This window comes from Fusobacterium varium (assembly GCA_021531615.1).
GTDB classification, from domain to species: Bacteria; Fusobacteriota; Fusobacteriia; order Fusobacteriales; family Fusobacteriaceae; genus Fusobacterium_A; species Fusobacterium_A varium_C.
The window spans coordinates 1-57,671 of the sequence record JADYUE010000007.1 but is presented as its reverse complement, the minus strand read 5'-3'; the positions used below and the strand labels follow the sequence as shown (position 1 = coordinate 57,671).

The following is a 57,671-nucleotide window of genomic DNA, read 5'->3' as shown; positions in this document are numbered from 1 at the left end:
TTATATTTTAACTCTCTTTCTTTAATAAATACATCTACTTTTCCAATTCCCCTAGATTTAAAACCACCAATAGTATCTAAGTGAAATAGACAAGCTAATATAAATTTTAGATCCTCTCTATCTATCTTATCAGGAACTTCTATATCTCCCTTAAACTCTGTTCCAGCTGTTATATGCTCATATCTAAAAAGAGAGTTGTGAACAGTTGTTCTAGTTTTTCTATCTATTTTTATTCCATATCTATCATCAATATTGTAATTATTCTTATCAACTAAAACTAAATTGGAAAATCTTATCTTATCAAAGTTATTATCTTTAATGTAATTTCCCTCTTTACCAAAATATTTATCTATAAATTTTTTTGTTTCCTCTTCAGATTCTCCCAATCCCAACTTAAATTGAGTTACTCTCTCTTTTAAAATCCCCTTTATATGCTTTCCATTAAAAAATGGTTTTCCTTTACTATCTACTTTTACAACTACATCTATATCTTTCCCTATTATCCCTAAAGATGCTGTAAGAGCAGGAGTTTTAAGTTTAACTGTGTAATTAATTTTCATCAGCTTCACCACCTACAAAATCATATAGCTCTACAATATCAAAAATATTGTTAAAATATTTTTCAAACTCTTGGTAATCATAGTCAATATTATAATTTTCCTTTATAAAGTTAATGTGCTCATCTTTCATTTTAGAAAGAATATTTATAAACTCCATTTTCTTTTCAAAATCTTCTAATTTTTCATCTCTCTTTAGCTCATAAATATATCTTAATTTATTCTTTGGAAACTTAATCTCTTTTAATTCCTTTATTGTAGTAAATAATTTCTCTACATTTTTAACTTTTGAACTTTCCTCTATATCAATAGCATATGGTCTTTCCATAACTAGATTATCTTTTTTCTTAACTTCATCTTTTTTATTTATTGTTTTTCTAAAGCTATCTATATCAACACAACCTTCAGAACCTATAACTTGGAAATCAATAAATCCTGTTTTAGCACTATGCTCATATCTCTTAGCTTTAGCAAGTTTTTGAAGTTTTAATGCCTGTTCAAAAAGTTGAAAAGCTGGTGTTTTAGATTTTGCTATAATAACCCCTGAAGAAGAAGTTATTCTACTATCTTTAGCCTTTGTATCTTGTATATAAATTTTCATTTTCTTTTCAAATATTCTTTGGAATTTTTCAGAAAGTTCTAATACTAATTCTGGATTAAATACTGCACAAACATCATCTCCTCCAACAATTAGAAACTCACCAAATCTCTTCTCATCTTTCTTTTTATCAAAAATCTCACCTATAGCTTCAATAAGAGCCTCTTTTGTATTTTTATCCAATGTTTCACTAAATTTATTTAAGAAACCTAAATACTCCTCTTCAACTTTTGGATTATTAGTTTCTTTTTTAAACTTATCAGATATATTTTTTAAGAAATCTCCCAATCCATCTCCATCACTATACATAAACCCTATAAAGCTCTTTCCATTTTCATAGTCACTTATCTCTGTTCCAAGCTCAATATTTTTAAATTTTTCTTTCATATTATTATAGAAACTGATTTTCTTTCTATTTTCATTTTCTAAATTTTTATCTTCAATCTCTTTAATTCTATTTGAGAATATAAGTTTTCTTAAACACTCTTCACAAATAATTCCTTTATTATCTCCACTTGTACCTGTTAAATCCTTTATTTGCTCTCTAAGTGCTGGTATTCTTAATGAATAATTATCAAGAATTACCTTTCCATCTTTTACAACTAAGCCTATATTCTCTAAATCTCTTTCTAAATTCTTCACTGATATTTGAGCTGAATTTCTTCCACAAAGTTCACATTTCTCAACTCCTATAAAATCAAGATTCATCATAGGGAAACCTTTACTTTTTTCAATTGCTGTATTTTCAGCTAATTTATCTATATCTTCCCAAATCTTTCTTCTATTTTTGCTATTATCTCCACCTACTTTATACTCTGTTTCAGCAAAAGAGGCTACAATTTTTGAATTAGGAGCTTTTATTTTATATGCTTTTTTTACCTCTTCAGCTATTTTTTTAGCTGTATCTTCACTATCTACAAAAAACTTAGCATTTCCAGCTCCTATATAGATAATATCCTCTTTTTTAACCCCATTATTTTTTAATATTTCTGGAACAATTATTTGATTTAGATAATCTAAAAGATAACTTGCTCCTCTTATTATTCTCAACTTATTAGTAGAAAATAAAAAATCTTTAATCTTAACTGTTTCCACAGTCATAATATATCTTGACATAAATACCCCCTTAGCTATTTATTTCTATTTTTCCATAACCATTTTTATTTTTATAACCTACTCCATTTTTCAATCCATAGTTTAATATATTTTCAAAGTTTTCAATAAACTCACTATCTATATTTTCAAAATCTAATTTTAATTTTCCTTTAAAAGCTGTAGTTATAAAATCATTTAATTGAACCTCTACACTTTCTAAACTATTGTCAATTATATTGATTTTCTCAATATTCTCTCTTGAAATATTGATTTTATTTTCTTTAAGAAGAGCTTTATTAAATTTTCTCAATAACCAAGAGAAAAATAGATAGTTGGAATACTCACCTTTAAAATTAGAACTGATTTTAAATAGTGTTGGAGTTAAAAAATCTATTGTTAATATTTTATCTTCCAATAATCTTTTACACTTCTCTAACTTTACCTCTTGTATATCTAAATTAAAATTTAAAATCTTTAATTTTCTATTTTCTAACTTTAATTTAGTAATCTCATTTATTAACTTATTTAGAAACTCTTTCCCATCTATTTTTAAAATCAAACTATTTTTTTCTAATTTAATCTCCTTTAGGTGAAATACTTCATCTTGTAGCTTTAAACAACTCAAAACTTCAAATCTTAAAATATTTTCTTTTATTTTTATCTCTTTTCCCTTAAATTTTATTATCAATCTATACATATATCGACTTCCTTTGTACCTCTATATCTTCATTTTACAACATTATTAAAAAAATCAATAGAACTATCCTTAAATCTTTATTTTAAAAAATTTTTCTATTAAAATTACTTGTTATTTCACATATAAATTACATCTTGTTTATAAAAATCATAGTTTGGAATATAGCCATATTTATAACTTCTTAAATACTCCTCTTTATTTATTGGCATACACAATGTCTTGAAATATAAAGTTCCATATACTCTTTTCTTTGAGATATTTTAATTTTATACTTCCCTCTTTCTTTTTTGGGGAAGATTTTTACTTTTTTTAAAGTTGATTTTTAAAAAACTATATGTTATAATTCTAACTAAGATAAAGAAAAGGGTAGAAAAAATCTATTATTACTAAAGAAAGCTGCAAAGAATGAAAAATAGAGAGTATTATAACCTCTGTTATATAACAAAAATAGAAAAAATTGTTTCTAATATAGGGAAGAAAATAAAAAGTGTGTTTAAAGCACAAACCTATACATACTTTATTCACATTGAACCAAGTATCATAAATTGAGGGTTTCAGCGATTTACCTATTAGGAGACATTACCAGTTAAAATAAGGTTACAAAAAAAGAGAACTATTAAAGTTCTCTTTTTAATTAAGCAATAAACTTATAAATATATCCCCTTATTTATAAGTTTTTACCACAATTTTTCCTGCACTTCTCTATTTTCCATTGAAAAATTTATATTTATTTTTTCCTCTTTACCTATTAAAATATTTTCAAAATCTCTTAACTTCTTTACCCCTATAATCTTTTCTTTTAATTTTTTAGAGATTGTTACATTTCCAGCTATCTTTTCTTTTTCATCTAAAAGCTTTATATTCCCCTTAACTACCTCTTCTTTTCTTAAATCTGCTACCTCTCTCACATCTAACACATATGTTTCTCTCCCCTGCTCCAATGAATATTTTACAGTATGTAAAGTTCCAGAGTTATCAGAAGTTTCCACTACAAATATCCCTTTTGTCAATCCAGATTGAAGTCTATTTCTTAAAATAAAATAGAGATTTACACTTTTCGTACTTGGTGGCAATTCTGACATCAAAAATCCATTATTTTCTATTATTTTTCTAGCCAACTCTCTGTTTTGTTCTGGAAATAGATCTGTTGCTAAACCTTGTCCTAATATAGCTCCTGTAGCTCCTAAACTACCTATATGTCCATACTCATCACAACCTGTTGCTAATCCACTTATATTCCACCAACCTCTATTTAAAAGAATCTCTCCTAGATTTTTAGCAATTCTATTACCATACTTTTTATCTGGTGTTCTTGTTCCTATTATTGCTAAAGATTTTTCTAACTCCCTATCTTGTGGCAGATATCCTTTATAGTAGATTACAAATGGTGGTACAGATAGTTCTTTTAAGTTTTTAGGATAAGTTTTATCTAATAATGTAACTATTTTTATGTTGTTTTCTTCTGCTAGATATAATTCTTCTTTAGCTTTTTTCATATATTTATCATAATCAAAGTTTGAAAATAGATTTTCAATTATCTCCATTCTTTTTCCTAAATCTTTTTTAGGGTAAGTTTTTATATATTCTTTTCCAGCTTTTTCTAAAATTAAATTTTTTCCACTATCTTTAAAAATATTTATATTTTCATTTATAGAATTTTTTAATACTAAATATAGTAATTCTGAATCATATTTTTGTCTTACAAATCTTCCTTGTATTATCTCTGAATATAGTATTGAAAATATTATCATCTCTTCTTTTGTATACATTTCCTTTTCTCCTATCTATAAAAATTAAATTGCTGTTTTTTCCATTGAGTTTACAAAATCAATTAAATTTTTCATTAATCCTTCTGTTCCCCCATCATATTCATAAATAGTTGAAGAACTATTTCCAATCTCATAAACTTCATTATATGTTCTTGCTAAAGTTAAAAATTTAGCATCTATTCCATTAGCTCTTAATAGATCATAGCAATCTTTAATATTATGCCCATTTGTTATAACATCATCAAAAATTACAACTTTTTTACCTTTTAATTTTGCTAAATTCTCTCTTTTTAATCTGATACATCTATCAAATGTTTTTGCTCCACTACTATTTGGACAATATTGACTCATATGCTTTGTTGTTACATCTTCACTTAAATATAGAGTTTCATAATCAGCCTTTAATCCCATTGAAGTTAATTTATTGCAAAATCCTTTATATCTTCCTTCAAGTTTCTCTTTTTTAGAAGTAGGAACACATAATAACACTAAATCCTCTTTTTTACAATCAAATATTAAAGGTAAATATTGAGATATTTTCTCAGCTAAAAATTTTCTAAATAACTCACTTGATGAAGTTTCTCCTTTAAATTTAAACACTAAATTACGTAAATTCTCTCTTTGAGGATTAATACCACTTTTTACATAATGAAATAGAGATATTCCCTCTATCTCTGGTCTTTTTCTTAATCTTACTTTCATATAACTATTATTTTTCATCTGTTTTCCTCCTAATCTTTCTTTGCTCTTGCTGATACGAAAATTATAGAAAATAGGTTTACTAAAAATAGGTAGATAATTTACCAAAAAAATATTTTTTTATAAAATTAAAATATTAAATTATATTCTAAAGTTAGAAATAATAATCAAAATAAATTTCTTATATCAAATTGTTTTTCATATTAAAAAAAGGAGTTTTTATTTAATATAATAAAAAAATTATGCTATAAAACTAATTTCTATTTAATCAATTATTCCTTTCAAAATATTGTATTTAGCTCTAATTGTGGTATAATATTGTTATCAAAGAAAAGGAGAAAAAATGAGTAGAGAAGAGAGAATTAAAAATAAATTTATTGGAGCACATGTAAGTACAACAGGTGGAGTTTTCAATGCTCCTAAAAATGCTAAGGAGATAGGAGCCAGAGCTTTTGCTCTATTTCTAAAAAATCAAAGACGTTGGGATGCAAAACCATATACAGATGAAGATATAGCTAAATTTAAAAAAGCTATGGTTGAAAATGGTTATAGTGCTGATTATGTATTACCCCATGATAGCTATCTTATCAATTTAGGAGCAGAGGACACAGAAAAGAGAGAAAAATCATTAAATGCCTTTATTGATGAGATGAAAAGATGTGAGGCATTGGGGTTAAAATATCTAAATACACACCCTGGAAGTCACTTAAATGAGATCAGCGAGGAAAAATGTATAGAAAATATTGCTGATTGTATCAACAAGGCTATTGATGCCACAGAGTATGCAATAGTTGTATTGGAAACAACTGCTGGACAAGGTTCAAATATGGGATATAAATTTGAACATATTGGAAAGATAATTGAAAAAATTGAGAATAAAGATAGAGTTGGAGTATGTATTGACACTTGCCACTCTCTATGTGCTGGTTATGAGCTTAAAGATGAGGCTGGATATGAAAACACTATGTCAGAGTTTGAAAAGCATATAGGGTTTAAATATCTAAAAGCTGTACATCTAAATGATTCTAAGTTTGATACTGGAACTAGAAAAGATAGACATGACAGCATAGGGAAAGGTGTTCTAGGAATGGAGTTTTTTGAAAGACTTATGAATGATCCTAGATTTGACAATATACCTATTATTCTTGAAACAATAGATGATACTATTTGGAAAGAGGAGATTGAACTTTTATATAGTTTAATTAAATAAACATAGGAGGTTTTTTATATGGATTTTTTAAGTAGAAGAACAGTGAGAAAGTACAAAGATAAACCAGTAAAAAAAGAAGTGATTATGGAGCTTATGAAAACTGCTCTAGTTGCTCCAAGTGGAAGAAATAGAAGACCTTATGAATATGTAGTTGTAGATGATAAAGAGTTACTACAAAAGCTTTCTGTATCTAAAGATGGAGGAGCTGGATTTATGGCAGATGCACCTTTAGCAGTTGTGATATTTGTACATGATACACCAACTTGTTTAGATGATGGAGCAATAGCTAGTACAGTTATCCAATTAAAAGCACATGAATTAGGTTTAGGTTCTTGTTGGATTCAAACTATGGGAAAAGTAAACAGTGAAGGACGTTCAACAGAAGATGTAGTAAAAGAACTATTAAATGTCCCAGCTGAATTAAAATTACATAATATGATATCATTAGGATATCCAGATGAAGAAAAGCCTGCTTATACTGAAAGTGACGTAGATATGGCTAAACTTCATTTCAACAAATTCTAATAAAATTTGTCTTTTTTATAGATACACTTGTAAAAAAATATTGACATTTATTTTTTTTGGTAGTATTATAAACATATATTAATTAAACAAGAGGAGAAAATTATGAAAGTCACTAAAGTTCTTAACAACGTAATACATCATCACCATCATAGATAGAGAGTTTGTTTTTATGTTAGACATAGATGCAGACTCTAGTTGTAATGCTAAAGAGTCTGTATCTGTGGTGGAACTTAAAGCTTTTATAAATTAGTAAGCCATCTAGATACAATGCTAGATGGCTTTTTTATTTAGAATCAAAGGAGGATTTATTATGAAAAAAATATTCATGGCTGTTTTAATGATGTTAACTTTAACTTGTGGGATCGCTTATGGAAAGGACAACTCTTTAGAGGATATTAAGAAAAAAGGGTATTTCACTGTAGGATTAGATGCAACATTTGCTCCTATGGGATTTAGAGATGAGAGTGGAGAGTTAGTTGGATTTGATATTGATTTGGCTAAGGAAGTAGCTAAGAGAATGGGTGTTGAGGCAAAATTCAAACCTTGTGAATGGGATGCAATCATATTTGATTTAAGAAGTAAAAATATAGATATGGTATGGAATGGAATGTCTGTTACTGAACAAAGAAAGAAACAAGTTGCATTTACAGAACCTTATCTTGTAGTTGGACAAATCATATTTACTAAAAAGGGAACAGCTCCTGCAAAGATTAATGAATTAGCTGGGAAAGTAGTGGGAGTTCAACTTGGAAGTTCTGGGGCATTGGCAGTAGAAAAAAATCCAATATCATCTGAGATTAAAGAGGTTAAAAAATATGCAACAAATGTTGAAGCACTTCTTGATCTTGAGGCTGGTAGAACAGATGCCGTTGTAATGGATTCTGTTTCTGGACAATATTACAACTCTAAGAAAAACACTCTTACTTACTCTGAGGAGTCACTATCTGATGAGTACTATGCAGTTGCTTTAAGAAAGGGTGATCAAACTCTTTTAGATGAAATTAACAAACAAATCAGTGCTATGAAAGCTGATGGAACTTTTGACAAGATCAGTGAAAAATGGCTAGGCACAAAAAATAACTAAGGAGATATAATTTATGAACGAGAATATAATTTTTATTTTAAATGGAATGAAACTGACAATTAATCTTTATATAATAACTATGGTGTTTTCTCTGCCATTAGGGATAATCTTTTCCCTTGGAAGAGTATCAAAATCGGCATTTTTAAATAACTGTATCCAAATTTATACTTGGATATTTAGAGGAACTCCGCTATTGTTACAACTATTCTTTGTTTACTATGGGCTGCCAGTAATTGGAATAACTTTGACTCCATTTACTGCTGCATCAGTAACTTTTATCATTAACTATGCAGCATACTTTTGTGAGATTTTCAGAGGTAGCATCTTAGGAATAGACAAGGGGCAATATGAGGCTGCTAAGGTTTTAGGGATGAGCTATTCACAAACTATGAGAAGAATTATCATTCCTCAAGCCCTTGTTACAGCTCTACCACCTCTTTCTAATGAGGCTATATCACTTATTAAGGATACATCTTTAGTTTCTGCTATTGGAATGGCTGAGATCTTGAGAAACTCTAAAGAGATTGTAACTCGTGATTTCTCAATAACACCATTTATAATATGTGCAGTGATGTACTTAATACTTTCAACAGTTGTTGTATTATTCTTTAAGAAAATGGAAAAAAAGGTGATGATTTAAGATGTTTATTAAGGTAGAAAATCTATATAAAAAGTATTCTGAAAGTGAAATGATATTGAAAAATGTAAACTTAGAAATTGAAAAGGGAGAGGTTATCTCTATAATTGGAGCATCTGGTGGGGGAAAATCTACACTTCTTAGATGTCTTATAGGTTTAGAGGAGATTGATTCTGGAACAGTTGTAGTTCCTGAAAAAAATAAAATGGGAATGGTTTTTCAATCTTTCAATCTATTTCCACATATGACTGCTCTACAAAATATTATGGAATCCCTTATAGTTGTGGATAAAATGGAAAAATCTAAAGCTAAGGAGATAGCCCTTGATCTTCTTGAAAAGGTTGGACTTAAAGAGAGAGCAAATTTCTATCCAAAAGCTCTATCTGGTGGGCAAAAACAAAGAGTTGCAATAGCTAGAGCATTGGCTAAAAATCCAGAGTTATTGCTATTTGATGAGCCTACATCTGCCCTTGATCCTGAGATGGTGAAAGAGGTTGAGGCAGTAATTGAGGAGCTTAGAAATACAAGTGATATTACAATGGTAATTGTTAGCCACGAGATTGATTTTGTAAATCAAATTTCTGATAGAATAGTTGTTATGGAAAATGGACAAGTTAAAGAGATTATTGATAATAAAGATAAAAGATAGTTTTATTTTCATTTCAAATTATATTCTTGTAGTAAAGAAGAGTGTTTATGTTTAAAAAATAAGCACTCTTTTTTTATTTACTTAGCTAGTTAAATTAAAAAATTAGGTAGTATAATAAATTTTATGTAAAAAAATAGCCCCTATAATTTTCATCATAGAAAGCTATTTTAAATATTTCTATTTAATCTTTTTTACATTTACGAATAATATGTTTAATTTTCTCTATTGGAATTGTCATATCTTTTTCTGGAATATACTCTATTTTAACAACTTCAACTACTGTTTCATGATTATTATCCCAAATAGGAACTACCACTTTATCCCCAACTTCAATATCATCACTGTCAGAGATATAATAATAAGTTTTATTTCCATCTTTAAATTTTACACTACATAAAATTATATCATCATAATTTTTTCCATATACAGCAGGATTTAAAATCTCTCCACAACCATAAAAAGTTATAAAATCAAAAACAGCTTGAGCAAAATTTTCCCAATTGTTAGGAAGTCCTTTTTTATCATAAGAACCTGATATCTTTTTCTCTTCTCCACTTCTTAAAATAATACTTATTGTGTAATCTCTATTTTCAAAGCTTTTAAATATTGGTACAAAATTCCCACTTTTTTCCTCTTTATTTTCAAATAGATACTCTACATCTAAACTGTCTAACAGATCATCTATGCCATCTTCTGAAGTATATTTTTTAGAGATATTACAACCTAATCCTATATTTTGAATATGCTCTATTGTTTTTGTTTCTCTATCAACAATAAGTTTTTCAATATAGTTCCAAGTAAATTCTTTTTTCTTTTTATCAAAAGGTTGTTTAGCATTAATTTTAGTTGTTCTATGGTAATCTACTACTATTCTATCAATAATATCAGTTTCAAATTTTCCATCAAATAGATATAGATCTGACATCTTTAAAGTTTGACGAACCTTATTGGATATATATGTATCACAATCTAAATCATCTATATAAAAGAAAAATTGATCACATAATTTGTATATTTTTCCCTCATCGTTGATTATCTCCATTGTCCATTTAGGATTTTTTATCTTATTGGTATCAAGGTAAATATCTTTAAAATAAAATGATATATCAGATATAATCTTCTCTATAAGAGAGGCATCAATTTTGAAATTATTCATCCTATTTTTCTTGTATTTTCCATCTTTTCTCTTTTCAAAAACATAAGAGCTAAACCAAATATGCCCATCTGATTCTAAAGTAAGTGATTGTTGAAATTCATCTTCTGCTTTTAAAGTGTGATATTTTGGATATTGTTTATAGGAAATTATTTTAATTTTTTTTATATTTCCATAAGGTTTATCTTTAGAAAGGTTAACAAGATGCTCCAATGCAAAAATAAACCACTCACGATTTCTTTTCTCAAGTATTTCAGATCCATCATATGCCCAAGTACTAAAATAACTCCATTTAGAATATATAGCTGATCCAAGAAAATCAATATCTTTTATATCTTTAAGGATAGTTTTAAAAGATTCAAGCTTATTTATATCTTTATATTTTTCAAAAAAAGTATATCCACAATATATTTGAAATCCTAGCTTAGAACATTCATCACCAAAATTATGAGATACAAGTTTTTTGTATGAAATATTAGGATCTCTAAATTTATTCAACCATGTTATTGCAAAATCATAAACTTTATCTATTTCTGCCATCATCTTTCCCCTCTCTTTCTTTATTTTATATATTATACCATATTTTTTAGTTATTGATAAATATAAAAACTACACCCTCTATCTTAATTCTTTAAGATTTTAGGTGTAGTGTATAAGCATATTAAATAAGTTTAAAGATTAATCTACTACAAACTCAACTCTATTGTTATAAGCATCTTTAATAGCTCCTAAAATATCCCCATGAGAATCTTTTAAGCTCATTGTAGCCCCTGCAACTACATCTACTAATTCTGCTCTCTCTTTTTCAGATAGTTTTCCATATTTAACCTTATCTTGCTCATGTTTGCTCTTTGCTTTAAGAGGTCTACCATTCACATCAGAAGTGTATTTAGCGAACCACTCTTCAATTTCAGCTACTGTTTTTCCTTTGAAATAGTTTTCAAAGAAGTCCATTTGTTTGTTCCACTCATTACGAGGATTCATTCCATACTCTGCTCCACGTTCACGTTTTGTTTTCCAGTTTTCTACCTCTTTAGATATATTTTCAACTGTGTTATCAGAAGTTGCTACTACCTCTCCACTTTCATGATCTGTTACATTGTAACCTTGTGTATTAGGCCAACCAGAAAAGTGTGGCATAGATGGACCATCATAGTTAGGAGTGCTAATTTCAAGAGCGTCTACTTTAAGACTTACAACTTTCCCCTCTTCATCAAATACCCCAGAAGCTGTTACATAGTTTAAACTGTAAACATCAACACCTTTGCTATCTTTACCAGGTCCTACTCTAAAGTTGCTTGATTTTCCTAGCCCTTGGTATAGCTTTGTAGATGCAAATAGCGAGTTAGCTGAAAGCAGTAATCCCCCTACAAGTAAAATTTTTAAAAAGTTTTTGTGGTTCATTCATTCCTCCTGTATATTAAATATAGATTCAAATTATTTCCTGTATATATTATATAATACTTATCTTGACAATTCAAGTTTATTTTTATTAAAATATGAAATATATTTAATCAATAGTTTTATTTTCTGAAATTATTGTATTTTTTAAAGATGTTCAATATATGTTAATAAGATATTGTAGAAACTTTTTAGGATGCAGTAATTACCCTAAATGTAAATTTACTTTTAAATAATTCTTAAATAAAAAGGACTGTTATAATTGGTATCTCACCGATTACAACAGTCCATAAAAACTATTATTTCATAACTTCAACAACATCAGGAACAATTACCTTTGCCTCAGTAGCAGCAAGAATATCTTCGACAGTATATCCAGGAGCTACCTCTTTAAGTAATAATCCATCTGGAGTAACTTGGAAATAGCATCTTTCTGTTACTATATCAGTTACACATCTTTGTCCAGTTAATGGTAGTGTACATTTCTTTAAAATCTTAGAAGAACCATTTTTTTCACAATGATCAGTGGCAACAATTATACGTTTAACCCCTGAGCATAGATCCATTGCTCCACCCATTCCAGGAACTAATTTCCCAGGTATTGTCCAGTTAGCAATATTTCCCTCTTGGTCAACTTGAAGTGTACCAAGAACAGCTATATCTATATGTCCACCACGAATAAATCCAAATCCAGTAGTATGATCATACACACTTCCACCAGGAATTACAGAAGCAGGCATTCCACCAGCATCTATAATATCTATATCAGCATCATCCCAACTAGGAGATGGTCCACTACCAACAGTACCTATTTCAGCCTCAAGCCATAAATCTACCCCTTCTGGTAAATAGTTAACACACATTAAAGGAAGCCCTATTCCTAAATTCACAAAATCGCCATCTTTAAAGAATTTTGCACAACGAGAAGCGATTAGTGAACGTCCTTTTAATTCAGCCATCACTTCTTACCTCCTTCTTGTTTTTGTTTTAATTTTTGCCAATATGGACATACATGTCTTGTATTTCCCTGTCTTACATAGATCATATCAACTAATGGAGCAGGAACATCAATTTCATTTGGTCCTAACTCTCCAAATTCAACTAATTCTTCAACTTCAACTATAACAAGATCACTGGCAAATGCCATTTCTGTGCTTATAGCTCTCGAATTCATTCTAAAAGAAAGATTACCAGCAGTATCAGCTTTAGTAGCTTTTATTAAAGTGATATCCCCTCTTAAAGGTAATTCCAATAAATACTCTTTTCCATTTATTTCTAATTTTTGTTTACCTTTTTCCACATCAGTTCCAAGTCCAGTAGGTGTTAAGCATCCTCCCAAACCATATCCACCACAACGAATTCTTTCAGAGAATGTTCCTTGTGGGCTAAATTCAATATCTAATTCTCCATCGAACATCTGATCCCTAGCTACTGGATTAAATCCAATATGTGTTGTGATAAGAGATTTTACACGTTTTTCATTGATTAATTTTCCAACTCCAAGATCTGGCATACCAGCAGAAACTGCAATTGCATGAATATCCTTTATACCTTTTTCAAGTATCTTTTCAATAATATCATCAGCTGCAAACTCTCCATGCCAATCTCCAAACATTATAGTTTGTCCATCATGAAACTTTTCAATAATTTCTTCCATTGAGAATACCTTTGATAACAATTTTCATCCCACCTTTCCACTAAAAGATCTAATTAGTTACCTTTAAAAATAGCCTTTCTTTTTTCCATAAATGCTTTACAACCTTCTTGGAAATCCATAGAAGCAGCACACTCTCTTTGAGTAGGAATTTCAGTTTCATCAAGCCATTTTTTATAGTCAGCATAATTTGCATCATAAATTTGCTTTTTAATATTTTTATAAGAGATAAGTGGTCCTGCAGCTAGTTTTTTTGCAAATTTCATAGTAACTTCTTCTAACTCTTCCACAGTAGTTAGTTTATAAACTAAACCAAGTTCTTTAGCCTCTTCAGCTAATACTGGTCTTCCAGTTGCTGCTAGCTCTATTGTACGTGGAACACCAATAGCTTTAGATAGAAGATAAGTTGCACCAGTATCTGGAACAAGTCCTAAATTAACAAAAGCTAATATAAATTTTGCATTGTCAGCACAAATCATAAAATCTCCACCAAGAGCAAGACTTACTCCAGCTCCTGCTACTGCACCTGCCACAGAAGTAATAACCATTTTACTCATTTTCTTCATTCCATCTGCTACAACACCAACTTTGGCAATTAAGCCATCCATGTTTACCTCTCCACCAGCTTGAATTAATTTGTAGAAGTAACCAATATCCCCACCAGCTGAAAAAGCTTTTCCAGCACTTTTGATAACAAGAACTTTTACATTTGGATCTTTCTCAGCTGCATCAACTACATACATTAATTCATCAGCCATTTGCTCATCAATAGCATTAAGATTTTTTAAGTAATTCATTGTTACAATTCCTATACCATCTTCAACAGTATAAATTAACTTCTGCAAATTCATAATAGACCCCCTTTTGTTTAGGTAATTAGCCTTTTATTTTTAATGGTAGGTACCATTTTTAACTAAGGTTGAAAAGTATAAATTCTTCATTTTCTATAAACTTAATTTGTTTGGTTTCTCTATTAAATATGTTCTTTTTTGAAATATCGCTGATGTGACTAAGTTAAAAAATTATGTATTAAAGGATTTATTTGTTAGTAGAGTATAGTTCATAAATAGTACTATGTCAAGGGCAATTTTAAACTTTTTACATAAAATATAAATTTAAAAAATATATTTAATACTCTTATATAATAATAAAGAGAGAAATAAAATTTTACAATTAAAAAAATATTTTATTTTTTTCTTGGCAATGAAATTTTTTTGTTATATAATACTATAAAATTTTTAAAGGGGGATATTATGGCATTTAATATTGATTTATACAAAAATTTTACTGTTGAAGAAAGATATAAAATTTTTTTAGAGGAACTAGAAAGTTATCTTTCTAATGAAAAAGATGCTCTTGCTAATTTAGCTAATAGTTCAGCTTTAATCTATGCTTTTTTTAAGGAGATTAACTGGAGTGGTTTTTATCTTTTCAAGGAAAATGAACTTGTTTTAGGAGCATTTTGTGGAATGCCTGCCACTACAAGAATTAAATTAGGTGAAGGAGTTTGTGGTTATACTGCTGAAAAAAGAGAGATAGTAGTAGTTGACAATGTGTGTGAATTTCCTGGGCATATAGCTTGTGATGTAAGATCTCAATCTGAAATTGTTTTACCTATAATTAAAGATGGTATCTTATATGGAGTATTAGATATTGATAGTGGTATTCAAAGCAGATTTACAACTCTTGAAAGAGATATCTTAAAAAAAGCTGTTGAGATTATGTTAAAATATATAGATTTTAACAAGTTAATATAATTATAAATTCAAAAAGGGCTGAGTAAGGAATATCCCTATTCTAGCCCTTTTAGTTATATACTATTACTTATATTGGGAAATAATAAATATATAAATCTGCTATTACATATCTCTAGTTACAACCACATCTACTCCAGTATTAAGAACATTTTTTATAACAACATCCCCTCTTTTTACTGGTGAAACAAGTTCTACATCTTTCAAAAGTTCCATACATTTAAAGTTTAATTCTTTAGGAATAGCATCATTTGTTTTAACAGATACTCTATTATGAATTCCACCTTTAATTTTTACAGTAGAAGTTATTACTCTCTTAGGTGCAGTAAGCTCTTCTTTACCATATTTTTCCCCTCTTGGGCAAGTGTTTCCAGTTACTTCAAGAGTTTCAGTATCAACTGTAAGATGACATCCCATTGGACAAACTATACATATCATATTTTTTTTCATTATTTATCACCACCTGTTACTTCAACAGTTAAGCTCTTACCTACCATAGTATCTAAAATCTTCTTAGGAACCATTACTTTTTCCATTTCTCCAGGAGCTAAATGTTGTTTATTTAAACTCATCAATACTTTCTCTTCATCTTTAACTTCAAGTTTTACATTTTTATAAATATTATTTACTCTCATAAATATTTCAAGGGCTTTATCTATATTTTCACCTCTGAATTTTTGAGGAACTGTATATGTAATTCCCTTTCCATTTATGATTTCTTTGTATTCTCCATCTTTAACTTCATTTTTTATATATCTTGCTGCTGCTGCTCCAGCTTTTCTAGCTTCAGCACTAACAAAATCCACAAGATCATGTACATGAACAACATTTCCACAAGCAAATATTCCCTCTGCACTTGTTTCCATCATTTCATTTACTATAAGTCCATTTGTTCTTCTATCTATTTCAAGTCCTGTTTTTCTTGAAATATCATTTTCAGGAATCAATCCTACTGATAGTAGAAGTGTATCACACTCATACTCTTTTTCAGTTCCAGGAATAGGTTTTCTATTTTCATCAACTTTAGCAATAACTACCTTTTCTAATCTATCTTTTCCAACTACATCAATAACTGTATGACTTAAATATAGAGGTATATTGTAATCGTCAAGACATTGAACTATATTTCTTGTAAGTCCACCAGAGAATGGCATAAGTTCAACAACAGCTTGTACCTCTGCTCCCTCAAGAGTAAGTCTTCTAGCCATTATAAGTCCTATATCTCCAGATCCAAGGATAAGAACCTTTTTACCTACCATGTATCCTTCCATATTTATAAATCTTTGAGCAGCTCCAGCAGTAAACACTCCTGATGGTCTATCTCCAGGAATTGATATAGCCCCTCTAGTTCTCTCTCTACATCCCATAGCAAGTATTACAGCCTTAGCTTCAATTACCATATATCCATCTTTGCTGTTAATTGCATGGATTTTTTTATCTTCAGTTAAATCAAGAACCATAGTATCTAATTTATACTCTATATTCATTTCAAGAAGTTTCTCAATAAATCTTTGAGCATACTCTGGTCCAGTAAGCTCCTCTTTAAACTCATGTAATCCAAATCCATTGTGGATACATTGTTGTAAAATTCCACCTAACTCTTTATCTCTCTCTATTACAAGAATATTATCTATTCCATTTTTCTTAGCTTCAATAGCTGCTGCAAGTCCTCCAGGACCTCCTCCAATAACTACTAAATCATATTTCATAGCAAGTTCCTCCTACTTTTTAGTTTCTCCAGTTAGAATATAAGCACCTGTTTTATCTAAAACTATCTCATCTAAATTCTTTCCTAACTCTCTAGCAAGTATTTCTTGAACTCTAGGTCCACAGAATCCACCTTGACATCTTCCCATTCCAGGTCTACATCTCTTCTTAACACCATCAACTGTTCTAGCTCCTAGTGTTCTATGGATAACATCAACAATTTCTCCCTCTGTAATGCTTTCACATCTACAAATTATTCTTCCATATCTAGGATCTTTTGCTATTACTTCAGCTTTTTCTTCTGGAGTTAAATTCATAAAGTGAATTTGATGTCTATTTTTCTTAAATTCAGCTTTCTTTGTAGGATTTCCTAGCTTTTCAACTACCATTTTAGCCACATCTACACCTATTGCAGGAGCTGATGTAAGTCCAGGTGATTTAGTTCCAGCAATATTGAAGAATCCCTCTGCATCTTCAGCCTCTCCAATAATGAAATCTCCTGTATCTCCCTCTGCTCTAAGTCCTGCAAAGTTTCTTATATTATCTCTGAAGTTTACACTTGGTACACTTCTTAAAGCTTCTCTTCTAATCATATCCATTTCAGATATTGTGTTACCTACATCATCTTTACTTTCTACATCTGTTGCAGTTGGTCCAGCAATAAGGTTTCCATGAACTGTGCAAGATACTAATATTCCTTTACCCATTTTGCTTGGACATTGGAAAATAACACTATTAACTAATGTTCCTTGAACTTTATCCAATAAGAAATATTCTCCTTTTCTAGGAATAATGTTAAAGTGTTTCTTACTTACCATATCATTTATCTCATCAGCATGTACACCAGCTGCATTTATAACTGTCTTAGTTAAAATTTCCTCTTTATCTGTTACTACTTTATATCCACCATCAACTTTTTGAATATCCACTACTTTACTATTTAATCTTACTTCAACACCATTTTCAACAGCATTTTCAAGCATCTTTATTACAAATTCCCAAGGTCCTACTATTCCAGCAGTTGGTGCATAAAGAGCTGCAACTATATTAGGATTTAAGTTAGGTTCTCTTTTTAAAACCTCTGCTCCCTCAAGAATTTCAAGTCCAGGAACACCATTTTTTACCCCTCTATCATAAAGTAATTCTAGGTGTGGTCTTTCCTCCTCTGTAAAAGCTAGAACATATGATCCAACTCTTTTAAATGGTGCTTCTATCTCTTTACAAAGATCTTCAAACATAGCATTTCCAAGTACATTATACTTTGCCATCAATGTTCCATTAGCAGCATCATATCCAGCATGTATAATAGCTGAGTTTGCTTTACTTGTTCCGTTAGATACATCATTTTCTTTATCTAATACAACTACATTCAAATTGTATCTTGACAGTTCACGAGCAACACAAGCTCCCATTATTCCAGTTCCTATCACTACAACATCTACCATCTTAGCCTCCTGTTAATAAAAAAGGGTCAAGCAAATAGAGGGAATTTATCTTCTCTCACTTTTGCTTGACCCACATCATCTCTAGTCAAATATTTTTTTCTTTATTATCTCTCAACTATAGGAATTTGTCAAGCCCTTTAATAGTTTATTTATACTATGCCTCTTCTTCTTCCCATTTCATAGCTCTTTCTACAGCTTTTTTCCATCCATTGTATTTTTTAGCTCTCATTTCATCAGGCATTTCACAAGTAAACTCTCTATCTAAAATCCATTGTTTTTTGATCTCTTCTTTAGATTCCCAGATTCCTACTGCTAATCCTGCTAAGTAAGCAGCTCCTAGTGCTGTAGTTTCAAGAATAACTGGTCTTCTTACAGCTGTTCCTAAAATATCAGCTTGGAATTCCATTAAGAAGTTATTTGCAGCAGCTCCACCGTCTACTTTAAGACTACTTAATTTAATTCCAGAATCCTCTTGCATAGCTTCAAGAACGTCTCTTGTTTGGTAAGCTATTGATTCTAATGTTGCTCTTATAATATGGTTTTTGTTAGCTCCACGAGTTAATCCAACAATTGCTCCTCTTGCATACATATCCCAATAAGGTGCTCCAAGTCCAACAAATGCAGGTACTACATAAACTCCAGCACTATCTTTAACTTTTCTAGCAAAGTATTCAGTATCACTTGATTCAGTAACAAGTTTTAACTCGTCTCTTAACCATTGAACACTTGCTCCACCTATAAAGATACTTCCTTCAAGAGCATATTCAACTTTTCCATTAAGTCCAATAGCTATTGTTGTAACAAGTCCGTTATGGCTTTGAATCATCTTATCTCCAGTATTCATAAGTAAGAAACATCCAGTTCCATAAGTGTTTTTAGATTCTCCTTTTTCAAAACAAGCTTGTCCAAATAGAGCTGATTGTTGGTCTCCTGCTACCCCAGCTATCGGAATTCTATGTCCTCCTGTACCTCCAAGGTTAGCATATCCAAATGTTCCACTACTATCTTTTACAACTGGAAGCATTGATTCAGGAATTCCTAATATATCAAGAAGTTTTTTATCCCATTTTAATTCTTTAATGTTATAGATCATAGTTCTTGATGCATTTGTATAGTCAGTTGCATGAACTTTACCATTTGTTAATTTCCAAATTAACCAAGTATCAACTGTTCCAAATAATAGATCTCCTTTTTCAGCTTTTTCTCTAGCTCCTTCAACATTGTCAAGGATCCATTTAATTTTTGTTCCAGAGAAGTAAGCATCAAGTACAAGTCCTGTATTCTCTTTAATATATTCTTCTAAACCATCAATTTTTCTTAATTCATCACAGATTTTAGCTGTTCTTCTACATTGCCACACTATTGCATTGTAAACAGGTTTTCCTGTGTTTTTATCCCAAACTATTGTAGTTTCTCTTTGGTTAGTTATTCCTATTCCTATAATATCATGTTGTGATATACCCTCTTTAGCTATTACTTCTGCAAGAGTTCCACTTTGGCTTGACCAGATTTCCATTGGGTCATGTTCTACCCAACCTTCTTTTGGATATATTTGTCTAAATTCCTTTTGAGCAACTCCAACTATTTTTTGATCGCTGTCAAATATCACTGCTCTTGAACTTGTTGTTCCTTGGTCTAAAGCTACAATATACTTCTTATTCATATAATCTAACCTCCTATATTTTTGAAACTGATAATAATTTTACTCTACTATATTTAACTAGTGAACTACTCCCATTTTTGAAGCAGGAGTTTCTTGAGAAGTAGTTAATAATTTAACTATATTTGCCAATCACTACGGCTAATTCATAACCTAAATTTTTATATTAATATAAAGATTAAATTTATAATCCACAAGCAACGCATCCACCAATAAATGCATCAAATATAACAGCTCCTAATATTGCTCCAATGATAGGTCCTACAATTGGTACCCAAGCATATCCCCAGTTTGATCCACCTTTTCCTTTAATAGGTAAAATAGCATGTGCAATTCTAGGTCCTAAGTCTCTAGCTGGGTTGATTGCAAATCCTGTTGCTCCTCCTGTTGCTGTACCAATTAAGAAAATAAGCATACCTACTATAAATGGTCCAATTCCTGAATCTCCTATTGCCTTTCCTGTTGCTCCATATCCAGTTGCTAATATTCCTAATACAAGAATAGTTGTTCCTATAGCTTCTGTTACAACATTCCAAGGTTTGTTATCAATAGCTGGTCCAGTTGCAAATACTCCTAATTTAGTTCCTGCATCTGGCTCTTCATCCATTAGATTTTTATAAGTTAAATATGCTAATGTTGCTCCAACTATTCCTCCAAGAATCTGTGCAATTATATATCCTGGTAATAATGCTGGATCTAATCTTCCTGTCATAGCAAGTGCTATTGAAAGTGCTGGATTAAGATGAGCTCCACTTACCCAACCAGTAAGATATGCTGACATTGTTACTGCCATACCCCATCCTAAACAAGTACAGATCCAACCTCCACCTTTACCAAAACTTTTGTTTAAGCTAAGAGTCATATTGATTCCATTTCCTAGTAATAATAGAAGTGCTGTTCCTATAAATTCTGCTAAATACATTGAACTTGGTGCCATAATAAATCCTCCTTATACTTTTGAAAATTTCTGGTTATATAGTTTCACTTGCAAATAAAAAAAGCTTAAAAATAATCTTTTCCTATTTCATAAAAGATTTTTTCTAAGCTTCTCTCGTCTCCAAGCCTTATTAAGTTAATATAATAGTACTCCTTTTTCCGTTCTTTGTCAACCATTTTTTTCAAAAAGTACTATTTTGATACTAACTTTCCCAAAGTTTCTTGTCAGTTGTAGATATACCCACAGCTCCAGCCTTTAGAGCATTGATAACATCTTCTTTTTCGTCAATTAACCCTCCTGCTATAATTGGAATACTAACTGCTTTTTCTATTCTACTTATTATTTTTGGCATTATCCCTGGCAGAATTTCCACAGCACTTGGTTTATTTTCACGAATATGGACAAGTGTATTCTTAAAGGAGAAAGAATCTAAAATAAAAAATCTTTGAATAACAGGAATATTATTTTTATTTGCAATGCTTACAACACTATGTTTTGTAGTAATCATTCCATCTAGTCCACTATTTTCTATGATATACTCCACCCCATATGCAGAGCTAGAAAGTCCCTCTATCATATCAACATGGACAAAAACTATTTTACCTGCTTTTTTTAATTCAGAAACTATATCTTTAATATTAATAAGGTTTGCCATAATAACAAATACAACTTCACTACTGCTATTTTTAGCTTCTTCAAGGTATGTATCGTTTTTTATAGCTGGTATTACTGGATTTCTCTCTAAAAGTTCTCTAAGTTTCAATATAATCACCTTTTTTTCATTATTATCCTATTAAACTATACTATATTATACACAAAATGACAATAAGAAAAATAAATTTACATTTTTTTTACATTAAAACATAGTTTTTTAGTGATTTAATCCGAACCTTAATTATATTTAATATAAGATATATAATTGTCATTAAAGTGTCATAAAATGTTTATTTTAAATATTATTGTATATTTTTTGTATAAAAGGATTGAATTTATAAATAGTTATTAAAAATTAAGGTATTTACTCAGCTATCCAAATTCTACAAAAAAATTATCTAGCTTAAAGTTTAATTTCACAATACTAGATTACCTTTTAAAGATCAGTTTTTAAAACTTATATTTCCAATATCAACACTATTTGACAAATAGCAAAAAAGCCAAAGAGAAATACTCTCTTCAGCTTTTTCTGTTAAATTATTTTTCTATCTATCATTTTTCTTACTACACTTTTAGCAAGATTGATTCTCTCTTCAACAGTTGAAACATCTAGATACTCATTTTTACTATGAGCCTCTCCCCCAACTGGTCCAACAGCATCTACAACTCCAACTCCTAAAACTCCTAAGAAGTTTCCATCAGAGCAACCTCCTGCAACTTCCCAATCATATTTAATTCCCATCTCTTTTTTACTTTCATCAAATAGATCACGAAGAAGTGCAGATTTATCATTAAGTACTAATGGTGGTCTATAACCGATCTCTTCAACTTTTACTTTAATTCCAGCAACTTTTGGATTAGCTTGAAGTTCTTCCATAGTCTTTCTTATAGTTTCAAAGAATTCAACTTGGTGAGATCTTCCTTCAAATTTAAAACAAGCATAGTCAGGAACAATATTAACTCCTGCTCCACCCTCAATAAGTCCAACATTTAGAGAGTTTTTAATATCCCAGTTATGAAGTTTAGAGATCTCTCCTACCCAATGAGCAGCTTCAACTATTGCATTGATTCCCTCTTGTGGATAGTTTCCAGCATGAGATGCTTTTCCAAAGAACTCAACTTTATATTTAACAAGTCCCTTTCTCTCAATAACTGCATTTCCATTTTTACGAGCAGGTTCAAATACCATTGCATATTTTGCCTTTGCTCCCATTTTTTCAATTATAGGTCTTGAGTGTAGTGAGCTTATCTCCTCATCTGTATTCATTACAAGAGCTATTGTTATATCTTCATTTTTAAACTCTTTAGCAACTTCTATCATAGAAAGTACACCAGATTTCATATCATATACCCCTGCTCCAGTAGCTATATTTCCATCTAGCTTATATGACCAAGCAGGTACAGTTCCTCTAGGGAAAACAGTGTCGTTATGTCCTAAAAACATTAGATCTATATCTTCAGAATCTCTATTTTTAGCAACTAATACTGGATTTTTTCCATCATTTTGAGGGTATACTTCAACTATCCAATCATTTTCTAACTCTTTTTTAAATATTTCAGTAACCTCTTGTACTCCTTCTGGCACATTACTTCCACAATCAATATTTACAAGTCTTTCTAAATCTGATAAAAATTTTTTCATATCCATATTTTTTGCCCCCTAAATATTTTTATCTTACCCAAATAATACCATATTTGTAATTACAACTGTAATAAGTCCTCCAAGCATAGGAATAGCTGTTCTTTTTACAACATCAAATGGAGATACTCCTGAAATTCCTGCTACTGCAACTATTACTGCTGTTATAGGTGATACACTTCTTGCAATTCCTGCTGAAAGTTGCATAGGCATAAGCATAACTATCGGGTTTAAGTCAACAGATGCTGCTACTGCTGGTGCAAGAGCTGCAAAGGCAAAGAATGGAGCATTTCCAGATCCCATTAAAATAGAAGATACAACTATTATTGCTGTCATAACTAAAATCATTGGTTGAGCCCCTAGCCCTGCTGATTTTGTAGAATCTATTAGAGCAGAGATAACTCCGATTTTAGTAAGTCCTAGTGCAAAGAATTCTCCAGCAACAATTAGTGTGATAACATTTGCAAATTGGCTTCCCATTGCTGTAAATATTATTTTTAACTCAGCTAAAGTTGATTTGAATGCTCTTCTTCTAACACCTTCAATTATCATACTTAAAGTGATACTCATAAACATAGCTTCAACAACACCTATTTTAATGCTGCTTCCAGTTAATGGACTGAACATAAGTATGATTAATAATGGAATAATTGGTAGAAAAGCATAGAATTTAGGTACTTGTTTATCCTCTTCTTTGCTTTCTAGATCAGCTTTGCTCTCTGCAACCTCTAATTTACTATCCATTTTTTTATTTACAAAATAGTGTAAAATTGTGATTACTATTACTGTTGCTATTGCTACTGGAATTTGATAGTTAGCAAAATAAAGAGCTGCATCCATTTCAGCAGTTTTTGAAGCAAGAACAGCATTTCCAGAAGCTGGTCCTAAATCAAGACAAGCTGAAGTTCCAATTACTGCTGTTGCTGCTAATGAAGATACTCCTAATGATACAACTATTGGATATACAGTAACCATCAATAGTACCCCTAATCCTGAAGCACTTGGAATAAATACATTTAGTATTTGCCCTATAACATAAGAAAGTGCAAGAACTATATATGGTGAATTTAATTTTTGAAGTGGTTTAATAGATAGCTTTACTAGAGCAGTACTAGCTCCTATATGGTCCATATATTTAGCAAAAGCTGAAACTATCATAATAGCTAATCCTAAGCTTCCAGATGTCTTTATAAAGTTTTTACTCAATTGAGAGAAAATATCAAGATAAAGTGATCCAGTAGCACTTTTTGCCATAACAGGTGAGTCATTTAATAGTATTCCCCCAAGTAGAAGAATAGCTCCTCCAATAAGTAAAACCCCTTGTGCTTGATACTTCTTTACTATGAAATATCCAACAGCTATAATTACTAAAATAGCTAAAACAAAATTCATTTAATTCCCCCTATGTTAAATATTTTTATTAAAAACTATAATTTCCAAAAGTAGAGGAGTGCAAACGACTACTACTTTTGAGACGCAGAAACGAAGTTTCTGTGATCCTTAACGTTAACAAAACTTATATTTTTTAACATCAAGTTGTCTCCATGTCATTGAATAAAGAATCCCTAGGCTCATTCCGTTGAAAATGCAAAACTCGACTTCGTCTCAAACACGTTGCATTTTCTTAACTTCATTTCGCTGAGGGATTCTAATATTCACTTCCAAATTCCGTCAACTTGATGTTAGGAATAATATATTTTTACTTTAATTATTAGAATGATAAATTATAATTGATCTTATTATTTTGCCCCATGTCTATAACGTGGTAATAGCATTGGTGATACTCTATCTGTTTCTACCCCATTTGCTTTTAGTTCTTCATGGTATTTAGCCACATGATCAAGAGTTAGATCTTTAATCTCTATTGATTTACTCTTAGCTCCTGCACTCTTACCAGCTCTACGTCCAAATACAATTATATCTAGTAGTGAGTTACCCATCAATCTATTTCTTCCATGGATTCCTCCAGCACACTCTCCAGCTACATAAAGGTTTTCTATTTTAGTTTCTCCATGCTCGTTGATTAAAAGTCCACCATTTTGATAGTGAAGTGTAGGATAGATTAAGATAGGCTCTTTTGTCATATCTATTCCAAACTTTTTAAACATTCTATACATTGCAGGAAGTCTTTTTTCCAATGTTCCCTCTCCATGAATTATATCAATTAATGGAGTATCTAGCCAAACTCCTACCTCTCCAGTAGGTGTATTGATTCCTTTTCCATTTACTTTACACTCATTAATTATAGCTGAAGCTTCAATATCTCTTGTTTCAAGGTGATATACAAATTGTTCTCCATCTATATTTAAAGGTGTAGCTCCAAGTCCTCTTACCTTTTCAGTTACAAGAGCCCCAAATATTTGTGATGGGAATGCAACTCCAGTAGGGTGGTATTGGATAGTATCAGCAAAAGCAAGTTCTGCTCCCACTCTATATCCTAATACAAGTCCATCAGCAGTAGCTCCATAGTGGTTTGAAGTAGGGAATCCTTGATAGTGAAGTCTTCCAGCTCCTCCAGTTGTTAAGATTACAGTTTTAGCTTTTACCACTGAGTATTCCTCTGTTTCAAGGTTGAATAAAATAGCTCCAGCAACTTTTCCATCTGTATCTTTTACAAGTTCTACCACTGGTGAAAATTCTACTACTTCTACACCAAGGTTTCTAACCTCATCTCTAAGAACACGCATTATCTCTGCTCCACTGTAATCAGCAGCAGCGTGCATTCTCTTTCTAGAAGTTCCTCCACCATGGTTAGTAAGCATAGTTCCATCTTCCTCTTTATCAAACATAACTCCAAAATCATTTAGCCATTTAATAGCTTCTGGAGCATCGTGAACAAGTGCTCTTACTAATTCTGGTACATTTGTAAAGTGTCCTCCACCCATAACATCAAGATAGTGTTTTGCAGGTGAATCATCTGGTTTGTCAGCAGCTTGGATTCCTCCCTCTGCCATCATTGTGTTAGCATCTCCAAAACGAAGTTTAGTAGCTATCATTACCTTTGCTCCTGTTTTGTATGCTTCTATTGCAGCAGATGCCCCAGCTCCTCCAGCTCCAACTATAAGAACATCTACATCATAATCAACTTTATTTAAGTCAATTTTATCCATCTCTAATCTACTTTTTGCTTCTATTAGATCAGCAAGTTCTAAAGGAACTCTTTGCCCCTTGTTTACTCCTAAATTAATAGCTCTAAATCCACTTTCAATATAGTCTGGGTGATTTTTCTTTAAAATCTCTAATTTTGCTTCTGGAGATAATCTAGGGAAATCATGCCCAAGTCTTTTTGAACGAGTTGCTTCAACCTTTTTTATCAATTCTCTCATTTCTGGTGTATACATCAATAAACCTCCAATTAATAACCTTTATTATTTAGCTATATCTCTATGATTATATAAGTCTTTAAGTTCATCTACACTTTTATTCATTAATTCATCAAGTTCAGCGTCCATCTTTCCATCTTTGATCTCTTGAACTCTCTCAATTAAATGTTCACTCTTAGGAGCAACATATTTTCCAGTTATACGACGAGCTAAAAGCCCTACATTATAGTGAGTGATTCCAGCAGGACATCTTGATGCACAAATTCCACAACCTACACAGTCAAAAGACTCTTCAGCACATTTTTCAAACTCTCCTCTTTGAGCATATGCTATATATTGCATTACATTTAATCCTTGTGAACACCCTTTTGTACAAGCATTACATCCTATACATTTATATAGTTCAGGATACATCTCTCCCATTGTATCAGCAGTTGGCTCAATTTTATCCATATCATATACAGCTTTTTTCCCCGGGAAGAAAGGAATTTGAGTAAGATACATTCCATCTTCAACTTGACTTTGACAAGCAAGTACAACTTTTAATTCAGTATCTCCCTTTGTTCTATATACAGTGGCACAAGCTCCACAGAAACCTGATCTACATCCACAACCTCTTATAAGTTGATAACCAGCATATTCCATCGCATCCATTATTGTAAGAGTTGAAGGAACAGAATATTTTTTACCTAATATAAATACATCAACCATTTGTTTTTCAGCCATTTCTCTCTCCTTAATATTTCTTTAATTAATATTCATTTGGAAGTTCTTGAATTTCGTCACATCTAAATACTGGTCCATCTTTACAAACATACTTATCCCCAATATTGCAACGTCCACATTTACCTACTCCACACTTCATTTTTAATTCAAGTGTTGTAAATACTTGCTCCTTCTTAAATCCAATCTCCTCTAACCCTTGCAATACAAATTTGATCATTATAGGTGGTCCACAAACTAGAGCTACTTTATTATTATCTAAGCCTAACTCTTTTACATAGTTTGGAACAAATCCTACATGTCCTGTCCAACCTTCAAACTCTCTATCTACTGTAAGGTGAACCTTTGTATCTTTTTGATTTGGCCATACATTAAATATATCATTTTGATGAACTAAATCATCAGGAGTACGTGACCCATAAACTATATCAACTTTTCCATAATTTTCACGATTATCCATTACATAGTTTATAACTGAACGAAGTGGAGCAAGTCCTATTCCTCCAGCTATGAAAAGAAGATCTTTTCCCTTTAAAACATCAGGCTCTTCAACTGGGAAGTTATTTCCATAAGGTCCTCTTATTCCTATTTCTGATCCCTCTTCAAGTTGATGAATATAATCAGTTACTATTCCACATCTTTTGATACTACACTCCATATACTCTTTTATTGTAGGAGATGAAGTGATAGAAAATATTGCTTCTCCTATTGGTGGAACTGAGATCATAGCACATTGACCTGGCATAAAATCAAAAGGTTTTCCCCCTTCTGGACTCTCTATTCTAAATGTTGTAACATCAGGAGTATCTTTTCTAATGTTAGTTATTACTGCAACTTTTGGCATTAAAGGATCGTTATCATGATCGTGACAACCACAACTACAACTCATCTTATTCCTCCCCCAATCTTTTTATTACTCTAACTATATTTAAACCTACTGGACATTTTTCTACACATCTTCCACAACCTACACAAGAGTATATTCCATCGTGATTTTTAGGATAGTATACTAATTTGTGCATAAATCTTTGTCTAACTCTTTGTAGTTGAGATGTTCTAGGGTTTCCATGTGCCATACGTGTAAAATCTGAAATCATGCAAGAGTCCCAACATCTGTATCTCTCTCCACTATTTCCACCATCATAATCTTTTACATCATAACAATGGCAAGTAGGGCAAACAAATGTACATGAACCACAAGCTAGACATTTTTTACTAATATCCCCCCAGAAATCCTCCATATCAAAGATCTCTTGTTGAGCCTTTGTTATCTTCTTAGGATCTAAAGCTTTTAGAGGTAGATTAGCTGCTTTCGCCTTTATAGAGTTTTTTAACTCCTCAAGCTCAGCCATATCTCCATCTTCTAAAAGTATAACAACAGAGTTTAATAATCTCTCTCCCTTTTCACTTTTAGCTTCTAAATATAGGTAATCTCCCTTTTCCCAAGTAGCCACATCTGATGCTGGAGATGCTTCTGAAGGATCTATTCCAAATGCTGTACAGAAACAAGTTTCTTCTGGATTGTTACAAGCAAAAGTCACTATTATTCCTCTATCTCTATGAGCTTTATAGTAAGTATCTACTGGTTGTCTTAAAAAGATGTTATCCATTATTTTAAAACTTGCAGCATCACAGTTTCTTACTCCAAAAATAACATATTCTCTACCCTCAACAGCTACTGGAGTAAGCTCAAGTTTCTTCTTGCTATGTTTAAATTTCAAATATGTTTCAGTTTGTGGAAAAACAAACTCTTTTACTGATGAATTAGTTTTTAAAACATCTAATCTTATATTTTTATCAGCTTCATAAGCTCCAAAATTAACTAAAGTTCCTTTGTCCATAGGAAGAAATAAATCGAAGTTACTGTTTATAGCTTCCCATAATTCAGGCAATCTACTTTTTAAAATTCTTTTCATTATTTCCCTCCTTTTTTCACTGCAAAGTTATCTTTATCCTCTAAAGTGTATGATACCAATGGTGAAGGTGTAGTTGAATCCATTCCAGCTTCCCACTCTCCATAAGTTTCATTTAGATCTTTAATTATCTTTCTATTTAATAGATCAAGTCTGATATGAGCAGGGCAAACTCTTGCACACTCTCCACAGTCAACACAGTTTCCACCAACGTGGTAAGCTCTTGTTAAGTGGAAGAATCCATTTTCAGTTTCAGTATTTGCTTTTCCTAATACATTTGCATCATCATTGTCAAATACACATTTTACACAGCTACAAGCTGGGCAGATATTACGACAAGCATTACATCTTATACATCTTGAAAACTCATTACTCCAAAACTCATATCTCTCATCAGCACTCATATTTTCAAGGATTCTTACCTCTCTAAATCTATCCTCTGGATCTCCTAAAGAAGTAACCTCTTCTCCTATAAGCTCATCATAAACTACTGGGTTTGGGTGAAGACAATTTTCACATTTAGTATATTTTTGATTTTTAGAATCAACCATTCCAATACAAGGGATTCCCCAAACATATACTTTTTCTCTCTCTATTCTATTATCTCTTAAAAGTTGATTAAATCCTAAAGAGTCACAACCTTTTAAGAAGATTCCTACTTTCTCATATTTTCTAGTTTGTTCTATCAGATATTTACTTAGATTGTTTACACAATATTTGTCAAAAACAAGAGAATCTGCTTTTTCTGCTTCAGTTATAAAAACAGGAGTAGACTCAAAAGAAAAATCCCCTTTTTCCCAACCAATAACCATCTGAACTTTATTACTTAAAAGTGCTTCTTTAGCTATCTCTCTAATTTTATCAGTCATTATTTCCATCTACCGTCCTTCAACTTTTTATTTGGTCCAAGTCTATGAACATTTTCTAAAACTTCATTCATAACTGTTGCAAATTTATTTGCTTCAGCTGCTGATATCCAATCTATTTTGAAACGTTCCTTTTCAATTCCTAAATACTCAAGAAGATTGATGAATATTGAGAAACGACGTCTTGTATAGTAGTTTCCTGTTGAGTAGTGACAATCTCCTGGGTGACAACCTGCTATTACCACTCCATCTGCTCCCTTTTGGAAAGCTCTTATTATAAAGTTAGTATTTACTCTACATGAGCAAGGAACTCTTATAATCTTAACATTTGCAGGGTAGTTTAATCTGCTAGTTCCTGCAAGGTCAGCTCCTGCATAACTACACCAGTTACAGCAAAATGCAACTATTAGAGGTTTAAATTCTTCTTTTTCAACTTTTTCTATAGACGACATATTGCATCTACCTCCGCCATAATTTGTTTATTTGAGAATCCTTTAAGGTCAATAGCTCCTGGACGACATGAAACTGTACATCCTCCACAACCTTGACAAAGAGCCTCATTTACTGTTGCCACAAGTTTTCTTACAACTTGTCCATGCTCTCTTAAATCTGTCATTTTTAATGTGATAGCATCATAAGGACACATCTCAGCACATTGTCCACAACCACTACATAGATCAGTATTAACTGCTGATACACAAGGGTTAGTTACAAGTTTATCTTTGCTTAAAAGAATAATAGCTTTTGCTGCTGCTGCACTTGCTTGAGCAACTGTTTCAGGTATATCTTTAGGTCCTTGACAAGCTCCTGCTAAGTAGATTCCTGCTGAAGCTGTTTCAACTGGTTTTAATTTAGGGTGAGCCTCTGTAAAGAAGTTGTTTGTATCTGTACTGATATTAAGTTTTCTCTTTAATGCCACTGCATCATCTTTAGCTCTTGTAGCAGCTGCAAGAACTACCATATCAGCATCAATTACAACAGTTTGCCCTGTAAGAGCATCTACACCATTTACCATAAGTTTATCCCCTTGAGGGAATACCTTACCAACCATACCTTTTATATATTGCACTCCATACTCTTCAACAGCTCTTCTTTGGAACTCATCGAAGTTTTTCCCTGGAGTTCTTACATCTATATAGAATACATATGCTTCTACATCTGGATATTTATCTCTCAATAGCATTGCATGTTTAGCTGTGTACATACAACAGATTTTTGAACAATAAGGTTTTCCTCTATCGCTTGTATCTCTTGAACCAACACATTGAACAAATACAACTTTCTTAGGTTTTGTATGATCAGAAAGTTTTAAAAGTTTTCCGTGAGTAGGTCCAGCAGCATTTGTAAGTCTTTCAAACTCTAGTGAAGTAATTACATTTGGATGATCATAGTTGTACTCTCCAAATTTAGAAAGATCTATTAGATCATAACCAGTAGCAACTACTATTGCTCCATATTTTTGTTCTATAATCTCATCTTTTTGATTGAAATCTATTGCCTTTGCCATACAAAGTTTTTCACAGATTCCACATTTACCTGTTTTCATCTTAATACATTGAGTTGTATCAATTACAGGTACATTAGGTACTGCTTGAGCAAATGCTTTATATATTGCTCCTCTATTTGTAAGATTTTCTTCAAATTCATTTCCAGCTTTTCTTGATGGACATTTTTCAACACAGATTCCACAACCTGTACATTTGTCCATATCTACATATCTAGCTTTTTTCTTAATTGAAACAGTAAAGTTTCCTACATATCCATTTACAGCTTCTATTTCGCTATATGTATGTAGTGTGATATTAGGGTGCATTGAAGCATCAACCATCTTTGGTGTTAAGATACAAGCTGAACAATCTAGTGTAGGGAAAGTTTTGTCCAATTGAGCCATCTTTCCACCTATACTTGGTTGTTTCTCAACTATGTCAACTTTGTATCCTGCATCTGCTATATCAAGGGCAGTTTGAATACCTGCAATTCCTCCACCTATTACAAGAGCTCTCTTTTCAACTTGGCTCTCTCCTGCAACTAATGGGGCATTTAAAAGTGCCTTTGCAACAGCAGCTTTTACCAATGAAATAGCCTTTGCTGTTCCCTCTACTTTATCTTTATGAACCCATGAACAGTGTTCTCTAATATTTGCAATCTCAACAAGATATGGATTTAATCCTGCTTTTTCAGCAGCATTACGGAATGTTGTTTCGTGCATTCTTGGTGAACATGAAGCAACTACCACTCTAGTTAAGTTATGCTCCTTTATTGCATCTTTTAACATTGTTTGCCCAATCTCAGAGCACATATATTGATAATTTATTGAATATACTACTCCTGGTATGTCCTTAGCAGCTTCTGAAACTTTTTCTACATCAACAGTTCCTGCTATATTATTTCCACACCAGCATACAAAAACTCCAACTCTTTGCAATCTCTTTCCTCCTTACAAAAATAGCTATTTACTATATTTACGAAATGCACTCATAAATGCTTGTTGTGGCATCTTCTTATCTGCCATTAAACTAGGTATATCTTCAGGTTTTAATCTATTTTCATCTTTTCTTCTTACTATTGTCAATCTAACTGCTTCCATCAATTTGCATAGATCAACATTTCTAGGACAACGTGATGCACAAGTAAAGCAAGATGCACATGCCCAAATAGTTTTACTATTTTTTACACTTTCTAAATCTCCCATTTGAAGATATCTAATAATTTGATGTGGAAGTATATCCATTCCATCAGTAGCAGGACAACCAGCACTACATTTTCCACATTGCATACAATCTACGATCTTCTCTTTGCTGATCTCCTCTATTAGAGCTATATCTTTTTTATCTTTATTGAAAATCTTTTTTTCCCTTTCCAATTTCTCCTCCTCAAACTAACCAACAGTTTATTTTACCCCTAAAGCCTCTGCTAGAAGTTCAGTAAAATATTTTACTGACATCTCCTCTCTAAGCTCAAGATTGTATTTACATAGAGGACAAGCTGTTACTATCTCCTCTGCTCCATTTTCCATAGCTGATTTTGTAATCTTTTCACTCATTCTATCAGTAAGTTCTTTATTATTTACTGCAAGATATGCTCCACAACACTCTGTTCTATATGGATAAACTACTGGAGTCCCTCCAAGAACTTTTATAAAATCCTCTATAATAGTAGGGTTTTCAGGATCATCCATTTGCATATCTTTTTTAGGTTTTAAAAGCATACAACCATAATATGCTCCAATTTTACGATTTAAAGGATTTGTTACCTTTTCTTTTATAGCATCAAAACCGATTTCATCTCTTAACATTTCAAGATAATGAATTACAGAGCCCTCTCCATTATATTGATTTTCAAGTTCTAAGTAGTTGTTTGCTTTTCTTCTAAAATTTTCATCTTTTTTTAGATCTTCATTAGTTCTTTTTAAAACGTGGTGACAAGCAGAACAAATTGTTACTAATTTTTCTCCCTTTGAATGTGCTGAAGCTAAACTTCTAACTGATGAAAGTCTTGAGGCTATCTCATCAGAACCTAGAGGATATACAGCTCCACAACATTGCCACTCTTTTTGTTCTTCTAGTTCTACACCTAAAGCTTTAGCTGAATCTAATCCATATTTTTCAAGCTCTTGTGCCTTTGTCTTTAAAGTACAACCAGGGTAATAGCTAAATTTCATTATTTTCTTTCCCTCCTTAATTCTTATTGAAGTATGTATTTATTTTAAAACTTATTTTTCATTTTTCTACAAAACAATTTGATCACTTTCAATCAAAAAGGTTCTGTTTTAGGACTTTTTTAGTAATATGTTATTATATTATATGATTTCTGTCAAGAATTTTTCTATTTAACAGGAAAATATGATCTTTTTTTTATCTTTTTTGGTATAATTTTTATTATTAATAACAAAAAAATGGATAGTGAACATTAAATAAGGAGAGTATGAAACTCTCCTAAATTATCCATAGAAATATATAATGCAAAAAGTTTTGCAACTTATAAAAGACAAACTTATAAAATAACAATAATATAAAGGTTATAAAAGACAAATTTTATAAAAAAGTTAAACAAATCAAAATTTAACTAAAAGCTTTTAATTTTAACAAGCTTTTTGTAAAATGCCATACCCACAAAAGTGATCTCTTTTACTCCTCTATCTTGTAGAGATATATAGTATTTCTTATCTTTTATCTGCTCTAAAGCTTCCTCTGCCTTTTTCTCAAGATTTTCTTCACTATCAGCAACTTTAAATTCTAAAATAAATCCTCTCATATTTTTATTTAATGGCTCAATCTCTATATCATATCTTCCAAGTCCACTTTCTCCATTAGAATTTATATGATATCTTCCTTCAAGATGAATCATAAGTCCTAAGATAAAACTATGGTATACTTTTTCTATATTTGAAATATCATAAAAACTCATATATTTTAAAAGTATCTCTTGTAAATCTTGTTCAAATTCTTTTATTTCATTATTTAATAAGTTCTCGATTAAATTTTTAAAAGTCAGATTAGTTCCAAAAGAGATCTCTATAAAACTATCTCTAAAAAACTCCTTAACTTCATTATTTGGTATTTTTATAATATAAAGATTCTTGTCTATTTTCCTATCAATAGTTAAATATCCTGAAAATAGTAACAACTCCCATAAATCATGTGCTTCTAGTACTTCTTGAAGTGTAGATTTTCCTGTAATCTCTTCTTTTACTTCTTTTTCAAATAATAAACTATTCAACTTTTCAAAAGTTTTTTTATTTGCTCCTTTAAGTATATCTTTTATAAGATAATTTTCTGATGTATCTATCCAATAACTTTTAAATTCCCTTTCAGATAAAAAATTTAAAATACTCCAAGGGTTATATACTTTTGTATCTCCAAATCTATATCCATTATACCAAGAGTGAACTTCATCTAATTTAGAATCTATCTCATAATATTTTAAAGCATCTCTTACCTCTTCCTCTAAAAAACCAAAATACTCATCATACTCTTTATTTAAAATACTACGCTCTTTTAAGTTATTCAAATCAGAAAATATACCAGCTCTTACAACCCTTATTATTCCTGTAATCACTCCAATCTGAAGAACTGTATTATCTTTTAATACAGAACCATATAATCCACTAAAAAAGTTTTTAGCTTCTTTATAATAACCATATCTATAAGCAGATACCAAAGGAGTATCATATTCATCTATTAAAACTATAACTTTCTTTTGATAATATTTTTGTAAGAAAATAGCTAAATTTAACAGAGCTTTTCTTAAATTATTATCATTTTTTTCTAACCAAATATTGTTAAATTCTATCAATTCATTTTCATTTAACTTTTCTCTAATAAATTCAAATTGATTATACAAAGAACTTAATAAGTTTTTTACTTCAGTAATAGCTCTATCAAAGCTCATTTCTTTTATATCTTTCATTGATATAAAAATTACAGGATATTTTCCCTGTTCTTTAAAATATGGTGAATTTTCTATTGCTAAACCTTTAAATAACTTTCTATTTTCTTCAGCATCTTTTACATCAAAAAAATATTTTAACATTGACATATTAAGAGTTTTTCCAAATCTTCTTGGACGAGTAAATAGAAGTGTCTTTCCTACATTCTTTCCTACTTCACTTATAAAAGGAGTTTTATCTACATAATAATAATTGTTCTCTATTAAAGTTTTAAAATCACTTATTCCATCAGGAATTAATTTTTTCATATTTTCCCCCTTTTTCTTCCTATTTAATATATTATACCATACCTTAAAAAAAATTTTATAATAAAATTGTACCTTTATAATCTTTATTTTATTTTTAGTTGACAATAAGTAAAAACTAAACTATCCTTTAAGTAGGATTAAATTATAAAGAGAGGCAGATTATGAGAAATGCAGATGATATTGTTATAGTTAGAGGGGGAGGAGATATAGCCAGTGGAGCTATACAAAAGCTATATCGCAGTGGTTTTAAAGTTCTAGTATTGGAAACTGAAACTCCCTCAGCTATTAGAAGAAAGGTTGCTTTTTGTGAGGCAGTATATGAGAAAGAGATTGAAATAGAGGGGATAAAAGCTAGGCTAGTTACTGATGATGAGGAGATTCAAGAGTGCTGGGATAGTGATGTTCTTCCTGTAATGATCGATTCAAGGGGTAAAGTGATTGAGAGGCTGAAACCTTTGGCAGTAGTAGATGGTATCTTGGCTAAACAAAACTTTGGTACAAAAAGAAGTATGGCACCAATAACTATTGCTCTAGGTCCTGGGTTCTCTGCTCCTGAAGATGTGGATATTGTAATTGAAACAATGAGAGGACACAACCTTGGTAGAATTATTGAAGAGGGAAGAGCTAGTGAAAATACAGGGGTTCCTGGGATTATTGCAGGAGTTGGAATAGAACGTGTAATTTATAGTGACTACTCTGGAGTTATTACAAATATTGAGAAGATTGGAAATGTAGTAGAGAAGGGGGATGTTATAGCAGTAGTTGGTGACAATGAGATCTATGCCTCAATCTCTGGGGTGTTACGTGGAATTATTAGAGATGGATATAAGGTGAAAAAAGGTTTAAAAATAGCTGATATTGATCCTAGAATTAGTGAAAAAGACAATTGTTTCACTATTTCAGATAAGGCAAGAAATATTGGTGGAGCAGTATTGGAAAGCATACTATATCTAAAGAAGAAAAAAGGAATAGTAACTACTTCTACATCTATCATATAAAAAATATTTAAAAGGAAAAATAATATCCCAATATCAACTAAAGCCGTAATTTCCAAAAGTAAAGGAGTGCAAACGACTATTACTTTTGAGATACAGGCGAAGTCCTGTATTACATTAATTTTTTAGAATTCCTCAGCGAAATGGAGTTAAGAAAATGCAACGTGTTTGAGACGAAGTCGAGTTCCAAAAATAGAGGAACTTTAGTGACTACTATTTTTGAGATGCAGGAGTGGAACTCCTGCGATACCCATACGAAATGAGCAATAGGAATTCTTAATTCTTTAGTATGAAGGCTAGTTGATATTAAAAATATAAGTTTTTGAAAATTAAAATTTTTAATAAATGAAACTATATACAATCAACTTAAATAGTATTAAAGGAGCTATAAATATATGGAAGAGAAAATCTTAAAAGAGATATTCGAAAAGGTGAATAGAGGGGAGAAGGCAGGACTTGTAACTGTAACTGAAACAAGTGGCTCAACACCTCGTAAAGCAGGAACTATTATGGGAATTTTCAGAGACTCAATAGTTGGAACTATTGGTGGGGGAAATATTGAGTATAAGCTGATAAATTCAACTAGAGAGATGTTGGATACAGATGAGGTTTGTAGAGAGTTTTCATACAACCTTACAACTGATGATGAGTTAAGAATGAATTGTGGAGGAAATATGAAGGGAGTTGTTAAGATATTCTCACCAAGTCCAAAACTTTTGATTTGTGGAGCTGGACACATAGGGCAAAAGCTATTCAATATCAGTAAAAATCTAAGTTTTAATACAAAGATTATAGATGATAGAGAGGAGTTAAAAAGAGATTGTCCAGAATTGACTTTAGGAGATTTTGAAGATATTTTAAAAAATGAGATTATCACAGGGGAAACATATATTGTAATTGCTACTAGAGGGCATCTTTTAGATGAAAAAGTGCTGAATCTTGTAAAAGATAGAGGGGCAAAATATATAGGTATCATTGGAAGTAGAAGAAAGATAACTACTTTAAAGGAGAATTTGGGAGAGTGGAATGATAATATCTATGCTCCAATAGGTTTAAAAATATCTGATGGAACACCTGAAGAGATAGCTATTGAAATTCTTGCAGAGATATTAAAAATAAAAAACAATGGTGAGTTAGTTCATAGAAGTATCATGAACTTATAGGATTTTTAGGGGGGCGTATGTTTGAGGAGTTATTTACAATAAAATTTTTAGTTTTAGCAGTTTTATGCTTTTTAGGTTCATTTATAGACTCTATTGCAGGTGGAGGAGGGTTGATTACTCTTCCTGCATATATGGCATCTGGGTTACCACCACATCTGGCATTGGGAACTAACAAGATGTCAGGGCTTTTCTCAAGTATAGGAAGTAGTATAAACTATGCTCGTTCTGGTAAGGTAAACTGGACACTTATGAAATATCTTTTGCCTTTCTCTTTTACAGGGGCATTTATAGGGGTAAAAGCTGTTATTCGTACAAAGGCTGAATCTATAAGCTACATTGTTTTTATTGCTCTTGTGTTGGTGTTTCTGTACACTCTATTTAATAAGAAGATTGGGCAGGAGAATGAGTTTGAGGGATTGACTAAGAAAAATCTAATTGAAGGGGCTATTATGGCACTGGTAATAGGGTTTTACAACGGTTTCTTAGGACCAGGGACAGGATCTTTTTTAGCTTTCTTCTTGATTAAAATTTTCAAATATGATTTTATCAATGGAAATGGAAATGCTAGAATATTGAATCTAGCTGGGAATATTACAGGTTTTTTAGTGTTTTTAGCAAATGGAAAGATTCTTTTAAACTATGGTATCCCTATTTCAATAGTGATGTTTTTAGGGGCTCAATGTGGTTCTCACTGTGCTATATTAAAGGGAAACAAATTTATAAAACCAATATTTTTAATTGTAACTGTTCTAACTATCTTAAAAATGTTCTTTCAGTTGTTTTAGTCCTATTGACAAAGGGGCTAAAATAGATTAAAATTCTATTATAGAATTGAATAAAGCTAGGTGGAATGGAGAGGCTTAAAATAATTTTCTTGTAGAGATGCAGGGGGATTATTTTAAGCTTTTTTTATAACAAATACACGGAGGTAAACTTTATGAAAAAAATGATTAACAATCCTGAGAACATTGTAAATGAAATGGTTAGTGGAATGCTGAAAGCTTATCCTAACTCATTGAGACAAGTAGAAGATTTACCAGTTATTGCTAGAAAAGAAAAGAAAGATGGGAAAGTTGCTCTTATCAGTGGTGGAGGAAGTGGACATGAACCTTCTCATGCTGGATTTGTAGGTTGTGGAATGCTTGATGCTGCAGTTGCTGGAGAGGTTTTCACATCACCAAGTGCTGATAAAGTTTATGAGGCTATTAAAGCTGTTGACAGTGGAGCTGGAGTATTACTAATCATTAAAAATTATAGTGGTGACGTAATGAACTTTGAAATGGCTGCTGAAATGGCTGGAATGGAAGGAATAGAAGTTAGAAAGATAATAGTTAATGATGATATTGCTGTTGAAAACAGTACTTATACAGTAGGAAGAAGAGGAATTGCAGGAACTGTTCTTGTACATAAAATGGTTGGTGCTGCTGCTGAAAAAGGATATTCACTTGAAAAACTTGAGGAGTTTGGAAACAAAGTTATAAGCAGAACTAAAACTATGGGAATGTCACTAAAACCTTGCTATGTTCCTACAACTGGAAAAATGAGTTTTGAACTACCTGAAGATGAAGTTGAAATTGGATTAGGTATTCACGGAGAGCCTGGAACTCATAGAGAAAAGATGCAAAATGCTGATGCTCATGTAGATTACTTATTAGATAAACTTTTAGCTGAATCAAATCTAGCTGAAAATGATGAAGTTGCTGTTTTAGTAAATGGACTTGGAGAAACTACATTGATTGAGTTATTTATAATCAACAATAGAGTTGCTGATGTTCTTGCATCAAAAAATATAAAAGTATTTGATACAGTAGTTGGAAACTATATGACTTCACTAGATATGGGAGGATTCTCAATCACTCTTGTTAAACTAGATGATGAAATGAAAGAGATGTTAAAAGCTAAAGCTGATACTCCAGCTTTCAAAAGATTTTAGGAGGAAAACAGATGGAATTACTAGAAATAATTAAAAAAGTAAGTGATACAATTATTGAAAACAAAGATTACTTAACTGATCTTGATAGAGAGATTGGAGATGGAGATCACGGAGTAAACCTAGCTAGAGGTTTTGAAAAGATTGAGGCTGAACTACCAAAAATGGCTGATATGAAACCTGCTGACATCTTCAATAAGATGACTATGCTACTTATGTCAAATGTTGGAGGAGCATCAGGGGCATTATATGCAACTGCTCTTATGAAAGCAACTGCTTATCTAAAGAAAAAGGATGAGATAGATGCAAATGATGTAGTGGCTATTTGGGATGAGATGATAAAAGGTATTCAAATGAGAGGTAAGGCAGTTAAGGGAGAAAAGACAATGCTAGATACACAAATCCCTGCTTATGAGGCTTTAAAATCTGCTGTTGAAGGTGGAAAGGATATTAAAGAGGCTTTTAAAGATGCTTTAGCTCAAGGGGAAATTGGAATGAACTCTACAAAGGATATTATTGCCACTAAAGGTAGAGCAAGCTATTTAGGTGAAAGAAGTATAGGGCATCTTGACCCTGGATCTGTTTCTTCATACTTAATAATCAAAACTATCTGTGAAGAGTTAAATAAATAGAGGTGAAAAAATGGTAGGAATAGTAGTCGTTTCACATAGTGAAAAGTTAGCTCACGAAGTTATTGAGCTATGTAATGAGATGAAAAAATATGATTTCCCTGTGATCAATGGTAGTGGAACTGAGGGTGGTAACCTAGGTTCAGATCCTATGAGAATAAAAGATGCTATTGAGAAAGCTTATACTAATGAGGGAGTTTTAATATTCTGTGACATTGGAAGTTCTATCTTAAATAGTGAAATGGCTATGGAATTTCTTGATGAGAGCTATGATAGAGCAAAGGTGAAAATTGCTGATGCTCCAATAGTTGAGGGAACTCTTATGGCTATGGCTATCAATGATGAGAAGGCAAATATTGAGAGTATAGAAGAGGAGTTAGCAGAATTAAAAAACTTTAATAAGGTTTAATAGAATTTATTGCACCTAAAATCTTAGACAGCTAAGATGGAGGGTGCAATTTTTATTTTATAATAAAAAAATTCTTGACTTAGAGTCTACTCTAAATGGTATTATATTTTATATATAATTATATAAGAAAACTATAATATATTTTTTCTTTCCCAAATATCAGCTAAAATGGAATTTGGAGAAGAATATTAGAGAGAGTTACGAAATCTGACGCTAAAAATTCCGACGTGTTTGAGACGAAGTCGAGTTTCGGAATTTTAGTCAGATGAGTGTTACTTTCTCTTTATTCTTTGACATGGAATTTAGCTGATATTTAAAATATAAGTTTTGATAACTAAACTTGATTAATAATCGTTAAATAACAAAGGCACTTTGTCAAAACATAGGGATGTGCTAGATAACTGAGCTTAGCTAGATAAATTATAGTTTAAATAATAAAAAATGGAGTAGATTATGAATTATTTTTTTATGCTATTATTAACCTTTTTTCTTGGGAACTGTTTTACTATATATATGACAGTAAAGCACATTATCCCAACAAATTTTAAAATAGTTTTTACCTTGATTTTAATAGGTATAAGCTCTCTTATGTATCTTTATGTGATACGTAGCAGATATTTTTCTGCAAACTTCTCATATGGAGTTAATCAAATTTTATCCTATATAGTCTATTACTTTATGGCAACTATTATATATAGTGGACTTCTCTATATAGTTGCCTTTGGTGGAAATCTTATTTTAAAAAATAGAGTGGATATAAACCTATATAAATTTGTTATCCCTACTGTTGCAACTCTCTTAATTGTTGGGACATATTTTAAGTGGAGTACAGTTGTAGAGGAGTATGAAATCAATGGAGAGGGGAGATTTAAAGAGCCTTTAAATATTGTCTTGATTTCAGATATACATCTGGGGTATATCAATGGAAATAGCTCAATGGTGAAATTAGTTGAGATAGTAAATAGTTTGAAACCTGATATTGTTTTGGTAGCTGGAGACACTATTGATATGCACTTAAAGCCTGTAATTGAAGAAAATATGCTTGAAAATTTTAAAAATATTAAAAGTAAATATGGGGTTTTTATCAATATTGGAAACCATGATATCTATGGTGGGGGAGTTAAAGAGTTTACCAATAGGTTAAATAGCTATGAAAATGTAACAGTTTTAAGGGATAGTAAAGTTTTAATAGATGATAGTTTCTATGTGGCATCTCGTGATAATTTCTCTAAGCAACCATTGAGGGAGATTTTAAAGGAGAGTAGGGAGAAACCTGTATTGTATATGGAACACACTCCAGATTCTATTGATGAAATAGTTGAAAACAAGGTGTTTTTGCAAGTGTCTGGGCATACTCATAAGGGGCAGTTTTTCCCAGGTGGTCTATTTACTAAGAGAATTTTTAAGTTGGATTATGGTTATAGAAAGTTTCAAGATACAAATGTAGTTGTATCTTCAGGTTATGGAACATGGGGTCCACCTATTAGGGTGGGAACTCAATCAGAGGTTGTGTTGATAAAAGTGAGGTAGATTAAGCTATTATAGATCAATAATTATATTGGTTTATAGTAGCTTTTTTTATTGAGGTTGGATATTGGATTTAAAATAAAATAGTTATAACACAAAAAAGCACGAAATTAATCGTGCTTTTTTAATTTTAAACCTTATTTTAAATGGTAATGTCTCCTAATAATCACAGTTGCAGAAGTAGACAGAATTGCAAAGCAGTTTTAAACCTTAAAATCAGTTTTAAACCTTATTTTAAATGGTAATGTCTCCTAATAAATGACGAACATGTTCCAGATCATGATAAGAAAATATTTGAGTTTTAAACCTTATTTTAAATGGTAATGTCTCCTAATAGGTAAATTGCTGAATCCCTCAATTACTGCCACTTGGTGCAATGTGAATAATGTAGGTATAGGTTTGTAAATTGAGAACACTTTTATATTTTTTCCCTATTTCAGAAACATTTTTTCTTCATTTTTGTTATATAACAGAGATTATAATTATTATAATTTCTAACTATCGCTATTTTTTTAATGTAATTTAGCCTTTTTCCTTATCATCTCTCACTTAACTTAGTTAATATTATACCATATTTAAAATAAAAATGTCAAAAATAATCTGCTTTTAAAAAGGTAATTTTCAAAAAAATAATGTAATTGAGTTCTGATAAACTAAATTTGTAAAGGAAAAGGGAGAATAAAAAAAGTAAAATTTCTAAAAAAATTAGTAAATTTCTTTGTTAAAATGGATTTACCAAGGGAAAGAGAGGAGGAGAAAATATGCTTTCAAAATTAATTTTACCTATAATAAGTCTTACAAGTTTAATTGATGAGATTTTAGATTAATTGGCAATTTTTAACTAACACTTAATAAAAAAATGGAGGAATTTTTATGTCTTATGAAAAACATTATTCTGATAGTGAGTTTTGGTCTACAATAGCATCTATTTTTAAAAAAGTTGGAGTAAAATCATTGTGTCAAATTTTGGCTCTATATCATCTTATGAAAAGTGATAATATAGGTTTAGGGAATAAAGCTCTTATTGTAGCTGCTTTGGGATATTTAATATTTCCTATTGATGCTATTCCTGATGTTGTTCCAGTAGTTGGATATAGTGATGATTTAGCAGCAATAGCAACATTGATTTTAAAATTGAATAACTATATAGATGATGATATAATTGAGGCTGTATATGAGTCTATAAATAGTTATTTTGATATTGAATACAACACTGTAAAAAGACATCTTGCATAAGGAGGGAAAATGGCAGGTAAATGTAAAGATTGTTGATACTATAATGGAAAAAGATGTGAAATCTATGGAGCACGTATGCCGAGTAGCAGTTGTCCTCAATTTAGTAGATACAGATAAAATATATTAAATAAAATAAAAAACCAGTTTACTTAATAGGTAGACTGGTTTTTTTAGTTTTAAACCTTATTTTAGATGGTTAGCTCCTTATACTCCACTTAAACAGCAAATAATAAGTTTGTTTAAATACACAGTAGTTTTAAACCTTGTTTTAGATGGTCGGCTCCTTATACCCTTGTTTTTTGAATTTATCAGAATTAAAGGTATCTTTAATTTTAAAATTTAAGGAGCATTTTTTAATCACTTGTTTCAGTAATTAGTACTATTTCTTTTTTCTTCCCTTTTACTCGTACAACTTTTTCTTGAAAATTGTAATTTAACGAGCATTTGTTCTAGCATTTATAAGGAGCTATTAAATTTTAACCTGTTATTTTTTGAAAAAATAGGTTTTGGAATTAATATTCCATATTTATATTATAGCATCGACAGAAACCATTTGTCAAAGAAATAATTAACTTTTATAAAAAATAAAGAGTTTATTGGAACTATCCTCTAAACTCTTTATAAACTTATATAATTCTTATCATTTGTAATAATTTTTCTTCATTTTCTGCAGTATTTTTTAACAGTTGAAAATTATTTTTCATATAAAAACTAATTAATTTAGGATTATCTTTCACTTCTACTAAAATAACCCGTCCTGCTATAATTTCACTAGCCTCTTCTATATAGTTGCAAGCATATTCTAAAATATCTTTTCCTGAAATTTTATCCTTATTTTTATCATTTTTCCCAATTTGTCCAATCAGAAAAGTTGAAACCTCTGAAACTCCATTATATAAGCCATCTATTTTTTTTCTTTGACTTTTAGATAACTCTTCAGGTAAATATAAAACTTTGGTAGATAATGCAAAAAATGCTAAAATATCAAATTCTCCATTGGCAAATTTTTCTTCATCTAAAATAAAATAATTTCTTACTTTATTTTTCTTTTGAAATAGGAGAGCTTTATTCTTTAAAAAAAATTCAATATCTATATCTTTACTGCAAGAAAAACTATTTATAAAGTTTTCTACTACATCTTGTGGAAGAAAATCTATTATTTCTTGTAATGAGAGGCAAATTGTACTAATAGCTCTCTCCCCCTTTTTCTATTTTTTTCAAATACCTCTTTTCTTCTTTGAACTTCTTCTAAATCTTTTTCAGGAGTATCTGATACTAAACCATCTATTATCATATCTACTGCTTCTTTACCTGTTATCACTATTTTTCTTGTAAATGATGATGTTGCCATATTTTTCAACTCCTTTCTAAAAAATTTCTTTTTTATATTATACCATATAAATTAAATATTATATATATTTTTTAAATTAAAAAGCACAAAATTAATCGTGCTTTTCATTTTAAACCTTATTTTAGATGGTTAGCTTATTATACTTTTAGAAGTTTTTATATTTATAGCATAGCACCGACAGAAACTATTTGTCAAAGAAATTTAAATAAAAAACCCCGTAGGGTGTGAGGTCAGAGTTGACTATCAGTATCTCCTTGCTAATAAAATAAAAATAAGAAGAAGTATTCCAATTAAAAGAACAGCTCCTCCGTCAAGATAAATTGTTAGCTGATGAATGGTTACAGCCATTTCTCTACCTCCTAATAAATAAAATATGATCAACTGCCTATTAAGGACGCCACTCCTTAACTAGACATGAAATAAGCTTCCACCGAAGTGAAAGCCTATCTCATAGCGTTTTTTTTATCATATTTATTTATTAGTTCCCTATACGGGTTGGTATCTTAATTATATCAATAATATCTCAAAAAGTCAAATTATAGAGAATAAAATTGATAAAATAGAGTTTTAATGGAAAGTTTAAATAGAATAGTTATAAAAAAGCACGAAATTAATCGTGCTTTTCATTTTAAACCTTATTTTAGATGGTTGCCTCCATTTATTTGATTATAGCACCAATGGTATATTTTTGTCAAAAAATAATATAATTTTATATCAAAGAAAAAATATAGCATAAAAACTATAACTATGATATTATAAAAAATAAAAGATGGAATATTTGAACTTAGAATAAAATTTTCTTCAGATATTACAAGAATATTCTATTTCTTTTATGTAGAAGATAGAGCTATTTTAACTAATGGTTTTATAAAAAAAACACAGAAAACACCAACTAGCGAAATAGAGAAAGCATTGAAATATAAAGCTGATTTTGAGAGGAGGAATTAATATGACTTTTAAAGAATATCTAAACGAGCAATTAAAAGATCCTGAATTTAAAAAAGAGTGGGAAGATTTCCAACCTGAGTTAGAATTAATGAAACAAGTTATAGGAGAGAGAATGGAGCAAAATATCTCTCAAAGGGAGTTAGCTGATAGAATGGGAACAAAACAAGCTAATATTTCTAGGCTTGAAAATGGAAATGCAAATCCCTCTTTAGATTTTTTAAAGAGATTGGCAAAGGCATTAGGGAAAAAATTAGAAATTAAGCTTGTGTAAAATCAGATAGCTAAAATAAAAAACCAGTTTACTTAATAGGTAGACTGGTTTTTTTAGTTGAATCAAAGCTTAAAAACTGAAATTACATTGCTTTTTTACGGTGTTCGTTATATAATGATATTGTCAAGGAGGTGAGTGTATTGCTGAGCATCTTAGTTGCACTAATTGCTGTCTTGCCTTTAATCTCTAAAGAAATTAGAGAATGGCTTAAATATTTCGACGAAAAGAAAAGCCAAAATAAAAAAGGTAAGAAAAAGTAACACACTTGGAGGAGAACGCCATCTCCTCCAGCCTTGAAAATAAAAAAGTTGGAGGATTAAATAGATGAAAGTAGTTATAATAATTGCAATAATATTTTTAATTCCATTAGTTATAAGTCCACTATTAAGAAACTATTTTAGATATAAAAAAAATCTCCCATTAGAAGATAATATCTATGGAAGATTTATAAAATTCTTATTATTAAAATAAGGAGATAACGCCATATCTCCTTATCTTTCTACGTCAAGTAGACTTAGTGTATTGCTATAATAATTATAACAGTTAATTTGTATAAAGTCAACAGGAGTGTAACAATGAAAGAAAGAGACACTATGAGGGAACTAAAAATAATGTTTAATAGTGATGGGAAGGGAACTTATACAACTAGAATAAGTCTTCCTAAAACTTGGATTGCACAAATGGGCATTACTAAAGAGGAAAGAGAAGTTATTGTTAAATTTGAAGATAATAAAATCATCATTGAAAAAAAGAGTGATAATTTTGAAAAGCAAGTGAACAATAAATAAAACTATAATCTAAAAAATATAAGATATTTGTATTTTGGGGTGATTTACATGGCAACTAATTTTTATTTTCTAAAAAAAGATTGGAGTGCTTTAGCTCAAATTGGGGAGATGGCAGAATACACACTGCACAAAGATCCCAACACAGCAATTATTAAAATTAGGCAGTTGGGGGAGTATATAGCAAAACTAATGGTAAAAGTTGAGGAGTTACCAGAGGTTGAAAATCAAGTTGACAGAATTAGAATGTTAAAAGAAAATGGCTTAATTCCAGATGATATAGATAGAATTTTCCATAAGATTAGAAAAGCTGGAAATACAGCTGTACACAATATGAAAGGTGAGTTGTCAGAGGCAGAGGTTTTGCTATCTTTGGTGGTAAAACTTTGTGGGTGGTTCAATGAGGTATATGGTAGTGACTACACTTTCACTTCAGACAATATTGTGTATAAAACACCTGAATATGTAGATTACAAGGAAAAATATGAGGCATTGCTCTCTCAAGTGGAAAGCAGAGAGAGGGAGTTGCAAAATCTAAAGGTTCAAGATATTTCATTTAAAACACCTGAAGAGAGAAAGAGAATTATCAAAAATAAAAAGCCTATGGAGCTAAGTGAGGAAGAGACAAGGGTTTTAATTGATGATCAGTTGAGAGAGGCTGGTTGGGAAGTTAATACCCCTATGTTGAATTACAGATATAGAAAGGTTTTACCTGATAAAAGCAAGGCAATGGCAATAGCTGAGTGGCCTTGTAAAAAAGAAGATGGTGAGCAAGGTTGGGCTGACTATGCACTTTTCTATAAAAACAAGTTCTATGGAGTAATTGAGGCAAAGAGAATGGGGGTAGATGTCCTAACTGCTCTCAATGTGGACTCAGATATGTATGCCAAGGGGGCAGAGCTTAGAGAGGGTATAAGTTTCTGTGATGGCTCACCTTTTGGAAGTTATAAGGTACCATTTCTATTTTCAGCAAATGGACGTGAATACAACAAGGAATTTATTGAGAAATCTGGTATATGGTTTTTAGATGGTAGAAAAGCTGGAAATCTTCCAAAAGCTTTAAAAGGTTTCTATGCTCCAGAGGATTTGGAGATTTTGTTAAATAAAGATGAGGAGCTAGCTAATAAAACATTGGCTGAAAACTCTTTAGATTATCTTAGATCACCTGATGGGCTTAATTTAAGATATTATCAAGCTGAGGCTATTGAGGCTGTGGAAAAGGCTTTGATAGGTGGTAAACACAAGGTACTTTTAACAATGGCAACAGGTACAGGGAAAACAAGAACAGCCTTGGCATTGATATACAGATTGCTAAAAAGTAAGAAGTACAACAGAATTTTATTTGTTGTGGACAGGGCAAGTTTGGGAGAACAAGCAGACGATACTTTTAAAAATGTAAAGATTGAGGAGCAATTTCCACTATCTAAAATTTATAGTATAATGGGGCTTGAGGAGAAATTCCCTGAAACTGATACAAGGGTGCATATTGTAACTATTCAAGGGCTTATAAAAAGGGTGCTTTCTCCAAGTGATGAGAATTATCTATCAGTTGGAAAGTATGATTGTATAATAGTTGACGAGGCACACAGAGGGTATGTGTTAGATAGGATACCAACTGAAGAGGAGACATTGATTAGAGATGAGAAGGAGTATCAAAGTAAATATAGAAATGTAATTGAGTATTTTGATGCTGACAAGATAGCTCTTACAGCTACACCAGCTCTACACACCTATGATATTTTCGGTGAGCCTGTGTATGAGTATTCATATAGACAAGCTGTATTAGATGGGTATTTGGTAGACTTTGAGCCACCATATATTATGGAAACTAAGCTCTCTAAAGATGGTATAACTTTTGAAAAAGGTTGTGATGTCAAGGTATATGACAAGGTTTCTCAAGAGGTAAAAACAATAGAAAACCTAGAGGATGAGCTTAATTTTGATGTGAGCAAGTTTAATACAAAGGTTATTACAGAGGGGTTTAATCGTGCTATTTGCAATGCTCTTGTAGAGAGAATTGATCCTACTGGAGAGGAGAAAACCCTTATTTTCTGTGCAAATGATGAGCACGCTGATATGGTTGTTAGAATTTTAAAAGAGGAGTATGACAAGCTTGGGGATTACTCTATGAACAACGATATGATTAAAAAAATAACTGGCTCTGTAAAAGATGTGGACAAGCTTATTAGAAAGTTTAAAAATGACAGCTACCCAACTATTGCAGTTACAGTTGATCTTTTAACAACTGGTATAGATGTGCCTAAAATCTGTAATTTGGTATTTTTAAGAAAGGTTAAAAGTAGAATACTATATGAACAGATGATAGGTAGGGCAACTAGACTTTGTCCAGCTATTAAAAAAGAGTGTTTTAAAATATATGATGCTGTAGGAATCTATGAGGATTTAGAGAAGTATTCAGATATGAAACCTGTGGTGGCAAACCCTAAAACCTCTGTAAAGGAGCTATTTGAAAAATTTGACACTATAAAGGGTGATGAAAAGGCCACTTCATACTTTATGGATCAAATTATTGGAAGAATTCAAAGAAAGAAAAATATTATTAAAGAGAAAAAATCAAATGATATTAAGGTATTATCTGGATATATGAGGGGAGAAGAGGTAACTAATATAGATAGCTATCTTGTGGATCTGAAAAATACTCCAGATAACAAGAAAATCAAGGTTTTAGAAAAGGAGAAAGAGTTTTTAATATATTTGGATAGCTTAAAAAGGGAAAATTACCAGATAATTGCTGAGGAAGATGATGTTGTTGTAAACTTCAACCAAAGCTTTGGAAAGGATAAAACTCCTGAAGATTATCTTGAAAGTTTTAAACAATATATCAAGGAAAATGAAGATAAAATTGAGGCACTAAAGATATTGAAAACAAATCCTAAAGCATTTACTAAAGAGGATTTAAAAGATATTAAATCTAAATTAGATGCCTATGGATATAGCAAAACAAAGCTTAATACTGCTTATCAAAACCTAAAAAATGAGGATATTTTAATAGATATTCTATCTTTTGTAAAATATGCTATTGATGAAAAAGATGAGGAGTTAATCAGTAGAGATAGAAAGATTGAGAGAGTTATGGAGAAAATCAAAAAATTGAATAGGTGGAATGCTCGTCAAGAGAAGATTATTAGCAGAATAGAGATGGTTTTAAAAAGTGAAGATGAGTATATATCTAAAGAGGATTTTGATAGTGGAATATTTAAAAAGCAGTATGGGGGAATTAAAAAAATAGATGAAATTCTCCAAGGTAAGCTTGATGAGATAATGGATATTATCTATGATGGGATACTTTTAAATTAAATTTAATTATCTAGCATATCGCTAGGTTTACAGCAAAGTTCCAATAATCAAGGAGTTTGATAAAACGACTATGATTATTGAGACGCAGAAACGGAGTTTCTGTGATCCTTAATGTAACACAGGACTTCGCCTGTGTCTCAAAAGTAGTAGTCGCTAAAGTTCCTCTACTTTTGGAAATTACGTCAACTTGATGTTAGGGAGAATTAATCTCTAATATCAGCTAAAATGGAATTTGGAGAAGAATATTAGAGAGAGTTACGAAATCTGACGCTAAAAATTCCGACGTGTTTGAGACGAAGTCGAGTTTCGGAATTTTAGTCAGATGAGTTCTACTCTCTCTTTATTCTACGACATGGAATTTAGCTGATATTTAAAATTTTAGTTTTGTGAACTTAGCTTGACTAATAAAAGTAAGTACAAAGGCACTTTGTCAAAATCTAACGATGTATTAAATAATGTATAAAAATAAAAATTGATTGTGAGGAAAAAGATGACTAATAATGAGATTGTACAAAAACTATGGAATCTATGTAATGTATTGAGAGATGACGGAATTACATATCACGAATATGTAACAGAGCTAACATATATTCTATTTTTAAGAATTGCCAATGAGTTGGAAACAGAGGAGAAAATCGGTATTCCAGAGGAGTACAGATGGGGAGAGCTAGTTAAACTTGATGGTACAGAGCTTAGAGGGAAGTATCAAGAGGCTCTTTTAAACCTTGGTAAAGCATCATCAACTCTTGGAACAATATATAGAAATGCTCAAACAAGAATTGGTGAACCTGCAAACCTTAAAAAGATATTTACAGAGATCAATAAAATTGAGTGGTACTCTGAAGATAAGGAAAATTTAGGGGATCTATACGAGGGGCTTTTAGAGAAAAATGCCTCAGAGAAGAAGTCAGGGGCAGGGCAATACTTCACACCTAGAGTTTTAATTGATTCTATTGTGAGAATTGTTGCTCCAGATTTAGGAGAGAGAATCTGCGACCCTGCTGGGGGGACTTTTGGTTTTATAATTGAGGCTGATAAATATCTAAGAAACAAGTATGATGATTATTTTGGAACTGATGAGAGAACTATCAGTGACGAGGAGAGAGAGTTCCAAGAAACTAAAGCTTTCTCTGCTTGTGAATTAGTTCCTGATACACATAGATTGGGGCTTATGAATGCTATTCTTCACGACATTGGGGGAAACTTTATTCAAGGGGATACTCTGTCAGAGTTTGGAAAGCAGTTAAATGGTTTTGATGTTGTTCTATCTAACCCACCATTTGGAACAAAGAAAGGGGGAGAGAGAGCCACTAGAGATGACCTTATCTATGATACTTCAAATAAGCAGTTAAACTTTTTACAAGTGATCTATAACTCTTTGAATACAACTGGAAATGCAAGAGCAGGTATAGTTTTACCTGATAATGTGCTATTTGAAGGGGGAGTTGGAAAGGATATTCGTATAGATTTGATGAATAAATGCAATCTTCACACAATTTTAAGACTTCCAACAGGTATATTCTATGCTCAAGGGGTAAAGACAAATGTACTATTTTTCACTAGAGGGAAGGGAAATGAAAAGAACACTAAGGAGATTTGGTACTATGATTTAAGAAGCAGTATGCCTAACTTTGGTAAGACTAACCCACTAACTAAGGAGCATTTTGAGGAGTTTGAAAGAACATTCAACAACGAGGAAGAGAAAGAGAAGTTAGAGAGATGGACAAAGGTTACATTAGAGGAGATTGAGAAGAAAGATTACTCACTTGATATGGGGCTTTTAAAGGTTGATGACTCTCAAGAGGAGTTACAAAATCCTATTGAAAATGGGGAAGAGTGTATAGAGAGATTGGAAGAGGCTCTTGATCTGTTAAAGGGCATCTTAAAGGAGCTTGATCTTTGTGGGGTGAAGAGAGATGCCTAAGAAAAAAGGGGAGCTTTCTATTGAGGAGAGATTGGAACAATCAATAGTGGCTAAAGAGGAAGAGCCTTATAAATTGCCTAGTAATTGGGTTTGGACTAGATTAGGGGATATAACAGAATTTATTGATTATAGAGGAAAAACACCAACAAAAGTAGAAAATGGAATTCCTTTAATTACTGCTAAAAATATAAAAAAAGGTTACATAAATGAAGAACCTAGAGAATTTATAAAAGTTGAAGATTATGATGGTTGGATGACAAGAGGAATTCCCCAAAAAGGAGATGTTGCTATAACAACAGAAGCTCCACTAGGAAATGTAGCACAATTAAATTTTGATTATAAATTTGCTTTAGCACAAAGAGTTATAACTTTAACTAATATAAATTTTGATAAAAGATTTTTATTTTATTCAATGTTATCAACATATTTTCAATTACAATTAAAAGAACACTCAACAGGAAGCACTGTTGAAGGAATAAAAAGTAAATTATTAAAAACTTTAAAAATAGCTTTTCCCCCACTAGAAGAGCAAAAAAGAATAGTAGAAAAATTAGATTCTCTATTTGAAAAGATTCAAAAAATAAAAGAGATTATTGAAGAGGTAAAAGAGAAAACTACTTCAAGAAGAGAGGCTATTCTTTCTAAAGCATTTAGTGGAGAGCTGACAGAGAAGTGGAGAGGTGAAAATCATACTGAAAATGCTAGAGAACTTCTTGTTAAAATCAATGATGAAAAGCTTAAACTATGGGAAGATGAGTGTAAAAAGGCTGAAGATGAGGGAAGAAAGAAACCTGCTAAACCTAAATTAAAAGCTATTGATGAAATGTTAGTAGGAGCAGAGGAAGAACCTTATAAATTGCCTAGTAATTGGGTTTGGACTAGATTAGAAGATATTTGTAATTATATTCAACGTGGAAAAAGTCCGAAATATGTTGATCTTTCTCCAATTTTTGTTATTTCTCAAAAATGTGTACAATGGAATGGTTTTGATTTAACTAAAGCTAGATATACTTCTGAAGAAACAAAATATACTGAAGAAAGATTTTTACTTCCTAATGATATTCTTTGGAATTCTACTGGTACAGGAACTGTTGGAAGATTATGTATTTTAAAAGATGATGTAGCAAATCAAAAAATGGTAGCTGATTCACATGTAACAGTTGTAAGAACTTCAAAATCATTACTTCCACAATGTATTCATAAGTATTTAATATCAAATAATGTTCAATCAAATTTAGATTCAATGACAACTGGAAGTACTAATCAAAAGGAATTAAATTTAACTTCTGTAAAAAATCTTATTATCCCTCTACCACCATTAGAGGAACAAAAAGAGATAGTAAGAGTTTTAGACAAGGTATTTGAAGAGGAAAATAGAATTTCAGAACTTATCTCTTTGGAAAATAAAATTGAAATTCTTGAGAAAACAATACTTGATAGAGCTTTTCGTGGGGAGCTTGGAACAGGAAACAATGATGATGAACCTGCAATAGAGTTATTAAGAAGATGTTTGGAAGGGAGATAGAAAATATTTAAAAAAAATTTCTACCCTAATATCAACTAAAGCCGTAATTCACTAGAGAATACTAGAATCCCTCAGCGAAATGAAGTTAAGAAAATGCAACGTGTTTGAGACGAAGTCGAGTTTTGCATTTTCAACGAAATGAGCCTAGGGATTCTTTATTCTTTAGTATGAAGGCTAGTTGATATTAAAAATATAAGTTTTAATAATTTAAATTTAAAAGATAACCTAGTATTATGAAAATTAAACTTTAAACTAGATAATCTTTTATAGAATTTGGATAGCTAAATGAATGCAAATTCAATAAAAAACCTCTTTTTTAACTAAATTATCTCAAATAATTTTAAAATCTAATAAAAATTAATTAATTTCAAAAAAACACTTGATTTAATGATAAGAATAGGCTATAATAAAAATATAAGCTTTTAATTGTTAGGAAAAAAGAACTTTTTAGATTGAAGCTTTAAAAGTTAAAGTTGGAATTTTCCCCGAAAGACCTACTGCCTAATGGTTAAAAGCTTATCTAACTTTCATCTTTGTTTTACATTTCACCTAAAAAATCATTAGCAGAAAATTTATTAAAAAAATTCACAAAAACATAATTAATAGAAAATAGAAAACTTAGTAATCAAAAAATATTTTGATAATTTAAGTTTCATTTTGTATTGTCTGGAAATTTTATAAGCTCCCATAGAGATGAGGGCTTTTCTTTTAAACTAATTTTTTCAAAAATTAAGTATATTTAATAAAAAAATTATGATTTTTTATAACAGTAAATCTTTTTCACATAATTCAACATATGCTAATCAACAAAAGTTAATCAAATAAATTAAAACATAAGGGGGAGTTTTATGAAGAAAGAGTATACCTACAAAGTATATGGCAATCAAATGCGATTTGACTATTGTCCCATATGCAAGAGAGAGGGGAAAAACCCAGACTTTTCATTTAACAGAGAGATTAGGCAGTTTTATTGTCACAGAGAGGGAGAATCTGGAAGTCTTGCAGATCTAAAAAAATATGATAGAGATTTCTACAATTTCTTAAAATTAGTATTATCTGGAAATGAGAAAGAAAAGGTTGAAAGGAGCAACAAAATTAAAGATGAGGCAGTTAATCTAAATGAAGTGTTCCTTAGTAGAGGAAATTGCCTTTTAAATCAAGAGTGGAGAGATTATCTAAAAAGTAGAGGTATAGGAGAGAGATATTTAGACAGGTTATTCAGATTGGGAAAAAACAATAATATGATGATACCCATAACCGATGGAAAGAGTGTTGTTGCAATAAGATATCGTGATTTGGCTAAAAAGTATCTGCATAGTGAAAGAGGGAGCAAAGGGGATTACTTTATAAATTGGCAACATATAACTAAGAGAAATTACATAATAATTGTGGAAGGGGAGATTGATCTTTTAAGTGCATTGGAAAGTGGTTTTGAAAATGTTGTAAGCTTACCTTTTGGAGCATCAGATATAAATGCAGTTAAAAATCAGAAAAATTGGTTGTTGGAATTTAAAAAGATAATAATTGCTGTGGATAAAGATGAGGCTGGAAAGAAAGCTTATGAAAAGATTTTAAAAGAGTTAAATTGGAAAAATGAAGAGATCTACTGTGTGGATATGGGTGAATACAAGGATTTTAATGAGGTTTTAATGGGTGAAGGGATAGGAAAAATAAGGGAGATTGTTGCAAATTGTAAAAAAGTGGAAAAATTTGAGATAGTAGAAGAGATAGAGGAAGATCGGTTTTTTAAAGGTGAAAATGGTTATTTTATCAAAGAGAGGGGAGAGGAGAAACAGATTACAGATTTTATCCTTGAGATTAAGGAGATTTCAAATAAGTTTATTAAGGGAATTACATATAATATGGGGAGAGCAAAAGAGTTTAGAGCAAGTAAAAGTGAGCTTTTATTTTTAAATGGTATAGTTGAAAATGTTGGTTATTACTATGGTTCAAAAAATAGTATTCCTAGCTTTTGGAGCTGGATTTTACAACAAAATAGAGATAAATTTGTTATAGATATTGATCATTATGGGATAATTGATGAAAAATATTATGACACTTCTTCAAAGGCAATATGTGATAAAAATGAGCTTTATATCCAAAGTTTAAATTCTATTCCAGAACTAACTAGAGGGGATAAAAAGATTTTAAAAGAACTTCTTCCATATTTAAGAAAGGATAGCAACCAAAGCTTATTGGGAATATGCTGGGCATTGGGAAGATTGCATAATTTAGGTTCATATCCAATATTAGAATTAGAAGGATCTACATCAGTTGGTAAAACAATATTTGGAGAGTTTATCTGTCGTATTCTCTTAGGAAGTAGAGATAATATAAAAAGTTTAAGCACTGTGACAATACATCAAATAAGATTGCTATCAAGTTGTTCTAACATAACGCCTTGGGTTTTAGATGAGATAAAATTAACAACTAAATCAATTAAAGATAAAACAGATGAACTGTTAAGTACCATTAGATCAGTATATGACAATAAAACTGTAAATCAAGGAAATCTTACAACTAAACTATTAGAATATAAATTGTGTACCCCTCTTATTATCTCTGGGGAAACAAAAATAAATGATGTTTCAATTAGAAATAGAATTTTATCTGTTGAGTTAAATCAAGAAAATAAAAGTAATGATAGGGTATTTGAGAAGTTTAAGAACACTCAATTACTGGAAAAATTAGGGAAACAAGCTATATTAAATAGATTAGCTGATGGAAAGATAGTTGTTAAAAAGCAGAAATTACGGGAAATATTCCCAGATATAAGAGATGATAGGCAACTGCACAATATAAAATGTGTATATACTGGGTTGTTGGCATTGAAAAAGATAGTTAATTTGAATAGGAAAATTGTAGATAAGTTTTTACTATTTCTCAATGAGCTTGGGAAAAATGAGAGAACAACTGTTAAAAACTTTCTACTTCTATTGGAGTTGGTGGCAGAATCTGACAAAGATCCAAGATCATTTTATCAAGTGAAAGATGGGAGACACTATCTTTGGTTTAATATTTTGTACAAAGCTATTGCTGATGAGCATAAAAAAACAAATAGTAGTTTGGAGCTGTTGGATATGTCCACTTTGAAAAAGCAGTTAAAAGAGGCTAATTTTATCCTAGATGATAGGGTGTCTGTACGTTTTCCAGCAAATGAATTTAGTACAAAAACTAGACCTGTAACAGCAGTAGAAATTCAACCAATTGATATTTTTAAAAATAGTTTAGATAATTAATAGTTATAATTTCATTATAGTGTAATTTTTTTCTAAAATAATAAAAATAGTTTTTCTATATATACATAGGGGGTGGATTTTTTGATTACACTTTGGATTTTTTTGATTAATAAATATCATCATCTCTATAAAAGAGAATAAAAAAAATTTGATTACACTTGGAGTTTGGAATTTTGGTTTAAAAGTAAAAATAAAGATAGTTATAAGGTGTAATCAAAAATTGGTTACACTTTGATTACACAGTGATTACACTTGATATAAAAAGGAGTTGAAAAATGTCTTTAAAAGTGAAAAAAATAAGAAAAAAGGCAAAATTTATAGAGGCAAAAAAAGAGGTTGAAAGCTATATTTTGAAGGTTATAAAGGGGCTTTCTG

General features: G+C 30.9%; 51 protein-coding genes (1 of these 51 running past the window's edge). 22 read left to right on the top strand and 29 right to left on the bottom strand.

Annotated features, from left to right (window positions below):
* The 5 genes from I6E31_04490 to I6E31_04470 form a co-directional block, all read right to left on the bottom strand.
* Positions 1-560, bottom strand: partial view of a hypothetical protein gene (locus I6E31_04490; protein MCF2639228.1) — the start only. The gene continues 1,057 nt to the left of window position 1, outside the view; the window shows 560 of its 1,617 coding nt (coding positions 1-560); its start codon is at positions 558-560; its stop codon lies beyond the left edge, outside the window.
* Positions 550-2,271: a hypothetical protein gene (locus tag I6E31_04485; GenBank protein ID MCF2639227.1), complete on the bottom strand. Its 1,722-nt coding sequence runs from the start codon at positions 2,269-2,271 to the stop codon at positions 550-552. Before I6E31_04485 ends, I6E31_04490 begins: the two co-directional genes overlap by 11 nt.
* A gap of 10 nt (positions 2,272-2,281) precedes the next feature.
* Entirely contained in the window at positions 2,282-2,947 is a 666-nt protein-coding gene (gene cas6 / locus I6E31_04480; GenBank protein MCF2639226.1) for a CRISPR system precrRNA processing endoribonuclease RAMP protein Cas6, read from the bottom strand.
* 677 nt (positions 2,948-3,624) lie between these two features.
* Positions 3,625-4,716: a DNA-protecting protein DprA gene (locus tag I6E31_04475; GenBank protein ID MCF2639225.1), complete on the bottom strand. Its 1,092-nt coding sequence runs from the start codon at positions 4,714-4,716 to the stop codon at positions 3,625-3,627.
* 24 nt (positions 4,717-4,740) lie between these two features.
* Positions 4,741-5,436 carry a hypothetical protein gene (locus I6E31_04470; GenBank protein MCF2639224.1) on the bottom strand — a complete coding sequence of 232 codons (696 nt, stop codon included), beginning with the start codon at positions 5,434-5,436 and terminating at the stop codon, positions 4,741-4,743.
* A 322-nt stretch (positions 5,437-5,758) separates the two neighbouring features.
* Between I6E31_04470 and nfo the strand changes: the two genes are divergently transcribed.
* From nfo to I6E31_04445, 5 genes are all read left to right on the top strand, one after another.
* Positions 5,759-6,625, top strand: coding sequence for a deoxyribonuclease IV (gene nfo, locus I6E31_04465; protein MCF2639223.1), 867 nt, complete (start codon positions 5,759-5,761; stop codon positions 6,623-6,625).
* Positions 6,626-6,643: 18 nt separating this feature from the next.
* On the top strand, positions 6,644-7,150 hold the full coding sequence (locus I6E31_04460) for a nitroreductase family protein (protein MCF2639222.1): 507 nt from the start codon (positions 6,644-6,646) through the stop codon (positions 7,148-7,150).
* 310 nt (positions 7,151-7,460) lie between these two features.
* Positions 7,461-8,234, top strand: coding sequence for an amino acid ABC transporter substrate-binding protein (locus tag I6E31_04455; GenBank protein ID MCF2639221.1), 774 nt, complete (start codon positions 7,461-7,463; stop codon positions 8,232-8,234).
* A 13-nt stretch (positions 8,235-8,247) separates the two neighbouring features.
* Positions 8,248-8,874: an amino acid ABC transporter permease gene (locus tag I6E31_04450; protein ID MCF2639220.1), complete on the top strand. Its 627-nt coding sequence runs from the start codon at positions 8,248-8,250 to the stop codon at positions 8,872-8,874.
* A 1-nt stretch (position 8,875) separates the two neighbouring features.
* Entirely contained in the window at positions 8,876-9,520 is a 645-nt protein-coding gene (locus I6E31_04445) for an amino acid ABC transporter ATP-binding protein (GenBank protein ID MCF2639219.1), read from the top strand.
* Positions 9,521-9,701: 181 nt separating this feature from the next.
* Here I6E31_04445 and I6E31_04440 read toward each other — a convergent pair whose 3' ends face one another.
* The 5 genes from I6E31_04440 to I6E31_04420 form a co-directional block, all read right to left on the bottom strand.
* Positions 9,702-11,213: a hypothetical protein gene (locus I6E31_04440; GenBank protein ID MCF2639218.1), complete on the bottom strand. Its 1,512-nt coding sequence runs from the start codon at positions 11,211-11,213 to the stop codon at positions 9,702-9,704.
* A gap of 138 nt (positions 11,214-11,351) precedes the next feature.
* The gene (locus I6E31_04435) at positions 11,352-12,077 is read right to left on the bottom strand and encodes an FMN-binding protein (GenBank protein MCF2639217.1); all 726 of its coding nucleotides are present in this window, start codon (positions 12,075-12,077) and stop codon (positions 11,352-11,354) included.
* A gap of 296 nt (positions 12,078-12,373) precedes the next feature.
* Entirely contained in the window at positions 12,374-13,033 is a 660-nt protein-coding gene (locus tag I6E31_04430) for a 3-oxoacid CoA-transferase subunit B (GenBank protein MCF2639216.1), read from the bottom strand.
* Positions 13,033-13,752: a CoA transferase subunit A gene (locus I6E31_04425; GenBank protein MCF2639215.1), complete on the bottom strand. Its 720-nt coding sequence runs from the start codon at positions 13,750-13,752 to the stop codon at positions 13,033-13,035. Before I6E31_04425 ends, I6E31_04430 begins: the two co-directional genes overlap by 1 nt.
* A 32-nt stretch (positions 13,753-13,784) precedes the next feature.
* Positions 13,785-14,579 (bottom strand): enoyl-CoA hydratase/isomerase family protein, encoded by a 795-nt coding sequence (locus I6E31_04420; GenBank protein ID MCF2639214.1) that lies wholly within the window; start codon positions 14,577-14,579, stop codon positions 13,785-13,787.
* 402 nt (positions 14,580-14,981) lie between these two features.
* Between I6E31_04420 and I6E31_04415 the strand changes: the two genes are divergently transcribed.
* On the top strand, positions 14,982-15,485 hold the full coding sequence (locus I6E31_04415; GenBank protein ID MCF2639213.1) for a GAF domain-containing protein: 504 nt from the start codon (positions 14,982-14,984) through the stop codon (positions 15,483-15,485).
* A gap of 102 nt (positions 15,486-15,587) precedes the next feature.
* On the opposite strand, the gene I6E31_04410 is transcribed toward I6E31_04415, so the two are convergent.
* From I6E31_04410 to I6E31_04325, 18 genes are all read right to left on the bottom strand, one after another.
* Complete coding sequence (locus I6E31_04410) at positions 15,588-15,932, bottom strand: DUF1667 domain-containing protein (GenBank protein MCF2639212.1); 345 nt, start codon at positions 15,930-15,932, stop codon at positions 15,588-15,590.
* Positions 15,932-17,191 (bottom strand): FAD-dependent oxidoreductase, encoded by a 1,260-nt coding sequence (locus I6E31_04405; protein ID MCF2639211.1) that lies wholly within the window; start codon positions 17,189-17,191, stop codon positions 15,932-15,934. The genes I6E31_04410 and I6E31_04405 overlap by 1 nt, the downstream gene beginning before the upstream one ends.
* 12 nt (positions 17,192-17,203) lie before the next feature.
* The gene (locus tag I6E31_04400; protein MCF2639210.1) at positions 17,204-18,634 is read right to left on the bottom strand and encodes an NAD(P)/FAD-dependent oxidoreductase; all 1,431 of its coding nucleotides are present in this window, start codon (positions 18,632-18,634) and stop codon (positions 17,204-17,206) included.
* 154 nt (positions 18,635-18,788) lie between these two features.
* Entirely contained in the window at positions 18,789-20,297 is a 1,509-nt protein-coding gene (glpK, locus tag I6E31_04395; protein ID MCF2639209.1) for a glycerol kinase GlpK, read from the bottom strand.
* 181 nt (positions 20,298-20,478) lie between these two features.
* Positions 20,479-21,231 carry an aquaporin family protein gene (locus I6E31_04390; protein MCF2639208.1) on the bottom strand — a complete coding sequence of 251 codons (753 nt, stop codon included), beginning with the start codon at positions 21,229-21,231 and terminating at the stop codon, positions 20,479-20,481.
* Between the two features lie 202 nt (positions 21,232-21,433).
* Positions 21,434-21,994, bottom strand: coding sequence for a glycerol-3-phosphate responsive antiterminator (locus I6E31_04385; GenBank protein ID MCF2639207.1), 561 nt, complete (start codon positions 21,992-21,994; stop codon positions 21,434-21,436).
* A 423-nt stretch (positions 21,995-22,417) separates the two neighbouring features.
* Entirely contained in the window at positions 22,418-23,533 is a 1,116-nt protein-coding gene (locus I6E31_04380) for a M20 family metallopeptidase (protein ID MCF2639206.1), read from the bottom strand.
* 27 nt (positions 23,534-23,560) lie between these two features.
* Entirely contained in the window at positions 23,561-24,916 is a 1,356-nt protein-coding gene (gene dcuC / locus I6E31_04375; protein ID MCF2639205.1) for a C4-dicarboxylate transporter DcuC, read from the bottom strand.
* Between the two features lie 347 nt (positions 24,917-25,263).
* Positions 25,264-26,865, bottom strand: a complete 1,602-nt coding sequence (locus I6E31_04370) for an FAD-binding protein (protein ID MCF2639204.1) — start codon at positions 26,863-26,865, stop codon at positions 25,264-25,266.
* A 27-nt stretch (positions 26,866-26,892) separates the two neighbouring features.
* Entirely contained in the window at positions 26,893-27,573 is a 681-nt protein-coding gene (locus I6E31_04365; GenBank protein ID MCF2639203.1) for a 4Fe-4S dicluster domain-containing protein, read from the bottom strand.
* Positions 27,574-27,598: 25 nt separating this feature from the next.
* The gene (locus I6E31_04360; GenBank protein ID MCF2639202.1) at positions 27,599-28,459 is read right to left on the bottom strand and encodes an FAD/NAD(P)-binding protein; all 861 of its coding nucleotides are present in this window, start codon (positions 28,457-28,459) and stop codon (positions 27,599-27,601) included.
* A 1-nt stretch (position 28,460) separates the two neighbouring features.
* A complete protein-coding gene (locus I6E31_04355) occupies positions 28,461-29,486 on the bottom strand; it encodes a 4Fe-4S dicluster domain-containing protein (GenBank protein MCF2639201.1) in 1,026 nt (341 codons plus the stop codon).
* Positions 29,486-30,361: a 4Fe-4S dicluster domain-containing protein gene (locus tag I6E31_04350; GenBank protein ID MCF2639200.1), complete on the bottom strand. Its 876-nt coding sequence runs from the start codon at positions 30,359-30,361 to the stop codon at positions 29,486-29,488. Before I6E31_04350 ends, I6E31_04355 begins: the two co-directional genes overlap by 1 nt.
* Positions 30,352-30,801, bottom strand: a complete 450-nt coding sequence (locus tag I6E31_04345; protein MCF2639199.1) for a hydrogenase iron-sulfur subunit — start codon at positions 30,799-30,801, stop codon at positions 30,352-30,354. The genes I6E31_04350 and I6E31_04345 overlap by 10 nt, the downstream gene beginning before the upstream one ends.
* Positions 30,789-32,774, bottom strand: a complete 1,986-nt coding sequence (locus tag I6E31_04340) for a CoB--CoM heterodisulfide reductase iron-sulfur subunit A family protein (protein ID MCF2639198.1) — start codon at positions 32,772-32,774, stop codon at positions 30,789-30,791. The genes I6E31_04345 and I6E31_04340 overlap by 13 nt, the downstream gene beginning before the upstream one ends.
* Positions 32,775-32,798: 24 nt before the next feature.
* Positions 32,799-33,212, bottom strand: a complete 414-nt coding sequence (locus I6E31_04335; protein MCF2639197.1) for a 4Fe-4S dicluster domain-containing protein — start codon at positions 33,210-33,212, stop codon at positions 32,799-32,801.
* Between the two features lie 27 nt (positions 33,213-33,239).
* Positions 33,240-34,010 (bottom strand): CoB--CoM heterodisulfide reductase iron-sulfur subunit B family protein, encoded by a 771-nt coding sequence (locus tag I6E31_04330; GenBank protein MCF2639196.1) that lies wholly within the window; start codon positions 34,008-34,010, stop codon positions 33,240-33,242.
* Between the two features lie 404 nt (positions 34,011-34,414).
* The gene (locus I6E31_04325; GenBank protein ID MCF2639195.1) at positions 34,415-36,046 is read right to left on the bottom strand and encodes an AAA family ATPase; all 1,632 of its coding nucleotides are present in this window, start codon (positions 36,044-36,046) and stop codon (positions 34,415-34,417) included.
* Positions 36,047-36,207: 161 nt separating this feature from the next.
* Here I6E31_04325 and I6E31_04320 point away from each other — a divergent pair, with 161 nt between their 5' ends.
* The 8 genes from I6E31_04320 (at position 36,208) to I6E31_04285 (ending at position 43,935) form a co-directional block, all read left to right on the top strand.
* Entirely contained in the window at positions 36,208-37,044 is an 837-nt protein-coding gene (locus I6E31_04320; GenBank protein ID MCF2639194.1) for an EF2563 family selenium-dependent molybdenum hydroxylase system protein, read from the top strand.
* Positions 37,045-37,436: 392 nt separating this feature from the next.
* Positions 37,437-38,204: an XdhC family protein gene (locus I6E31_04315; protein MCF2639193.1), complete on the top strand. Its 768-nt coding sequence runs from the start codon at positions 37,437-37,439 to the stop codon at positions 38,202-38,204.
* 17 nt (positions 38,205-38,221) lie between these two features.
* Positions 38,222-38,989 (top strand): TSUP family transporter, encoded by a 768-nt coding sequence (locus I6E31_04310; GenBank protein ID MCF2639192.1) that lies wholly within the window; start codon positions 38,222-38,224, stop codon positions 38,987-38,989.
* Positions 38,990-39,141: 152 nt separating this feature from the next.
* Positions 39,142-40,137, top strand: coding sequence for a dihydroxyacetone kinase subunit DhaK (gene dhaK, locus I6E31_04305; GenBank protein ID MCF2639191.1), 996 nt, complete (start codon positions 39,142-39,144; stop codon positions 40,135-40,137).
* A gap of 11 nt (positions 40,138-40,148) precedes the next feature.
* Positions 40,149-40,766: a dihydroxyacetone kinase subunit L gene (gene dhaL / locus I6E31_04300; protein ID MCF2639190.1), complete on the top strand. Its 618-nt coding sequence runs from the start codon at positions 40,149-40,151 to the stop codon at positions 40,764-40,766.
* 10 nt (positions 40,767-40,776) lie between these two features.
* Positions 40,777-41,172 (top strand): PTS-dependent dihydroxyacetone kinase phosphotransferase subunit DhaM, encoded by a 396-nt coding sequence (gene dhaM / locus I6E31_04295; protein MCF2639189.1) that lies wholly within the window; start codon positions 40,777-40,779, stop codon positions 41,170-41,172.
* Positions 41,173-41,625: 453 nt separating this feature from the next.
* Positions 41,626-42,702 (top strand): metallophosphoesterase, encoded by a 1,077-nt coding sequence (locus I6E31_04290; protein MCF2639188.1) that lies wholly within the window; start codon positions 41,626-41,628, stop codon positions 42,700-42,702.
* Between the two features lie 870 nt (positions 42,703-43,572).
* Positions 43,573-43,935: a DUF1232 domain-containing protein gene (locus tag I6E31_04285; GenBank protein MCF2639187.1), complete on the top strand. Its 363-nt coding sequence runs from the start codon at positions 43,573-43,575 to the stop codon at positions 43,933-43,935.
* 1,156 nt (positions 43,936-45,091) lie between these two features.
* Here the strand turns inward: I6E31_04285 and I6E31_04280 are convergent.
* Positions 45,092-45,286: a hypothetical protein gene (locus I6E31_04280; GenBank protein MCF2639186.1), complete on the bottom strand. Its 195-nt coding sequence runs from the start codon at positions 45,284-45,286 to the stop codon at positions 45,092-45,094.
* 762 nt (positions 45,287-46,048) lie between these two features.
* Here I6E31_04280 and I6E31_04275 point away from each other — a divergent pair.
* The 8 genes from I6E31_04275 to I6E31_04240 all read left to right on the top strand — a co-directional run bounded on the left by I6E31_04275 (position 46,049) and on the right by I6E31_04240 (position 57,296).
* A complete protein-coding gene (locus tag I6E31_04275; protein ID MCF2639185.1) occupies positions 46,049-46,234 on the top strand; it encodes a type II toxin-antitoxin system RelE/ParE family toxin in 186 nt (61 codons plus the stop codon).
* On the top strand, positions 46,230-46,505 hold the full coding sequence (locus tag I6E31_04270) for a helix-turn-helix transcriptional regulator (GenBank protein ID MCF2639184.1): 276 nt from the start codon (positions 46,230-46,232) through the stop codon (positions 46,503-46,505). Before I6E31_04275 ends, I6E31_04270 begins: the two co-directional genes overlap by 5 nt.
* A 324-nt stretch (positions 46,506-46,829) precedes the next feature.
* A complete protein-coding gene (locus tag I6E31_04265; GenBank protein MCF2639183.1) occupies positions 46,830-46,976 on the top strand; it encodes a hypothetical protein in 147 nt (48 codons plus the stop codon).
* 104 nt (positions 46,977-47,080) lie between these two features.
* Positions 47,081-47,293 carry an AbrB/MazE/SpoVT family DNA-binding domain-containing protein gene (locus I6E31_04260; protein MCF2639182.1) on the top strand — a complete coding sequence of 71 codons (213 nt, stop codon included), beginning with the start codon at positions 47,081-47,083 and terminating at the stop codon, positions 47,291-47,293.
* Between the two features lie 48 nt (positions 47,294-47,341).
* Complete coding sequence (gene hsdR, locus I6E31_04255) at positions 47,342-50,608, top strand: type I restriction-modification system endonuclease (protein ID MCF2639181.1); 3,267 nt, start codon at positions 47,342-47,344, stop codon at positions 50,606-50,608.
* 490 nt (positions 50,609-51,098) lie between these two features.
* Entirely contained in the window at positions 51,099-52,532 is a 1,434-nt protein-coding gene (locus I6E31_04250) for an N-6 DNA methylase (GenBank protein MCF2639180.1), read from the top strand.
* Complete coding sequence (locus I6E31_04245) at positions 52,525-54,057, top strand: restriction endonuclease subunit S (GenBank protein ID MCF2639179.1); 1,533 nt, start codon at positions 52,525-52,527, stop codon at positions 54,055-54,057. The genes I6E31_04250 and I6E31_04245 overlap by 8 nt, the downstream gene beginning before the upstream one ends.
* An 848-nt stretch (positions 54,058-54,905) precedes the next feature.
* Positions 54,906-57,296 carry a toprim domain-containing protein gene (locus I6E31_04240; GenBank protein MCF2639178.1) on the top strand — a complete coding sequence of 797 codons (2,391 nt, stop codon included), beginning with the start codon at positions 54,906-54,908 and terminating at the stop codon, positions 57,294-57,296.
* Positions 57,297-57,671 lie beyond the last annotated feature (375 nt).

What these genes read in the sequence shown, in the direction of transcription:
- I6E31_04315 (MCF2639193.1), top strand. Translation starts at nt 37,437, where the DNA reads ATGGAAGAGAAAATCTTAAAAGAGATATTCGAAAAGGTGAATAGAGGG.
- hsdR (MCF2639181.1), top strand. Translation starts at nt 47,342, where the DNA reads ATGGCAACTAATTTTTATTTTCTAAAAAAAGATTGGAGTGCTTTAGCT.
- glpK (MCF2639209.1), bottom strand. Translation starts at nt 20,297, where the DNA reads ATGAATAAGAAGTATATTGTAGCTTTAGACCAAGGAACAACAAGTTCA.
- I6E31_04320 (MCF2639194.1), top strand. Translation starts at nt 36,208, where the DNA reads ATGAGAAATGCAGATGATATTGTTATAGTTAGAGGGGGAGGAGATATA.
- I6E31_04430 (MCF2639216.1), bottom strand. Translation starts at nt 13,033, where the DNA reads ATGGCTGAATTAAAAGGACGTTCACTAATCGCTTCTCGTTGTGCAAAA.
- I6E31_04475 (MCF2639225.1), bottom strand. Translation starts at nt 4,716, where the DNA reads ATGTATACAAAAGAAGAGATGATAATATTTTCAATACTATATTCAGAG.
- I6E31_04485 (MCF2639227.1), bottom strand. Translation starts at nt 2,271, where the DNA reads ATGTCAAGATATATTATGACTGTGGAAACAGTTAAGATTAAAGATTTT.
- I6E31_04455 (MCF2639221.1), top strand. Translation starts at nt 7,461, where the DNA reads ATGAAAAAAATATTCATGGCTGTTTTAATGATGTTAACTTTAACTTGT.
- I6E31_04355 (MCF2639201.1), bottom strand. Translation starts at nt 29,486, where the DNA reads ATGAAAAGAATTTTAAAAAGTAGATTGCCTGAATTATGGGAAGCTATA.
- I6E31_04365 (MCF2639203.1), bottom strand. Translation starts at nt 27,573, where the DNA reads ATGGCTGAAAAACAAATGGTTGATGTATTTATATTAGGTAAAAAATAT.
- I6E31_04330 (MCF2639196.1), bottom strand. Translation starts at nt 34,010, where the DNA reads ATGAAATTTAGCTATTACCCTGGTTGTACTTTAAAGACAAAGGCACAA.
- I6E31_04405 (MCF2639211.1), bottom strand. Translation starts at nt 17,191, where the DNA reads ATGAAATATGATTTAGTAGTTATTGGAGGAGGTCCTGGAGGACTTGCA.
- cas6 (MCF2639226.1), bottom strand. Translation starts at nt 2,947, where the DNA reads ATGTATAGATTGATAATAAAATTTAAGGGAAAAGAGATAAAAATAAAA.
- I6E31_04390 (MCF2639208.1), bottom strand. Translation starts at nt 21,231, where the DNA reads ATGGCACCAAGTTCAATGTATTTAGCAGAATTTATAGGAACAGCACTT.
- I6E31_04460 (MCF2639222.1), top strand. Translation starts at nt 6,644, where the DNA reads ATGGATTTTTTAAGTAGAAGAACAGTGAGAAAGTACAAAGATAAACCA.
- I6E31_04350 (MCF2639200.1), bottom strand. Translation starts at nt 30,361, where the DNA reads ATGGAAATAATGACTGATAAAATTAGAGAGATAGCTAAAGAAGCACTT.
- I6E31_04280 (MCF2639186.1), bottom strand. Translation starts at nt 45,286, where the DNA reads ATGGCAACATCATCATTTACAAGAAAAATAGTGATAACAGGTAAAGAA.
- I6E31_04285 (MCF2639187.1), top strand. Translation starts at nt 43,573, where the DNA reads ATGTCTTATGAAAAACATTATTCTGATAGTGAGTTTTGGTCTACAATA.
- I6E31_04245 (MCF2639179.1), top strand. Translation starts at nt 52,525, where the DNA reads ATGCCTAAGAAAAAAGGGGAGCTTTCTATTGAGGAGAGATTGGAACAA.
- I6E31_04420 (MCF2639214.1), bottom strand. Translation starts at nt 14,579, where the DNA reads ATGAATTTGCAGAAGTTAATTTATACTGTTGAAGATGGTATAGGAATT.
- dhaM (MCF2639189.1), top strand. Translation starts at nt 40,777, where the DNA reads ATGGTAGGAATAGTAGTCGTTTCACATAGTGAAAAGTTAGCTCACGAA.
- I6E31_04415 (MCF2639213.1), top strand. Translation starts at nt 14,982, where the DNA reads ATGGCATTTAATATTGATTTATACAAAAATTTTACTGTTGAAGAAAGA.
- I6E31_04440 (MCF2639218.1), bottom strand. Translation starts at nt 11,213, where the DNA reads ATGGCAGAAATAGATAAAGTTTATGATTTTGCAATAACATGGTTGAAT.
- I6E31_04435 (MCF2639217.1), bottom strand. Translation starts at nt 12,077, where the DNA reads ATGAACCACAAAAACTTTTTAAAAATTTTACTTGTAGGGGGATTACTG.
- dhaL (MCF2639190.1), top strand. Translation starts at nt 40,149, where the DNA reads ATGGAATTACTAGAAATAATTAAAAAAGTAAGTGATACAATTATTGAA.
- dhaK (MCF2639191.1), top strand. Translation starts at nt 39,142, where the DNA reads ATGAAAAAAATGATTAACAATCCTGAGAACATTGTAAATGAAATGGTT.
- I6E31_04370 (MCF2639204.1), bottom strand. Translation starts at nt 26,865, where the DNA reads ATGTATACACCAGAAATGAGAGAATTGATAAAAAAGGTTGAAGCAACT.
- I6E31_04325 (MCF2639195.1), bottom strand. Translation starts at nt 36,046, where the DNA reads ATGAAAAAATTAATTCCTGATGGAATAAGTGATTTTAAAACTTTAATA.
- I6E31_04450 (MCF2639220.1), top strand. Translation starts at nt 8,248, where the DNA reads ATGAACGAGAATATAATTTTTATTTTAAATGGAATGAAACTGACAATT.
- I6E31_04380 (MCF2639206.1), bottom strand. Translation starts at nt 23,533, where the DNA reads ATGGATATGAAAAAATTTTTATCAGATTTAGAAAGACTTGTAAATATT.
- I6E31_04310 (MCF2639192.1), top strand. Translation starts at nt 38,222, where the DNA reads ATGTTTGAGGAGTTATTTACAATAAAATTTTTAGTTTTAGCAGTTTTA.
- I6E31_04445 (MCF2639219.1), top strand. Translation starts at nt 8,876, where the DNA reads ATGTTTATTAAGGTAGAAAATCTATATAAAAAGTATTCTGAAAGTGAA.
- I6E31_04260 (MCF2639182.1), top strand. Translation starts at nt 47,081, where the DNA reads ATGAAAGAAAGAGACACTATGAGGGAACTAAAAATAATGTTTAATAGT.
- I6E31_04240 (MCF2639178.1), top strand. Translation starts at nt 54,906, where the DNA reads ATGAAGAAAGAGTATACCTACAAAGTATATGGCAATCAAATGCGATTT.
- nfo (MCF2639223.1), top strand. Translation starts at nt 5,759, where the DNA reads ATGAGTAGAGAAGAGAGAATTAAAAATAAATTTATTGGAGCACATGTA.
- I6E31_04265 (MCF2639183.1), top strand. Translation starts at nt 46,830, where the DNA reads ATGAAAGTAGTTATAATAATTGCAATAATATTTTTAATTCCATTAGTT.
- I6E31_04345 (MCF2639199.1), bottom strand. Translation starts at nt 30,801, where the DNA reads ATGTCGTCTATAGAAAAAGTTGAAAAAGAAGAATTTAAACCTCTAATA.
- I6E31_04470 (MCF2639224.1), bottom strand. Translation starts at nt 5,436, where the DNA reads ATGAAAAATAATAGTTATATGAAAGTAAGATTAAGAAAAAGACCAGAG.
- I6E31_04290 (MCF2639188.1), top strand. Translation starts at nt 41,626, where the DNA reads ATGAATTATTTTTTTATGCTATTATTAACCTTTTTTCTTGGGAACTGT.
- I6E31_04250 (MCF2639180.1), top strand. Translation starts at nt 51,099, where the DNA reads ATGACTAATAATGAGATTGTACAAAAACTATGGAATCTATGTAATGTA.
- I6E31_04360 (MCF2639202.1), bottom strand. Translation starts at nt 28,459, where the DNA reads ATGAGTTGTAGTTGTGGTTGTCACGATCATGATAACGATCCTTTAATG.
- dcuC (MCF2639205.1), bottom strand. Translation starts at nt 24,916, where the DNA reads ATGAATTTTGTTTTAGCTATTTTAGTAATTATAGCTGTTGGATATTTC.
- I6E31_04410 (MCF2639212.1), bottom strand. Translation starts at nt 15,932, where the DNA reads ATGAAAAAAAATATGATATGTATAGTTTGTCCAATGGGATGTCATCTT.
- I6E31_04400 (MCF2639210.1), bottom strand. Translation starts at nt 18,634, where the DNA reads ATGGTAGATGTTGTAGTGATAGGAACTGGAATAATGGGAGCTTGTGTT.